Origin of the sequence: Streptomyces sp. NPDC086554 (assembly GCF_040686095.1) — a bacterium.
In the GTDB taxonomy this organism is placed as follows: Bacteria; Actinomycetota; Actinomycetes; order Streptomycetales; family Streptomycetaceae; genus Streptomyces.
Genome location: NZ_JBFBJK010000001.1, coordinates 1 through 57,671, shown reverse-complemented (window position 1 = coordinate 57,671; position 57,671 = coordinate 1). Strand labels below are relative to the sequence as shown.

At 71.2% G+C, this 57,671-nt stretch carries 39 protein-coding genes and 1 rRNA gene (1 of these 40 running past the window's edge); 20 read left to right on the top strand and 20 right to left on the bottom strand.

The annotated features are described in order from the left end of the window. Together AB0O76_RS00200 and AB0O76_RS00195 are read right to left on the bottom strand one after the other, a co-directional pair. Nucleotides 1–203, bottom strand: partial view of a methyltransferase domain-containing protein gene (locus AB0O76_RS00200; RefSeq protein ID WP_365483174.1) — the 5' portion only. The gene continues 544 nt to the left of window position 1, outside the view; the window shows 203 of its 747 coding nt (coding positions 1–203); the start codon lies at nt 201–203; its stop codon lies beyond the left edge, outside the window. 70 nt (nt 204–273) lie between these two features. Next, complete coding sequence (locus AB0O76_RS00195; protein WP_365483171.1) at nt 274–1,440, bottom strand: acyltransferase; 1,167 nt, start codon at nt 1,438–1,440, stop codon at nt 274–276. Nucleotides 1,441–1,680: 240 nt separating this feature from the next. On the opposite strand from AB0O76_RS00195, the gene AB0O76_RS00190 reads away from it, so the two are divergent. Continuing rightward, on the top strand, nt 1,681–2,664 hold the full coding sequence (locus AB0O76_RS00190) for a hypothetical protein (protein WP_365483168.1): 984 nt from the start codon (nt 1,681–1,683) through the stop codon (nt 2,662–2,664). 34 nt (nt 2,665–2,698) lie between these two features. Continuing rightward, nucleotides 2,699–5,518, top strand: a complete 2,820-nt coding sequence (locus AB0O76_RS00185) for a stealth conserved region 3 domain-containing protein (protein WP_365483165.1) — start codon at nt 2,699–2,701, stop codon at nt 5,516–5,518. Here AB0O76_RS00185 and AB0O76_RS00180 read toward each other — a convergent pair. Beyond that, nucleotides 5,478–7,589, bottom strand: coding sequence for a bifunctional glycosyltransferase family 2 protein/CDP-glycerol:glycerophosphate glycerophosphotransferase (locus AB0O76_RS00180; protein ID WP_365483161.1), 2,112 nt, complete (start codon nt 7,587–7,589; stop codon nt 5,478–5,480). The two genes, AB0O76_RS00185 and AB0O76_RS00180, sit on opposite strands and share 41 nt — an antisense overlap. Before the next feature lie 186 nt (nt 7,590–7,775). On the opposite strand from AB0O76_RS00180, the gene AB0O76_RS00175 reads away from it, so the two are divergent. From AB0O76_RS00175 to AB0O76_RS00150, 6 genes are all read left to right on the top strand, one after another. Further along, the gene (locus AB0O76_RS00175) at nt 7,776–11,258 is read left to right on the top strand and encodes a CDP-glycerol glycerophosphotransferase family protein (protein ID WP_365483158.1); all 3,483 of its coding nucleotides are present in this window, start codon (nt 7,776–7,778) and stop codon (nt 11,256–11,258) included. Then, entirely contained in the window at nt 11,255–12,784 is a 1,530-nt protein-coding gene (locus AB0O76_RS00170) for a hypothetical protein (protein WP_365483155.1), read from the top strand. The genes AB0O76_RS00175 and AB0O76_RS00170 overlap by 4 nt, the downstream gene beginning before the upstream one ends. Nucleotides 12,785–12,898: 114 nt before the next feature. Beyond that, on the top strand, nt 12,899–14,560 hold the full coding sequence (locus AB0O76_RS00165; protein WP_365483152.1) for a glycosyltransferase family 2 protein: 1,662 nt from the start codon (nt 12,899–12,901) through the stop codon (nt 14,558–14,560). Between the two features lie 73 nt (nt 14,561–14,633). Further along, entirely contained in the window at nt 14,634–15,617 is a 984-nt protein-coding gene (gene galE, locus AB0O76_RS00160; protein WP_365483149.1) for a UDP-glucose 4-epimerase GalE, read from the top strand. A 147-nt stretch (nt 15,618–15,764) separates the two neighbouring features. Next, entirely contained in the window at nt 15,765–16,535 is a 771-nt protein-coding gene (locus AB0O76_RS00155; RefSeq protein WP_365483146.1) for an ABC transporter ATP-binding protein, read from the top strand. After that, on the top strand, nt 16,532–19,102 hold the full coding sequence (locus tag AB0O76_RS00150) for an ABC transporter permease (protein WP_365483143.1): 2,571 nt from the start codon (nt 16,532–16,534) through the stop codon (nt 19,100–19,102). The genes AB0O76_RS00155 and AB0O76_RS00150 overlap by 4 nt, the downstream gene beginning before the upstream one ends. 255 nt (nt 19,103–19,357) lie before the next feature. Here AB0O76_RS00150 and AB0O76_RS00145 read toward each other — a convergent pair whose 3' ends face one another. Both AB0O76_RS00145 and AB0O76_RS00140 read right to left on the bottom strand, forming a co-directional pair. Continuing rightward, the gene (locus AB0O76_RS00145; RefSeq protein ID WP_365483140.1) at nt 19,358–20,002 is read right to left on the bottom strand and encodes a response regulator transcription factor; all 645 of its coding nucleotides are present in this window, start codon (nt 20,000–20,002) and stop codon (nt 19,358–19,360) included. Beyond that, on the bottom strand, nt 19,990–21,156 hold the full coding sequence (locus tag AB0O76_RS00140; RefSeq protein ID WP_365483137.1) for a sensor histidine kinase: 1,167 nt from the start codon (nt 21,154–21,156) through the stop codon (nt 19,990–19,992). The genes AB0O76_RS00145 and AB0O76_RS00140 overlap by 13 nt, the downstream gene beginning before the upstream one ends. A gap of 182 nt (nt 21,157–21,338) precedes the next feature. Between AB0O76_RS00140 and AB0O76_RS00135 the strand changes: the two genes are divergently transcribed. Further along, the gene (locus tag AB0O76_RS00135) at nt 21,339–21,509 is read left to right on the top strand and encodes a hypothetical protein (RefSeq protein WP_365483134.1); all 171 of its coding nucleotides are present in this window, start codon (nt 21,339–21,341) and stop codon (nt 21,507–21,509) included. Nucleotides 21,510–21,549: 40 nt separating this feature from the next. Here AB0O76_RS00135 and AB0O76_RS00130 read toward each other — a convergent pair whose 3' ends face one another. Continuing rightward, a complete protein-coding gene (locus AB0O76_RS00130; RefSeq protein WP_365483131.1) occupies nt 21,550–22,170 on the bottom strand; it encodes a TetR/AcrR family transcriptional regulator in 621 nt (206 codons plus the stop codon). A 130-nt stretch (nt 22,171–22,300) separates the two neighbouring features. Between AB0O76_RS00130 and AB0O76_RS00125 the strand changes: the two genes are divergently transcribed. Together AB0O76_RS00125 and AB0O76_RS00120 are read left to right on the top strand one after the other, a co-directional pair. Continuing rightward, nucleotides 22,301–23,212: an ABC transporter permease gene (locus tag AB0O76_RS00125; RefSeq protein ID WP_365483128.1), complete on the top strand. Its 912-nt coding sequence runs from the start codon at nt 22,301–22,303 to the stop codon at nt 23,210–23,212. 28 nt (nt 23,213–23,240) lie between these two features. Then, on the top strand, nt 23,241–24,047 hold the full coding sequence (locus tag AB0O76_RS00120; protein WP_365484370.1) for an ABC transporter ATP-binding protein: 807 nt from the start codon (nt 23,241–23,243) through the stop codon (nt 24,045–24,047). A 38-nt stretch (nt 24,048–24,085) separates the two neighbouring features. Here the strand turns inward: AB0O76_RS00120 and AB0O76_RS00115 are convergent, their stop codons facing one another. The 3 genes from AB0O76_RS00115 to AB0O76_RS00105 form a co-directional block, all read right to left on the bottom strand. Continuing rightward, nucleotides 24,086–25,243 (bottom strand): glycosyltransferase, encoded by a 1,158-nt coding sequence (locus AB0O76_RS00115; protein ID WP_365484367.1) that lies wholly within the window; start codon nt 25,241–25,243, stop codon nt 24,086–24,088. After that, nucleotides 25,243–28,149: a bifunctional glycosyltransferase family 2 protein/CDP-glycerol:glycerophosphate glycerophosphotransferase gene (locus AB0O76_RS00110; protein ID WP_365483125.1), complete on the bottom strand. Its 2,907-nt coding sequence runs from the start codon at nt 28,147–28,149 to the stop codon at nt 25,243–25,245. The genes AB0O76_RS00115 and AB0O76_RS00110 overlap by 1 nt, the downstream gene beginning before the upstream one ends. A gap of 190 nt (nt 28,150–28,339) precedes the next feature. Continuing rightward, entirely contained in the window at nt 28,340–33,289 is a 4,950-nt protein-coding gene (locus AB0O76_RS00105; protein WP_365483122.1) for an NAD-glutamate dehydrogenase, read from the bottom strand. A gap of 506 nt (nt 33,290–33,795) precedes the next feature. On the opposite strand from AB0O76_RS00105, the gene AB0O76_RS00100 reads away from it, so the two are divergent. Next, entirely contained in the window at nt 33,796–34,362 is a 567-nt protein-coding gene (locus AB0O76_RS00100; protein ID WP_365483119.1) for a DJ-1/PfpI family protein, read from the top strand. Nucleotides 34,363–35,248: 886 nt separating this feature from the next. On the opposite strand, the gene AB0O76_RS00095 is transcribed toward AB0O76_RS00100, so the two are convergent. After that, on the bottom strand, nt 35,249–35,920 hold the full coding sequence (locus AB0O76_RS00095; RefSeq protein WP_365483116.1) for an HAD family hydrolase: 672 nt from the start codon (nt 35,918–35,920) through the stop codon (nt 35,249–35,251). 120 nt (nt 35,921–36,040) lie between these two features. Continuing rightward, on the bottom strand, nt 36,041–36,547 hold the full coding sequence (locus AB0O76_RS00090) for a hypothetical protein (RefSeq protein ID WP_365483114.1): 507 nt from the start codon (nt 36,545–36,547) through the stop codon (nt 36,041–36,043). 349 nt (nt 36,548–36,896) lie between these two features. On the opposite strand from AB0O76_RS00090, the gene AB0O76_RS00085 reads away from it, so the two are divergent. Beyond that, nucleotides 36,897–37,346, top strand: coding sequence for an Rv3235 family protein (locus tag AB0O76_RS00085; RefSeq protein WP_365483111.1), 450 nt, complete (start codon nt 36,897–36,899; stop codon nt 37,344–37,346). A gap of 131 nt (nt 37,347–37,477) precedes the next feature. Here the strand turns inward: AB0O76_RS00085 and secA are convergent, their stop codons facing one another. Further along, on the bottom strand, nt 37,478–40,318 hold the full coding sequence (secA, locus tag AB0O76_RS00080; protein WP_365483108.1) for a preprotein translocase subunit SecA: 2,841 nt from the start codon (nt 40,316–40,318) through the stop codon (nt 37,478–37,480). 223 nt (nt 40,319–40,541) lie between these two features. On the opposite strand from secA, the gene AB0O76_RS00075 reads away from it, so the two are divergent. Together AB0O76_RS00075 and AB0O76_RS00070 are read left to right on the top strand one after the other, a co-directional pair. Then, nucleotides 40,542–41,135, top strand: coding sequence for a GNAT family N-acetyltransferase (locus AB0O76_RS00075; protein WP_365483105.1), 594 nt, complete (start codon nt 40,542–40,544; stop codon nt 41,133–41,135). 41 nt (nt 41,136–41,176) lie between these two features. Next, the gene (locus tag AB0O76_RS00070) at nt 41,177–42,364 is read left to right on the top strand and encodes a crosslink repair DNA glycosylase YcaQ family protein (protein ID WP_365483102.1); all 1,188 of its coding nucleotides are present in this window, start codon (nt 41,177–41,179) and stop codon (nt 42,362–42,364) included. A 6-nt stretch (nt 42,365–42,370) separates the two neighbouring features. On the opposite strand, the gene AB0O76_RS00065 is transcribed toward AB0O76_RS00070, so the two are convergent. The 7 genes from AB0O76_RS00065 to mtnA form a co-directional block, all read right to left on the bottom strand. Further along, complete coding sequence (locus AB0O76_RS00065) at nt 42,371–43,114, bottom strand: response regulator transcription factor (RefSeq protein WP_365483099.1); 744 nt, start codon at nt 43,112–43,114, stop codon at nt 42,371–42,373. Nucleotides 43,115–43,309: 195 nt separating this feature from the next. Next, a complete protein-coding gene (gene raiA, locus AB0O76_RS00060; RefSeq protein WP_365484364.1) occupies nt 43,310–44,059 on the bottom strand; it encodes a ribosome-associated translation inhibitor RaiA in 750 nt (249 codons plus the stop codon). A gap of 259 nt (nt 44,060–44,318) precedes the next feature. Beyond that, nucleotides 44,319–45,104: a ComF family protein gene (locus tag AB0O76_RS00055; RefSeq protein ID WP_365483096.1), complete on the bottom strand. Its 786-nt coding sequence runs from the start codon at nt 45,102–45,104 to the stop codon at nt 44,319–44,321. A 275-nt stretch (nt 45,105–45,379) separates the two neighbouring features. Next, nucleotides 45,380–47,140: an LpqB family beta-propeller domain-containing protein gene (locus AB0O76_RS00050; RefSeq protein ID WP_365484362.1), complete on the bottom strand. Its 1,761-nt coding sequence runs from the start codon at nt 47,138–47,140 to the stop codon at nt 45,380–45,382. Nucleotides 47,141–47,225: 85 nt separating this feature from the next. Next, nucleotides 47,226–49,388 carry an MtrAB system histidine kinase MtrB gene (mtrB, locus tag AB0O76_RS00045; protein ID WP_365483093.1) on the bottom strand — a complete coding sequence of 721 codons (2,163 nt, stop codon included), beginning with the start codon at nt 49,386–49,388 and terminating at the stop codon, nt 47,226–47,228. A gap of 1 nt (nt 49,389) precedes the next feature. Further along, entirely contained in the window at nt 49,390–50,079 is a 690-nt protein-coding gene (gene mtrA, locus AB0O76_RS00040; protein ID WP_189176211.1) for a two-component system response regulator MtrA, read from the bottom strand. 132 nt (nt 50,080–50,211) lie between these two features. Beyond that, nucleotides 50,212–51,390, bottom strand: a complete 1,179-nt coding sequence (mtnA, locus tag AB0O76_RS00035; RefSeq protein ID WP_365483089.1) for an S-methyl-5-thioribose-1-phosphate isomerase — start codon at nt 51,388–51,390, stop codon at nt 50,212–50,214. 140 nt (nt 51,391–51,530) lie between these two features. Here mtnA and AB0O76_RS00030 point away from each other — a divergent pair, with 140 nt between their 5' ends. From AB0O76_RS00030 to AB0O76_RS00010, 5 genes are all read left to right on the top strand, one after another. Next, entirely contained in the window at nt 51,531–52,832 is a 1,302-nt protein-coding gene (locus AB0O76_RS00030) for a glycerophosphoryl diester phosphodiesterase membrane domain-containing protein (protein ID WP_365483086.1), read from the top strand. A gap of 19 nt (nt 52,833–52,851) precedes the next feature. Continuing rightward, nucleotides 52,852–53,541 (top strand): DUF4129 domain-containing protein, encoded by a 690-nt coding sequence (locus AB0O76_RS00025; protein ID WP_365484359.1) that lies wholly within the window; start codon nt 52,852–52,854, stop codon nt 53,539–53,541. A 242-nt stretch (nt 53,542–53,783) separates the two neighbouring features. Beyond that, the gene (locus tag AB0O76_RS00020; RefSeq protein WP_365484356.1) at nt 53,784–55,013 is read left to right on the top strand and encodes a DUF4350 domain-containing protein; all 1,230 of its coding nucleotides are present in this window, start codon (nt 53,784–53,786) and stop codon (nt 55,011–55,013) included. Beyond that, entirely contained in the window at nt 55,013–55,993 is a 981-nt protein-coding gene (locus AB0O76_RS00015; protein ID WP_365483083.1) for a MoxR family ATPase, read from the top strand. Before AB0O76_RS00020 ends, AB0O76_RS00015 begins: the two co-directional genes overlap by 1 nt. Continuing rightward, the gene (locus AB0O76_RS00010) at nt 55,993–57,303 is read left to right on the top strand and encodes a DUF58 domain-containing protein (protein WP_365483080.1); all 1,311 of its coding nucleotides are present in this window, start codon (nt 55,993–55,995) and stop codon (nt 57,301–57,303) included. Before AB0O76_RS00015 ends, AB0O76_RS00010 begins: the two co-directional genes overlap by 1 nt. A gap of 105 nt (nt 57,304–57,408) precedes the next feature. On the opposite strand, the gene rrf is transcribed toward AB0O76_RS00010, so the two are convergent. Next, nucleotides 57,409–57,525: ribosomal RNA gene (gene rrf / locus AB0O76_RS00005) — 5S ribosomal RNA — on the bottom strand. Between the last annotated feature and the right edge of the window lie 146 nt (nt 57,526–57,671).

Sequence of the window (57,671 nt, the reverse complement as noted above, 5' to 3'; positions counted from 1 at the left end):
TTGGTCATCACCGCGTCGACATTGCGGCCGTCGAGCACGTCGATGCCCACGTACTCCGTGTCGCGCCCTTCGAGCAGGGCCTTGTGGGTGCGGGTCTGCCCGTCGGAGACCCGGGCGCCGAGGTCGACGACCCGGTGGCGCTTCCCGGTGGGCATGTACTGCTCGACGCAGAGTTCCATCTGTTCGTACGCGGACTGGTGCACGTCTCCTCCAGCACAGGGGATTCTTCGATTTGCCCGCGTTCAACGCGTATCCACCCAAAGGGTCACGCCGTCAACTGGCTTCCTCAGACGCCCGCTTGACGGTCAGTCGGCGTGGTGTGTGCCGGGCCCACCATTTCCTCGCGGGTTCCTCGACGTACGTGTACATCGCCCAGGACAGCGCGGTCGCCACGACGGCGACACCGATCAGGGTGAACAGGGCGGAGTTCTCGGGCTGCGGGCGGCCCCAGGCCTCGATGCACAGCCGGTTGAGGGTCTGGTGCAGCAGATAGAAGGCGTACGACCAGAGCCCGAGCAGCACCATGGGGCGCGAACAGAGCCAGCCCCTGCGGCCGGCCAGCTCGCGCTGGACGTACGCGGTGATGAGGAGCGCGGCGAAGACCGCGGCCAACGGGCGTACGGTCCAGCCGAGTTGATCGGCGAGGTGCGTGCCCGCCCAGGCCTCGCGGTGGCAGTACGCGACGGTGTACACCGCGAAGGCGCCGGCGATGGCGGGCGGGCCGAGCCGGAATCGATGCCCCCGGCGCAGGGCGAGCGCGCAGACCATCCCGGCGGCGAACTCGGGGAGCCGGGTCACCGGGTGCCGCATGATCCACTCGGTGGCGAAGGGCGAGAGATGGGTGGCCGCCCACCAGTTGACCGCCCACATCCCGGCGAGGCCCGTCACCGCGACGAGGGCCAGGGTGCGGGTGCGGTGCCGCAGGGCGGCGCGGATCGCGCAGGGGAAGAGCAGATAGAAGAAGGCCTCGACGCTGAGGGTCCAGGAGACGGGGTTGCCGGGGAGGGTCGGGGTGACGCCGGGGAACCAGGTCTGCACGAGGAACAGCGGGGCGACGGAGCTGAAGAGGTCCGTCGGGACGCCGCCCCAGAGGTAGAAGACAAGGACGCAGGGCACGGTGGCGGCCAGGTGCGCGGGCCAGATGCGGCCGATCCGCCGCCAGTAGAACAGTCCGGCGCGGGTGCCGGGGCGGTGCCCCCAGGTGAGCAGAAAGCCGGACAGGACGAAGAAGAACCCGACGCCGTTCGCGCCCATCATGGAGTAGGGGAAGAGCAGTGGTGCGTGGGCGACGCCGCCTTGGGCACTGAGGCCGGTGAAGTGGTGGGCGAAGACCGCGAGGGCGGCGAGAAAGCGAAGGCCGGTGAGGGAGTCGACGCGGGGCGCGGTTTCGGGGCGGCGCTCGGTGGGGGTGCGGGTCTGCTGGGGGAGGGCCGCGGTCATGCGGGGGTCTCCTCTGCCTCTGGGAACGTGCGCTCGCACGCGGGACGATGGCGGTGCTTGGACCGTGCAGGGGAAATGATCATTAAGTGGACCAACCCTTGCACCCCGGCTCGGTCACTCCCTTCTGCGCCACCCGGGTGACCCGTACGCGGCCACGCCGGGCTACGGAGTGAACAGCGGGCAAAGTGGTGCAATGCGCCATATTAGGTTCATGTCTTCGCGGCACGTCGGACTCGCCCCATGAGTCCGGCCCTGCCGACCGCCGCACGACGGTCCCTCGCCACCGCAAGGACCATCCGCTTCCGTGCGGAGCGCGCCGCGGCGGGGCGGGGCGGCGGGCAGTTGCTCCCGCCGCCCGTGCACCTCTCACTGCGGGACAGCCGCACGCTCAACCTCGCGATCGCCGCCCTCCCGGGGGAGCTGATCGACCGGGCCCATCTCCTCGTCTCGCGCGGCCACCGGCGCTTTTGCGTACCGCTCGCCTTCGAGCGGCACACCGACGGGCGGCTGCTGCTCACCGGGACGGCGACGTTGCGCGACGTACTCGACGAGGAGAGCGGCGGACCCGCGGGCTCGCCCCGCATCGGCGACGGTGTCTGGCGGCTGACGCTGGTCACCGCGGACCCCCGCGGGCGGGTGCGGCGGCGCGGCATCGGGATCGGGACCGACGGGGGCGCCTCCCTGCCGCCCACGCCGACCGTGCTCCATGCCCCCAACCCCCGTACCGGCACGCTCATCCGGATCGTCCGGTGCCGCAGCGGCCGTGCCGTGCTTCAGGTGACGCGGTCACGGCCACGTGCCGAGCTGCTGCGCTTCGTGCCCTGCGGCGACGGCATCACCGTGCACGGGCGGCTCGTCAGGACGGCGGCGGGGCGGCGCTGGCGGGCGAGGGCGGTGCGGCGGCGCGACGGGGTCACCGTCCCGGTGGGGGCGCTGTGGGAGGGCGCCGAGTTCAGCTTCCGGCTGCCGCTCGGGGAGATGGCGGGGGCGGGACCCGGCCAGTGGGTGTGGGACTTCCAGGTGGAGGGCGACGGGGACGCGGGCGAGGGCCCGCTGCCGCTGGGGCGCTGGCTCCACGACGTACGCGATCCCGCCGCCGCCTTCCCCACCCCCTTCCGCGTCTTCGCCCTGCCGGGCGGCGCCCTCGTCCGGGCGCACGCGCACTTCACCAAGTCCGGGGCGTTCGCGGTCACTTGCTGGGACATCACGGATCAGACGTCATAACGGGGTCCGGACCGGACCTCACTCAGGAGACCTCATGAAGATCACGTACCTCCTCGGCTGGGGCGACGAGATGGGCGGCACCGAGCTGGCCACCTACACCCAGGCGCAGCATCTGGCGGACCGGCACGACGTCGAGGTCATCTCCGTCTTCCGGACCCGCCCCGAGCCGTTCTTCCCCGAGGCCCGCAGCCTCCCCGTCCGCTATCTGGTGGACCGCACCGCCACCCCCGAGCGGCCCGTGCGCGGCTCGCGCCTGGACGACGCGGCGTGCCGGACGCTTGCCGCGCTGCCCAGCGAGCTGATCAGGCCGGGCTGGGAGCCCGCGTTCGACCGGCTCTCCGACGTCGAGATGGCCGCCGCCCTCGCAACCCTTGACACCGACGTCCTGGTCACCACCACGCCCGCGCTGATGGCCGCCGCCGTCGAGCTGGTCCCCGCCCACGTCGTCACCGTGCACCAGGAGCACCGCCCGACGCAGCGCCGCGGCCCGTCCGGCGAGCCCCTGCTCCTGCACGCGCCGCGCCTGGACGCCCTGGTCACCCTCACCGACCGCACCCGTGACTGGATCGCGGAGTCCCTCGGCGCGACCGCCCCCGAGCTCGCGGTCATCCCGAACGCGGTGCCCGACGGCTTCCGGCCGCGCGCCGACGGCGAGAGCAAGGTCATCGTCATGGCGGCGCGGCTCACCGGCGAGAAGCGCGTCGACCACGCCGTACGGGCCTTCGCCGAGCTGGCCGACGCCTATCCGGACTGGACGCTGCGGATCTTCGGCGGCGGCCACCGCGAGCAGCAGCTGCGCCGCCTGGTCGACGGCTTCGGCCTGCAGGACCGCGTCGAACTCCTCGGCCCCTGCCAGGACATGGCCGCCGAATGGGCCAAGGCGGGGCTCAGTCTGATGACCGCCGGGCACAACGAGGCGTTCCCGCTGGTGCTGCTCGAAGCGCTCGCGGCGGGCGTGCCCGTCGTCGCGTACGACGTCCTGACCGGGCCCGCCGAGATCGTCAGGCACCGTGTGGACGGGCTGCTCGTACCGCCCGGCGAGGTGCATGAACTGGCCGCCGCGATGGCCGAGTTGATGGGCGACCCGGAGACCCGGCGGTCCTACGCCCGGGCCGCGCGCGAAGGCGTCTACGCCCGTTTCTCCTCCGCCGAGATCACCGCGCGCTGGCAGGAGCTGTACTCCCGGCTCGTGGCCCGCCGTGCCGCCCCCGAGCGGCTGCACGACCGGGCGGACCGGGTGGCGCTCGGCGTCGCGTCCGGCGGCAGCGGATTCCGCCCGACCACCCCGTACACCCTGGACGCCGCCCCCGACGCCGACGAGCGCGCCCGCGAGGACGAGATCGCCGCGGCCGACACCAGCGGACTGCTCATCCGCTCGGTGGGCCGCCTGGCCGAGCGGCGTGACGACGTGCTCGCACCCGACATGACCGCCTTGAACCTCGAACTCACCGCCACCGCCCTGGAGGCGCAGGACATCCCGTACGTCCTGGTCCGCGACGCCGGCACCGCGCACACCATCGCCGTGGCCGACGACGAGCGCGACGGCGCCCTCAAGGCGCTCGCCGGGTCCCTGCACGGCCGGCCCGTCTACGCCGAGCTGGTCAACCCGCGGGACGCGGCCCCCGGAGTGGTGCTCGCCGAACGCCTCGACCGTATCGGCGAGGTCGCGGGCGTCAGGGTCTTCAAGCCGGTGACCACGACGACGCTCTCGCTGCGGCACGGCGTCGGCCAGGCCTGCACGGTGGCGTTCTGGCCGCGCACGGACATCCGGTCCGACACCCGCCGCGCCCCCTTCGGCACCACCATCGCCGGGGCCGAACTCCCCTCGCTCACCCCCACCGCCACGCTGCGCGTCGCCGACCGCACCTACCCGACGCTCGACGTCTTCGCCCAGCTCCTCATGGGAGACGTCGACTTCCCCATCGACGCGGTCTACACCTGGGTCGACGACTCCGACCCCGAGTGGCGCGCCCGCCGCGAGGCCGCGCTCGGCGGCCCCGACGACGGTTCGTCCGCCGACCACGGAGCGGTCCGCTTCCGCAACCGCGACGAACTCCGTTACTCGCTGCGCTCGTTGGCGATGTACGCCCCGTGGATCCGGCACATCTACCTCGTCACGGCGGGCCAGACACCGTCCTGGCTGAACGCGGACCACCCGGACGTGACGGTGGTCGACCACCGCGACCTCTTCGCCGACCCGGACGCCGCGCTCCCCACCTTCAACTCGCACTCCATCGAGAGCCAACTGCACCGCATCGAGGGCCTGTCGGAGCACTTCCTCTACTTCAACGACGACATGTTCCTCGGCCGCCCCACCACCCCGGACACCTTCTTCCTCAGCTCCGGCACCGCCCGCTTCTTCTGGTCGACGGCGTCCGTGCCCGCCCTCCCGGTGTCACCGGACGACGAGGGCTATCTGGCGGCGGCGAAGAACAACCGCGAGCTGCTGCGCCGCGAGTTCGGCAGGACGGCGACCCACAGCTTCTTCCACGCGCCCTACGCCCTGCGCCGCAGCGTGCTCGCCGAACTCACCGAGCGGTTCCCGGACGAGCTCGGGGCCACCGCGCGCAGCCGGTTCCGCTCGAACGGCGACCTCGCGCTCGTGTCGTCCCTGCACCACCACTACGCGTACCTCACCGGCCGCGCCGTGCCGGGCGTCATCGCGTACGACTTCGTGGATATCGGACGCCGCGCGGACCACGCCCGCCTCGGCCAACTGCTCCAGTCCCGCGGCAAGACGGCCTTCTGCATCGGCGAGTCCCCCGACAGCGAGCTCGCGGACGAGGAGATGGCTCTGGCCATCCGCTCGTTCCTCACGGCGTACTTCCCCGTGCGCTCGCCGTACGAGAGGTGAGGAACAGCCGCCGCACCACCCGCTCGGCGGCGCCCCCGTCGTCGTACGGACAGAACCGCGCCCGGAACGCCGAGCGCAGCTCCGTCGCGTCGGCCGTGTCCCAGCCGCCGCTCCGGAAGAGGTCCGTGAGTTCCTCCTCGGTGGTGGCCACGGCCCCCGGTGTCTCGCCCGGCCGCCCGGAGAGCAGGTCGAAGTAGGTCCCGCGGGCCAGCCGGTACGCCTGCCAGTCGGGGGCGTACGTGACGATCGGGCGGTCCAGGCAGGCGTAGTCGAACATCAGCGACGAGTAGTCCGTGACCAGGGCGTCGGCGGCCAGGCACAGGTCTTCCACGCGCGGGTGCCCGGTGACGTCGATGAGCTGGGGATGGGCGCGCAGGCCCGCTTCGGCGCCGTAGAAGTAGTGGGCGCGCACGAGCACGACGTACGAGGGGCCGAGCGCACGCACGAAGCGCTCCAGGTCGAGGCGGGGCAGGAAGCCCTTCTGGTAGTCGCGGTGGGTGGGCGCGTAGAGCAGCACCGTACGGCCGTCCGCGACCCCCAACTCCTCGCGGATCCGGGCGACTTCGCTCTCCCCCGCCGCGAAGTAGACGTCGTTGCGCGGATAGCCGGCCTCCAGGGACTCGTACGACGTCGAGGGGTAGACCCGCTCCCAGATCTCCGTGGAGTGCGGGTTGGCGGAGAGGCTGAGGTCCCACTGGTCGGTGTGGTCGAGGACCTTCTGGAAGCTGATGCCGTGCGTGCCCGCCGGGTACCGGCGCTGGTCCAGGCCCATCTTCTTGAGCGGGGTCCCGTGGTGGGTCTGGAGGTAGACCTGGCCGGGGCGTTTGGTGAAGCCGCCGGGGAAGCTGGAGTTGTTGATCAGGTAAGTGGCGCGGGCCATCGTCTGCCAGTAGCGCCGGGAGCCCTCGATGACGTACTCGACACCGGCGGGCACCCGGTGCTTGTTGCGGCTCGAGATCACCCACACTCCCTTGATGTGCGGGGCCAGTTCGCGTGCCTTTGCGTGGATGGCGGCCGGGTTGCAGGAGATGCCGCGGTTCCAGTACGCGCCGTACACCGCGAGTTGGGGGTCGAGGGAGCGGCGCAGGTCGGTGCGGTAGGTGACGCGCATGGCGCGGGCGCGGAGCTTCTTCTTCTGGCGGGCGAGCTGCCGGGTGACTCTCTTGCGCCGGGACTCCCGCTCGCGGTGTGCTTCGTGGGCTGCGTACGAGGCGGCGGCGAGGGCCTTCTCGCCCGCACCGGCGGGGGGAGTGGACGCGTACGTGCGGTACAGGCGGGACGCCGCGCGGAAGAAGTCGCGGCGGTCGCGCGGCGCGATGCGGCCGGGGTCGTCGAGCACGGCGAGCAGATGCGCGGCGGCGTGCGGCAGGAGCCGCTCGCGGCCCGCCGGGTCGGCGGCGGCGAGCAGCTCCCCGTAACGCCCGACGACCGCGAAGTGCGCCCGCCCCGGCGACTTGGCGAAGCTGCCGCCGCGCCGCTCGCGCCAGCGCACACAGGGCTCGTCGAGTGCGGCGACGCGGGCGCCGGGCGCGAGGATCGCGCGGTGCACGGGGATCACGTCCTCGTACGGCCCGTCGCTGAACACCAGGCGGTGCCGCTGCCAGAAGACGCGCCGGAAGACACGGTTCCAGGCGGCCACGGTGACGGCCACGGGGTCGCCGCTCAGGTCGTCGCCGCCCGCGCGGACGTTCTCCCACCAGTCGACGCGGTCGTGGCCGGTGAGCAGCACGTCCGGCTCTTCGGCGCGGTCGATGGCGGCCGCGATCGCCTCAAGGGCGCCCGGCAGGAGGAGGTCGTCGCCGTCGAGGAAGAGCAGGTAGGTGCCGGTGGCGCGGTCCGCGCCGATGTTGCGGGCGGGGCCGGGTCCGGCCTGCGCGGGGGTGCGGACGACTTGCACGCGCGGGTCGCGCTCCGCACACTGCGCGGCGATCGCCGCGGAGGCGTCCGGCGACGCGTCGTCCACGACGATCAGCTCCAGGTCTCCGAAGCTCTGGTCAAGCACGGAGTCCAGGCATTCCCGCAGGTAGCCCTGGACGCGGTGGGCGGGGACGACAACCGAGAAGCGCGACATGGGCACTGACGGTAGTCAGCCGGACACGGCCTGTCGAAGACCGTTCCTCACTCATTGGTGTGAAGGAAGGCAAAGACATTGACGAGAAGGGGCCTGGAGGGGGCAAAAGGGATGAATACGCCCGTACTCCCATGATTGCTCCCATGCTTACTCCCATCCCTGGGAGCGTACGAAAGGCCGTTCGCCGTGCAGCCCCGTCTCAGCGTGGTCGTGCCCATCTACAACGTCGAAGAGTTTCTGGAGGAGTGCCTGGAGTCGATCGCCGGGCAGACCATGGCCGACCTGGAGGCCGTGCTCGTCGACGACGGCTCGACGGACGGCAGCCCGCGGATCGCGCGCGAGTTCGCCGCGAAGGATCCGCGGTTCGTCTATGTGCGCCAGCCGAACGCGGGACTCAGCGCGGCCCGCAACACCGGGGTCCGGCACGCGACCCCGACCGCCGACTACCTGGCCTTCGTCGACAGCGACGACATCGTGCCGCACGACGCGTACGCGCGGATGACCGCGAGCCTGGACTCCACCGGGTCCGACTTCGCGAGCGGCAACGTCTGGCGGCTCAACGAACGCGGGCGTCAGCAGGCCTGGCAGTACAAGTGGCTCACCGAGCCGCGCTCGCGCACCCACATCAGCCGCGACCTGGAGCTGCTCGCCGATCGCGTCGCCTGGAACAAGGTCTTCCGCCGCGCCTTCTGGGACCGGCACGGCTTCACCTTCCCCGAGGGCAAGCTCTACGAGGACACCCCCGTCATGATCCCCGCGCACTTCCTCGCGGGCTCGGTGGATGTGCTGAGCGACCACGTCTACTACTGGCGGGTGCGCGAGGGGTCCATCACCCGGCGGCGCACGGACGTCAAGGGCGTCCGCGACCGCATCGCGGCCTGCGCTCACGTCAGCCGTTTCCTCGCCGAGCACGATCCCGAGATGCGCAGGACGTACGACGTGTCCTGCCTGCGCGACGACTTCGTGTACTTCCTGGAGGGCCTGCCGATGGGCGGCCCCGAGTACCGCGCCGCCTTCGTGAAGGACGCCGCCGCGTTCGTGCGCCGTGCCGATCCGAGCGTCATCGCGGGGCTGCCGGTGGCCCTGCGCGTCAAATGGCATCTCGTACGCGAAGGACGCACCGAGGACCTGATCGACCTGCTCACCTTCGAGCAGCGCAACGGCAGCGCCTTCCAGGTCCGTGGCGTGCTGCGGCGCAGCGCCGCGTACCCGAAGAGCTCGGGCGGCCATATCCGGGTGCCGCAGGAGCTCGCCCGGCTCGGGCGGCGCGAGCTTCCCGTCATCTCCCGGGTGAACGAGGCGAGTTGGGGCGACGACGGGCTGCTTCGGATCAGCGGGTACGCCTACGTACGCAACCTGGAGGCGACCCGCCCCGGCCACTCCGTCAAGGCGGCGATCCTCAAGTCGGCGCACAGCAAAGGGCAGTTCAGGAAGGTCGCCACGCGGACGGTCGCCGCGCCGCAGGCCACCGAGAACTCCCGGCAGCGGCTGCACTGCTACGACCTCTCCGGCTTCGAGCTGACCATCGACCCGGAGCAGCTGAAGACCGGCGGCAAGTGGCGCCCGGGGAACTGGCTGCTCGGCGTGGTCGTCGCCGGCCACGGCTCGGTGCGGCGGGCGGCCGTGCGCCCCGTGGACGGCGCGGCCGCCCAGTCCGTCGTACGCGAACTGGGCGAGGGACTGCGCCTCGTGCTCGGCTTCAGCAAGGGCCGCCTCGTCCTTCGCATCCAGGATTACGTGGCACGGGTCGACGCCCATCGCGCGGACGGCGACGACGTGGTCCTCAGCGGTCATCTGCCGAGCAAGCTGCGCCCGACGTCCCTGCGCCTCACCCACAAACACTCGTCGGCCGAGTTCGACTACCCCGTCACGCTGACGGGCGACCGCTTCGACGTCCGCGTGCACACCGCCGACCTGGAGGGCGTCGCGCCGACCCCGCACCTGGCCCCCAAGGGCGTCGAGCCCCCGAACGGCGACCGCTGGCAGGCCAACCTGGTCCTTCCGGACGGCAAGCTGAAGTCCCTCGCGGCGATGCTCGGCCTGCCGCCGGGACGGTACGCGTCGCGCGCGGGCCGCGAGCTGTGCGCCTCCGCCAACGACCAGGGCCAGCTGGTCGTCGAGCTGACCCGGCAGCCGATCGCCGACCGGATCGCCTGGGCCGCGGACGGCACCCTGACGATCGAGGGCGCGGTGGCCGACGCCAGCTGGGGCCCGGCCGAACTCGTCCTGCGGCACAGCGGCCGGGACGAGGAGCTGACGGTACCGACGGAGCGCACACCGGGACGCTTCCGGGCCGTGGTCTCGCCGGGGGGCGGGGCGCTGCGCGAGGGCCGGTGGTACGCGTTCCTGCGGGAGCGGGATCGGGAACGGGATGCGACGCGGGGCGCGCCCCACGCCGAGGACGGCATGCCCGTGCGGCTGCTCGCCGCCGTCTCCGCTGCCTTTCCCCTCCACCGGACCATCGACAGGCGGGAGTTCACCGTCGACCGGCGGTTCGGTGACCGGCTGCTCGTCGAGGCGGGGTCGTTGCTCGACCGTGCCGAGCGCGGGGCCTACCGGCAGCACCGGCTGCGCACCGCGCACTATCCGCAGCAGCGCACCCGGCCACTGCGGGACGCGGTGCTCTACTTCGACGGGGACTCGCCGCGCGCGGTCCACGAGGAGCTGGTGCGGCGCGGCACCGACGTGGAGCACCTGTGGGTCACGCACGACCAGCAGACCCGCGTGCCCCTCGGGGCGAAGGGCGTGGAGGAGCACAGCGCCGACTGGCACGAGGCGCTTGCGCGCTGCCGCCGCATCGTCACGACGGACCATCTGCCCGACTTCTTCGAGCGCAGGGACGGCCAGACCGTCGTACAGACCTGGAACGGCGCGCCCCTCAAGCGCATCGGCACCGACCTGATCGACACCCTCTACGCCGACCACGGCCACCTCGACGCGCTGCCCAGGCTCTCCCGCCAGTGGGACGTGCTCGTCTCGCCGAATCGCTTCTCGACCCCGCACCTCGGACGCGCGCTCGCCTACGAGGGCGAGGTCCTGGAGGCGGGCTCACCGCGCAACGACGTGCTCTTCGCCGACGACCGCGACAAGACCGCCGAGCGCGTCCGCCACGACCTCGGCATCGCACCCGACAAGCGAATCGTCCTGTACGCACCGACCTACCGGGACCATCTCGCCTGCTCCCCCGGCCGGTTCCGCTACGAGCCCGCGCTCGACCTCCGCGCGGCGCGGGACGTGCTCGGCGACGACCACGTCCTGCTCGTGCGCAAGCATCCGCTGACGGCGGGCCGACTGCCGGGAGCCGACGCACCCTTCGTACGCGATGTCTCCTCGCATCCGCGCACGGCCGAACTCCTCCTGATCGCGGACGTGTTGGTGACGGACTACTCCTCGCTGATGTTCGACTTCGCGCACACCGGCCGTCCGATGCTCTTCCATGCCTACGACCTGGAGCACTACCGCGACACGGTCCGCGGCTTCTACCTCGACTTCGAGACCCGCGCACCGGGACCGCTGCTCGCCTCCACCGGCGAGGTCGTCGATGCCCTGCGCGACCTGGACGCCATCACCGCACGGCACGCGGAGGCGTACGCGGCGTTCCGCGAGGCCTACTGCGACCTCGACGACGGGCGGGCCGCGGCCCGTGTCGTGGAGAGGCTGATGCGATGACGGCCGCGACGACCGGGACGACCGGGACGACCGAGGTCCGCAACCGCCGGCCGCTGCGGGGCGCGACCGCACTGTATGGCGGCCGGCGGTGGCGACCGACCCCCTACCTCGTCTTCGGCGGTCTCTTCTGGCTGGTCATGTCGCTCGCCTTCTGGCGGGTGCCGATGTGCTGCGACTTCGGCCAGCACGCGGCGGTCGTGGAGCGCCTCAAGGCCGACCTCCTGCACCCCCGCCATCCGATGGCGGACCTGCCGGGCGCGGGCAGCCCGTACTACTCGCCGTACGCGGCGGCGCAGGGCGCATTCGCGCGGGTGACGGGCCTCGCGGGATGGGAGGTCGTGAAGCTGGCGGGGCCGCTGAACCTGCTGGTGCTGCTCACGGGCATCGGCCGCTTCGTGAAGGCCCTGACGCCCCGTCAATGGGCGCCGGTGCTCGCCCTGTTCGCGATGGTGGTGCTGTGGGGCACCCGGATGGCGTGGTGGAGCGGCTATCTGGGCCTGATGTCGATGACGGGCAACCTCGCCTACCCGTCGACGTTCGCGATCGGCCTGGCGTTCTGGGCGTGGGCCTGGGCGGGGTCGCTGGCGAAGGAGCCTCGGGGAGTGGGCTCGTACGCGGGACTCGGGGTGTTGTGCGGGGCGATCCTGCTGGTGCACCCGATCTCTTCGGTGGCCGCGGTGATCGGGGTGGTGGCGTTCGCCTTGCCGAGCCTGCGCCTGCGCTGGGCGGCAACTGCCGTGACAGCAGGGGGAGTTGCGGCCGCCTGGCCCTACTACTCGGTCTTCTCCCTCGTCGGAGACGAGTCCGTCGACTGGATCCACCGGCAGCTCTACACCGAGATGCCCCAGCGCTTCTGGCTGGCGCTGCTCGGCCTTCCGGCCCTCTACCTGCGCCGGCGCAGAAACCACCGGGACCCCCTGGTCCTGATGTTCGCCCTGGAGTGCGCGGTCGTCGCGTACGGCTGGCTCAGCGGCCACTACACCTACGGCCGCATCCTGGGCCTGACCCTCGTCCCCCTCCAGTTCGCCCTCGCCATCGAACTGGCGGCCCCCCGGCCATGGGGCACCCGACGCGCCGCCCTGGCGGGAGCCGCAACGCTCGGCGCCTGCGTCGGCTTCCTCCAGATCCAGGCGGGCGCCGTCGTCCCCCGCACCCTCGACCCCATCGGCTTCGACCAGCCCCCGCGCTGGCCGAGCTACGCCTGGGCGGCGAGCCACGTGCGCAAGGGCGACGTCGTCCTCACCAATGCCTACGGTCCCACCCGCACCATCCCCGCCTTCGGCGCCAACCTCGTCGCCCCGGCCTGGCCGGACCCCGCGCTCGACGAGGGCGAACGCAACCACCGCCTCCAGGAGGTGCGCGACTACCTCGCCCCGGAGTCGACCCGCGCCGGCCGCAAGGCGATCGTCCGCCGCTACCACGTGCGCTGGCTGCTGCTCTCGAAGGACCAGCAGGTGCCGTCCGAGGCGGTGGTGGTGGCGTGGAGGCCGCAGACCGGAGAGGTGCTCGCCCGGGTGTCCGGGTAAGGGCGATCCAGCCTGATCAAGCCCGATCCAGTCCGATCCACTCCGATCCAGCCTGATCCGCCCGCAAAAGACCTCCTAATCGGATAATTACCCGTAACCTCTAAGATTCCCCCTGTGGATCCTTCTCTGCCCCTTTCGCCACCCCTGTCCCCACAGGTCTGTGTCGTCGTGATCGGCTACAACGACGCGGCGCACGTCGCGGACGCGGTGCGCTCGGCGCTCGCCCAGGGCCCGTCCGTCCGCGAGGTGATCGCCGTCGACGACTGCTCGACGGACGGCAGCGGCGAGCTGCTCACGGATCTTGCCGCGCGGGAGCCGCGCCTGAAGACCATCCGCCGCGCGGCCAACAGCGGCGGCTGCGGCACTCCCCGCAACGACGGGATCGAGGCCACGACGTCCGCGTACGTGATGTTCCTCGACAGCGACGACGTGCTGCCGCCCGGCGCGGTCGACGCCCTCCTGACGGCGGCCGCCCGGCACGACGCGGAGGTGGCCACCGGCCTGTGCGTGCGCCGCGAGCTGCCGTCCGGCCGCGAGATCCCCTGGCAGCCCGTGCTCTACAAGAAGGCGCAGCTGATCGCCCGCCCGGAGCTGCGCGCCCGGCTCGTCCACGACACGCTCTGCGTCAACAAGCTCTACCGCACCGACTTCCTGCGGCGGCACGCCATCCGCTTCCCCGAGGGCCGCTTCACGTACGAGGACTTCGTCTTCACCGCCCGCGTCCTCGCGGCGGGCCCGCGCATCGCGCTGATCCCCGACCCCGTCTACGTATGGAACGTGCGCCGCTCGGCGGCCAAGCTGTCGATCTCCCTGGACCGTAAGGGCATCGCCAACTGGCAGGCCCGCATGGAGGCCCACCGCCAGTCGGTGGAGATCCTCCGGGAGACGCCGAGCGTGACGGGCACGGCGGGCAAGCGGCTCGCGCGGGCGGCCCGCGCGAAGTTCGTCGACCACGGGCTGCGGATGTACGCGCGCGAGCTGACCACGCGCAGCCCCGAGTACCGGCGGGAGTGGTGGACGGCCACGCGCGCGTACCTCGCGACCTTCGACACCGCAGACCTGGACGCCGCGCCCGCGCCGGGCCGGATCATCGCCCGGCTGATCCTGGCGTCCCCCGAGCCGCGCGACCTGACCCGGGTGCAGGAGGTGGCGGCCCGCCCCGCGCGTCTCTCGCCCCCGTACGCGCAGGCGTCCGACGCCACCCCGATCTGGTCGGACGACCTCCCCCAGGTGACGCTCGAGCACCTCCTGGTACGCCCCGTCCGGCTCCTCCCCCTCGCGGTGGACGCCGAGCTGCGGCCGCGCGCGGGCGGGAGTCGTCTCACCCTGCGCCTGCACGAGCTGTACGGCCGGGTCGCGGACGCGGGCCCGGCGACGGTCGACGTGGAGCTGACGGCCCGCGACGGCACGGGCCCCGGACTGCGCCGCACGGCGGCGTTCAGCCCCGCAGGGGACGGCACCTGGCTGACGGAAGCCGTCCTCGACCTCGGCTCGCTCCGCGGCGGCGTATGGGACCTGCGGCTTCGCCTGCACTTCGACGACGGGACGACGCGCGACACCACGGCGCGCGCGGTCGCGGGCCCCGGACTGCTGCGGCGCACGGTCCTGCCGGGGCGGCACGGGATCCTGCTCGCCCAGCCGTACGCCACCCAGGCGGGGAACCTGGCGGTGCGGCTCGCGCCGGGGCTGCGGGGCGTCGCGGGGGTGGCGAAACGGCGCCTCGCCCGCCTCGTGCGCGACCTGGGCGGCGGGGACCAGAGCGCCAAAGCCCGCTGACGCGGCCCGTATGCCGCCTCTGCAACACTGCACGTCCACGAGAACCACTCGCTACAAGACGGGACATAACACCATGACCTGGCTGATCACCGGCGGTGCCGGCTACATCGGGGCACACGTCGTCCGCGCCATGACGGACGCGGGCGAGCGAACGGTGGTCTACGACGACCTGTCGTCGGGCGTCGCCGAGCGCGTCCCGGAGGGCGTGCCGCTGGTGATCGGTTCGACGCTGGACGCGGACCTCGTCGCCCGCACCCTCGCCGATCACGAGGTCACCGGTGTCGTGCACCTGGCGGCGAAGAAGCAGGTGGGCGAGTCGGTGGAGCAGCCGCTGCGGTACTACCACGAGAACGTGGAGGGGCTGCGGGTCCTGCTCGCGGCGGTGACCGAGGCGGGCGTGCGGTCCTTCGTCTTCTCCTCGTCCGCGGCCGTGTACGGCATGCCCGATGTGGACCTGGTGACCGAGCAGACCCCCTGTCTGCCGATGAGCCCGTACGGCGAGACGAAGCTGGCGGGCGAGTGGCTGGTCCGCGCGACGGGCCGGGCGCACGGTCTGTCGACGGCGTCGCTGCGCTACTTCAACGTGGCGGGCGCGGCCGCCCCCGAGCTGGCCGACACGGGCGTCTACAACCTGGTCCCGATGGTCTTCGAGAAGCTCACGGACGGCGCGGCCCCCCGGATCTTCGGCGCGGACTACGCCACCCCCGACGGCACCTGCGTACGCGACTACATCCACGTCGCCGACCTGGCAGAAGCCCATGTGGCGACGGCCCGCAAGCTGGCGGCGACGGCCCCCGGCACGGACCTCACCCTCAACATCGGCCGGGGCGAGGGCGTTTCGGTCCGCGAGATGGCGGACCTCATCAACGACGTCACGGGTTACGACACGGCAGCCGAGGTCACGGCACGCCGCCCCGGCGACCCGGCCCGCGTGGTGGCGTCGGCGGACCGCGCCGCCACGGAACTGGGCTGGTCGGCCAAGCGGGACGTCCGCGACATGGTGACGTCGGCCTGGGCGGGCTGGGTGCGGCTGCATCCCGGGGCGGCGCGCGGCTGAGCGTCCCCGGGGGTGTAGCAGGCTCCATCCGTCCCCAGGGGGGTGTAGCAGGCTCCACCTCCGGGACGGGACCGCGCTCTCTCGCCCCGCCGACCTGGCCTTTCTAGCGTTCTCAGTGGCAGCAGCGACCACTGAGAGGGCGTACGCATGTTCAGGCGACGGGGTTCCGCGACAGTGGCCGGGGAGCGGGTGGCCGCGCCCGACGCGCTCACGCTCGACGGGGTCAGCAGGTCCTACCGGCGCGGGACGGTGGCCCTGGAAGCCCTCGAACTCGCCGTGCCGCGCGGGCGGTTCCTTGCCGTCATGGGCCCCTCCGGATCGGGGAAGTCGACGCTGTTGCAGTGCGCGGCGGGGCTCGACCGGCCGTCGTCGGGGACCGTGCGCATCGGGGACGTGGACATCGGTTCCCTCAACGAGGCCGCGCTCACCCGGCTGCGGCGCGAACGCGTCGGCTTCGTGTTCCAGGCGCACAACCTCGTGCCCTCGCTCAGCGTCGGCGAGAACGTCGCCCTGCCCCTGCTCCTCGGCGGCACCGCCGACGACGGTCGCGTCGCGCTCGGGCTCGCCGAAGTCGGGCTCGGTGACCGCGCGGACGACCGCCCCACCGAACTCTCCGGCGGCCAGCAGCAGCGCGTGGCCATCGCCCGCGCGCTCGTCACCCGCCCGGAGGTGATCTTCGCCGACGAGCCGACCGGCGCCCTCGACCCCGGCACCGCACACGACGTGCTCACGCTGCTGCGGCGGGCCGTCGACCGGGACGGTCACACCGTCGTGATGGTGACGCACGACCCGACGGCGGCGGCGTGGGCGGACGAGGCCCTGTTCCTGGCCGACGGGCGGATCGCCACCCGCCTTGCGAACCCCGAGCCCACCCAAGTGCACGGCATCATGCGGAACTTGGGGCGGCGGGCGGCATGAGCGACACTCCCGTGAAGGTCACCCCCGTGAACGTCACCCCCGTAAAGGTCACCCGGCTGCTCGCATCGCGCGCCGCCCGCATGCACCGCAAGGCCTGGGCTGCGGTCTTCGCCGCGCTCGCCCTGACGTCCCTCCTGCTCGGCGCCTTCGGCCTCGCGCTTGCTTCGGCGGGGCTCGGGCACGCGCGCGTGGAGCGCTATTCCGCCGCCGACCTGGTCGTCACCGGTGACCAGAGCACCCGCTTCACGGCCAAGCCGTGGGGCAGCGATCCCGAGACGGCGACGGCGGGCCTGACCGAGCGTGTGCCGGTCCCGCGAGCGGCCCTGAAGACCGTGCGCGAGGTCCCCGGCGTCCGCGCGGCGATCGCCGACGAGGTGTTCCGGATCGGCCTGCGGGGCGAGGGCGCCACCGGACGCCCTTGGAGTGCCGCGCAGTTGGGCTCGTACGGACTACGCGAGGGCGCCGCGCCCCGGCACGACTCCGAGGTGGTCGTCGGCGGGGGAACGGGGGCTCGGATCGGGGACCGCGTCGCCGTCCGCGTATCCGGCACCGAGGCCACGTACAAGGTCGTCGGGGTGGCCGAAGGACCCCGGGCCGCCGCCTACTTCACCTCCGCCGAGGCCCGGCGCCTCGCGGGCCGCCCCGGCTCCGTCGCGGCCATCGGCGTGACGGCGGACCCCGGCACGAGCACATCGACGCTGTACGTTCGCGTGCGCGGCGCCCTGGACAGGGCGGGCCTCGGGAGCGTGGGGCACAGGGCGGACGGGGACGGGGCAGGGCTTCGCGTCCTGACCGGCGACGGGCGCGGCGGCGCGGAGTTCCTCGCGGTCGCACCGGCTCGCGCGGGCATGCTCGCGCTGCTCGCCTCCGTGGCCGGCACCGTCGTACTCATCGCGCTGCTCGTCGTGTCGTCGACGATCGTGCAGGCACTGCAGCAACGCTCGGGCGAGCTTGGCCTGTTGCGGGCCGTCGGCGCGACGCCGCGGCAGCTGCGGGGTGCGGTGGGCCGGGAGGTCGGCCGGGTCGCGACGGTGGCGGGCCTTGTGGGAGCGGCGGCGGCGATCCCCGCCTTCCTGGGCCTTCGCGCGCTCCTCGACGCCCGCGGCGCGCTGCCGCTGGGCCTCGAACTCCCGCTGCCCGTCTGGCTGTTGCCCGCGCCGCTGGTCACCGCCGGTCTTACGCTCCTGGTCGCCCGCCTTGCCGCGCTGATCGCGTGCGCCAGGACGGCGAAGGTGCGCCCCGCGGAGGCGCTGCGGGATGCGCCACCGGGAAGGGGCCGCAAGGTCACCGGCCTGGTCCTGCTGATCCTCGGCGTGAGCTCGGCAGGCACCGCCACGCTCCAGCGCGGGGAGGCCGCGGCCGCTGCTGCCGGTGCGGCGACGGTGGTCATGGTGATCGGGTGCGCGCTGCTCGGGCCGTGGATCGCCGAGGGCGCGATGCGGGTGCTCGGCGCGCCGCTGCGCCGGTTCGGGGGCGCGGGCGGTCGGCTCGCCGCGGCCAACTGCACTGCTTCGGCACGCCGGTTGGGGGCGGCGATCACTCCGATCATCCTGGTGACGGCCTTCATCCTGGTGCAGCTCTCCGCAGGCGGGACGGTGACGCACGCCGCGGGCGCGCAGGCGCGGGACGCGGCGCGGGCGGACTTCGCGGTGACCGCGGAGGGCGGGCTGCCCGATGGCACGCTGGAGCGGGTCCGGGAGGTACCGGGCGTACGGGCCGCGACCGGCGTCACGCGGAGCACGGTGGTCCTGGCCCGGCGGGACGCCGGTTCGCCGCGTCTGGACCGCCTCCCGGTGCTCGGCGTCACCCCCGACGGCCTGGCCCGGACGCTGGACCCCGGCGTCCGGGACGGCGACATCGGCAGGCTGCGTCCCGGCACGGTTGCGGTCGGCAGGGATCAGGCGCGCGCCCTCGACGCGCGTCCCGGCTCGACGGTGACGGTGCGGTTCGGGGACGGGGTCGAGGCACGCCTGAAGGTGGTGGCGACGTACGACCGCGAACTGGCGCTCGGCGCCTTCCTCTTCGCCCAGGACCAGCTCGTACGTCACCTGTCATCGCCGGGGGCGGGGCGGATCCTGGTCGCGTCGGACTCGGCCACCCCGAAGGCGCTGCGGGCGGCCGCCCCCGGCGCGAAGGTGGTGGCGGACCCGGCGCCGGAGCGGCTCGAACCGGAGGACCAGACGCTGGGCGAGATCGTGACGGTGGCTGCGGTCGGCGCGATCGGCGGCTTCACCGTCATCGCCGTCCTCAGCACGCTCTGTCTCATCACCATCGGGCGGCGCCCGGAGCTCTCCCTGCTGCGCCTCACCGGGGCGGGGCGGCGCCAACTGCGGCGCATGCTGCGCCTGGAGGCGGTGGCCTCCGCGGTGGTCGGACTCGTCGTCGGCGGGGCGGTGGCGGCGGTTCCGCTGCTCGCCTTCAGCCTGGCGCTGACCCGTTCCTTGCCGTACGTCGCGGCTGTGCAGGTGGGGTCGATCGTCCTGGTGGTCGCCGCGACGACGGCCGCGGGCACGCTGCCGCCGGCCCGGCGTGCGCTGCGGGGCCGCTACCCGGCGCAGGGGCGTTGACGGCTGCGGCTCGCTTCCCGCCCAGCGCTAATCGCTCCGCGGGAAGTGCGGGATTCGTCCGCGGGTCCGTCGTGGCTGGTCGCGCCCACGCGGCGGAGCCGCACATGTCAGAGCCCCGCGCCCCTTACGGGGCGCGGTACCGCACCGGACTTCACCGGGGCCGCTTAGCGGGGCAGGGCCCCGAAGGGGCGCGGGGAACTGCGCGACCAGCCCCCACCGTCCCGCGGGGCCATCACCGCACTTCCCGCGGAGCGCTTAGCCCTTGTTCAGATAGGCAAGCACGGCAAGCACCCGCCGGTGCCCGCTGTCGCTCGGTGGCAGCCCCAGCTTCGCGAACACGTTGCCGATGTGCTTGCTCACCGCCCGGTCCGACACCACGAGCGTCGACGCGATCGTCCCGTTGTCCCGCCCCTCGGCCATCAGCTGGAGCACCTCACGCTCCCGAGGCGTCAGCGAGTCCAGCGGGTCGTCGCGCCGCCGGGTGAGGAGCTCCGTGACCACCTCCGGGTCCAGCGCGGTGCCGCCCCCGGCCACCCGCTCCAGCGCGTCGAGGAACGCGTCGACCCGCCCCACCCGGTCCTTCAGCAGATAGCCGACCCCGCTCGCGCCGCCGCCCAACAGCTCGGCGGCGTACGTCTCCTCCACGTACTGGGACAGCACGAGCACCGGAAGGCCGGGGATCTCCGCGCGCGCGGCGAGCGCCGCCCGCAGCCCCTCGTCCCGGAACCCCGGCGGCATCCGCACATCGAGGACGGCGACATCCGGCCGGTGGTCGAGCAGCGCGGGCAGCACCTCGGGCCCGCTGGAGGCCACGGCCACCACCTCGTGCCCCGCGGAGGAGAGGAGCAGCACCATCCCCTCCCGCAGCAGGGCGTTGTCCTCGGCGATCACCACGCGCACGGCAGCTCCACTTCGATCACGGTCGGCCCCCCGACGGGGCTCGTCACTTCCACGGTCCCGTCGAGCGCGGCGACCCGGCGCCGCACGCCGAGCAGCCCGCTGCCGCCCGCTTCGTCGGCCCCGCCCCGCCCCTCGTCACGTACCGAGATGCTCAACACCCCGACCCCGCGCGAGAGTTCCACCGATGCCGCCCCCGCGCCACTGTGCTTCGCGGCGTTCGTCAGTGCCTCAGCGACGACGAAGTACGCGGCGGCCTCCACGGCGGCGGGCGCGCGCGGCCCCGCTTCGACGCCGTCCTCGCGCACCGCCACATCGAGCCCGCTGCCCGCGGCGAGCGCCCGCACGGCCCCCACGAGCCCGCGGTCGGTGAGGATCGGCGGGTGGATGCCGCGCACGACGTGGCGGAGCTCGGCCAGGGCTTCCTCGGCCTGGGTCTGGGCGTCGTCGAGCAGCTTCTTCGCGGCCTCGGGATCCTTCTCGTACGCCCGCTTGGCCAGACCCACCCGCATGGAGAGGGAGACGAGGCGCGCCTGTGTGCCGTCGTGCAAGTCCCGTTCGATGCGCCGCAGTTCGGCGCCGTGCGCGGCCACCGCACCCGCCCGCGTGACGGTCAGCTCCTCGACCCGCTCGGTGAGCCGCGCATTGCGCTCCGCCTCCGGCGAGGCCTTGAGCAGCGCCCCCGACCAGGCGGCCTCCAGGTCGGCGACGCGCACCACGAGCGGAAGCACCACGGCTTTGCGGCCGAGCAGCCCGCACCACACCCCGTCGACCAGCATCCCGACGATGAACAGCGGCAGCGTGAGGTACAGCAGGAGCCAGCCGTAGATGAAGTGCGCGGCCAGCCACCGCAGATCGCGGTAGGTGGCCGGGTCCGTGACGCCCGCGCGCACCCGTTCGGTGAGCGTGCCGGTCAGCGGCACATACGCCTCGGGGATCTCCTTGCCCGTCCACAGGGCGACGCGGCGCCGCTTGAAGCCGGCCATCCGCCGCAGCATCAGGATCGTCTCGGGCATGACGCCCGCGCCGACGACGATGAGCGTGGTGACGAGGGTGAGGAGGATGACCCCGATGAAGAGGTAGGACGCGAGGGACAGGAGCGCGGCCGCGGCCAGCTGCTCCAGGGCCCGCTCCGTACGCCGCAGTGTCTCCCGCATGGTGCCGAGGCTATGCGACCCGGCTCGCACGCGCGGGCGAGGGCGCTCCCCGAGGGATGGTGTAGCGCGCTACACCCCTGATCCGGGAGAGCACACCATCGTCACGCCTCCCCCGTTCCGGGAGAGTTGATCACACAGCGGGACACGCCCCGCGCCCCGCCTCCGACGTGAAAGGCCCCACCATGAAGGCCCTGCTCTGGCTCGTCCTCGCGATCTCCCTCGTCGTCAACGTGTCCACCAGCTTCGCCTTCGATGGGGTGCAGCAGGTCCTGATCAGCGTGGGCACGGGCGTCGCCACGCTCGGCTCGGGCGTGGCCCTGTTCCTGAAGCGCGAGAGGCACCCGCAGAGCTGATCCCTCCAAGCCCCCGGAACCAAGCCCCGGAGCCAAGGCCTCACAGCGCCTTGAGCCCCGCAGCCGTGGCCGCCGCGAGCCTGCCCAGGTATCCCTTGGGCAGCTCGGCCCGCACCACCACGGAGCGCCAGTAGAGCGGCCCGGACACCAGGTCAAGGGCAAGATCCTCGTCGGCGCCCTCGCGCATCTCGCCCCGCTCCACCGCGGCCCTGACGACGCCGCTCGCCACCCCGTACTGCCCCTCCCGCAACGCCTTCTGCAGGGCCTCGGCGATCTCCGGATTGCGGGCCGCCTCCGCCTGCAGATCGGGGATCACCTGCGAGGCCACGGGATGCCGCAGAGCACGCGACGTCACCTCGTACAGCAGCCGCAGATCGCCTTCGAGCGACCCGGTGTCCGGCGCCGGGAGCCCCTGGACCGCTATGGCCGACACCAGGTCGAGCACGAGGTGCAGCTTGGAGCGCCAGCGCCGGTAGACGGCGGTCTTGCCGACGCCCGCGCGGCGCGCGATGCCCTCGATGGACATGCGCGCGTACCCGACCGCCGCGAGCTCCCCGAAGACGGCGGCCCTGATGGCCTCGGTCACATCCTCACGGAGCACCGCGGCCCCCGCGGGCGCCCTGCGGCGGGGCTGTTCATCTCCTGGCCTGCTCGTCGTCATGCGGGACAGCATAGAGCGTGACGACGATACGGTTGCGTTCCGACGTAGCGACGCCCTACTCTCGACGTTGCGACGATACGGGTCCGTCCCGACGTACGCGTCCCATGGCTCCCGAGTGAAAGCAGCGGAAGTGAGTCAGGTCCTCGACGCACCGTCCCGCCCCACCGTCGGCACCCCCGACCCGGCCGACCTTGCCGCCCGGCACGGCCTGACCGTCAGCGGCGCCCGCCCCACGCTCCCGGCGTATGTGCGCCGGCTGTGGCAGCGGCGCCACTTCATCACCGCCTTCGCGACCGCCAAGCTCACCGCGCAGTACAGCCAGGCGAAGCTCGGCCAGGTCTGGCAGGTGATGACCCCGCTCCTGAACGCGGCGGTCTACTACTTCATCTTCGGCGTGCTGATGGACACCAAGCACGACGTCGACGACTACGTCCCTTTCCTGGTCACCGGCGTCTTCATCTTCACGTTCACGCAGAGCTCGGTGATGGCGGGCACCCGCGCCATCTCCGGCAGCCTCGGCCTGGTGCGCGCCCTGCACTTCCCACGGGCGGCGCTGCCGATCTCGTACTGCCTGCAACAGCTCCAGCAGCTGCTCTTCTCCATGGGCGCCCTTGTGGTGATCCTGCTCTGCTTCGGCGTACCGCCCACCGCGTCCTGGCTCCTGGTGATCCCGGTCCTGGTCCTGCAGTTCACCTTCAACACGGGCCTGGCCCTGGTGATGGCGCGGATCGGCAGCAAGACGCCGGACATCGCCCAGCTGATGCCGTTCGTGCTGCGTACGTGGATGTACGCGTCCGGCGTGATGTGGAGCATCGACGCGGTCCTCAAGGGCAAGGACCTGCCGCACTTCGTGAAGGTCCTCCTGGAGTGCAACCCCGCCGCGGTCTACATCGACCTGATGCGCTTCGCGCTGATCGACACCTTCCAGCGCGAGCAGCTCCCGCAGCACGTCTGGGCCTGGGCCGTCGGGTGGGCGCTGCTCGCCGGAGTCGGCGGTTTCATCTACTTCTGGAAGGCAGAGGAGACGTACGGCCGTGGCTGAGACGACATTGACCCCTACCAAGACGGACCTGCCGGACCTGCCGGACCTGCCGGACCTGCCGGCGTCCGCACCCGCCCCCACCGTCATCGCCGACGCGGTGGACATCGTCTACCGCGTCCATGGCGGCGCCACATCGGGCCGTGGCAGCGCGACCGCCGCGCTCGGCCGCATCCTGAAGCGGGGCGAGTCCCCCGGCGTACGCAAGGTGCACGCCGTCAAGAAGGTCTCCTTCACCGCGTACAAGGGCGAGGCCATCGGCCTGATCGGCACGAACGGCTCGGGCAAGTCGACGCTCCTGAAGGCGGTCGCCGGGCTCCTCCCGGTCGAGAACGGCCGCATCTTCACCGACGGCCAGCCCTCCCTGCTCGGCGTCAACGCCGCCCTGATGAACGACCTGACCGGCGAGCGCAACGTCATGCTCGGCGGCCTGGCGATGGGCATGTCCCGCGAGCAGATCCAGGAGCGCTACCAGGACATCGTCGACTTCTCCGGCGTCAACGAGAAGGGCGACTTCATCACGCTGCCCATGCGGACGTACTCCTCGGGCATGGCGGCCCGCCTGCGCTTCTCCATCGGCTCCGCCAAGGACCACGACGTACTCCTCATCGACGAGGCCCTGGCGACCGGTGACCGCTCCTTCCAGAAGCGCTCGGAGGCCCGCATCCGCGAGCTGCGCAAGCGCGCGGGCACGGTCTTCCTGGTCAGCCACAACAACAAGTCGATCCGCGACACCTGCGAGCGCGTGCTCTGGCTGGAGCACGGCGAGCTGCGGATGGACGGCCCGACGGAGGACGTACTGAAGGAGTACGAGCGGTTCACGGGCGGCAAGAAGTAACTCACCGCCCGCGAACCGCAACGGGAACCAGGAGCGGCTCACCGCTCCAGGAAGACGAAGAGCTCTTCCCAGCGGCGCACGATCTCGTCCGTCGTATAGCGCTGGATGTTCTCCCTCGCCAGCTCGCCCATCCGGTCCCGCAGCTCCTTGTCGGACATCAACGTGTCCAGTCTGCGGGCGAGTTCGGCGGTGTTGCCGAGCCGGGCGAGCAGTCCGTCCACGCCGTCCTGGACGATCTCGTGCACGCCGGGCGCGCAGTCGAACGCGGCGCACGGCACCGCCGTGGCCATCGCCTCCATCAGGGCCAGCGGGAAGCCCTCGCCGCGCGACGACTGCACGAACACCGAGCCGCCGCGCAGCGCCCCGGGCACGTCGCTCGTGCGCCCCATCCACTCCACGGAGTCGTCGAGGCCGAGCGCCGTGCACTGCTTCTTGAGCATCTCCTCGTCCTCGCCGGAGCCGTAGATCCGCAGCGTCCAGTCCGGGTGCAGCGGCGCGACCTCCGCCCAGGTGTCGAGGAGCATGTCGATGCCCTTCTGGTCGTGCAGGCGGCCGATGCTGGTGACGACCTTCTCGGTGCGCTCGGACGGCACTTCGGGCATGAAGGGCAGCGGGTTCGGCATGAAGGAGGCGTTGTCCAGGCCCTGCCTGATCCACAGGTCGGCGTCCTCGCGGGTCAGCGCGAGCATCCGGTCGACGTCCTTGTAGTGCCTCCGCACCCGCCCGAAGCGCGAGCACGCCCGCGAGTACGCGAACGACTCATGACTCATGCCGATGACCAACAGGCCGGTGGTGTCGGCCAGTTCGACCCATTCCATCGCCCACACCTGCGTGACGATGACGACGGCACCGGGCCCGGCCTGCGCGAAGAGCGCGGTCAGCTTGGCGGCCTGCTCGTGCATGCCCTCCTGACGGCGTGCGCGCAGCCGGTGCTCGGCCACGTTGAGCCGCCCCTTGATGCCGCGCGCCGGTCCGACGCGCGGCGGGTGCTCGTCGTACAGGGTCGTGGTCGGGTAGGGCAGATCCGTGCCGATGTCCTGCGGGACACCCGGCTCGGTGATGCCGATGACGTGCACGCGATGACCGCGCCCGGCGAAGAGCTTCGCCATCTGGTGCGACCAACTGGTGACCCCGCCCAGCTCGTTGACGCTGTTGGAGACGAAGAAGATGTCCCGCGTGCGCTGCGCCGTCTGCATCACTTGCCGCTCCAGTGCGAGAAGAACTGCTCGACGACGCTCTTGGCCGCGTCGCCCTTGTCGTACTCACCGAACTCGGCGACGAACTCCGCCCGCGCCGCCGCATGCTCCAGAGCCTGCTCGTCCAGCGCCTTCACCGCCCCGAACAGCTCGTCCTCGGTGTCGACCACGGGACCGGGAGCCCGCTCCCGCAGATCGAAGTACGTCCCTCGCCCTTCATGCACGTACTCCTCGTAGTCGTACGTGAAGAACAGCATCGGCCGGTCGAGGAGCGCGTAGTCGAACATCACGGACGAGTAGTCGGTGATCATCGCGTCGGCGAGCTCATAGAGCGGTGTGACGTCGTGATGCGCGGATACGTCGATGACGCGCCCCCGCACGGACGGCGGCAGCACGACGTGGTTGAGGTAGTGCGAGCGCACGAGCAGCACATACCTGTCGCCGAACTCCTCCGCGAACCGCTCTACGTCGAAGGGCAGTTCAAAGCGTCCGTGCCGTCCGCCGTGCTTGCGGAAGGTCGGCGCGTACAGGAGCACCCGCTTGTCGTCGGGGATGCCCAACTCGGCGGCCAGCGGGCCGCGTTCGCGTACGCCCGTCGCGTCCTCGCGGCGCTTGGCGCGCACCAGCGCGTCGTTGCGCGGATAACCCACCCGCAGCAGCACCTTCTCCTTCAACCGCAAGGCCTTCGCCAGAGTCCGCACATCGTGCTCGGAGCGGATCAGGAAGCGGTCGAAGCGGTCGAGTACGCGCTGCTGCGCGTCCTGCTGCGGCTTGCTCCGCAGCTTCCAGGCGGGCTCGTCGAAGCCCATGCGCTTGAGCGCGGAGCCGTGCCAGGTCTGGATGTATGTCGTTCCGGGGCGCTTGGTGAGCTTGAGCGGGTAGCTCTGGTTGTCGACCCAGAACTCGGCCTGCGCCAGGGCCCGCAGATAGGGCAGCGACCAGCGCCGCACCAGCGTGGCGTCCTCGGGGAAGCCCTTCGGGCTGCCGGAGTAGGACCACACGGCCTCGAAGTCGAGCCCTTGGCGGCGCATCTCCTCGTAGATGGCGCGGGGGCTGTCGCTGTACTGCTTGCCGAGGTGGCTCTCGAAGACGACCGTGCCCTTGCGCACCGGCAGGCGGCTGAACACCTCGTCGTAGACGCGCAGTTTGCTCTGCCCGGAGGTGAGGTCCTTGCGCAGCTTCTTCGCCCTGCGGAAGCCGGACTTGGCGAGCTTCCCCGGCATCCCGTGCGTGCCGCGCGCCACCAGGTCCTGGATCCTGTCGCCGGCCGCGTCCCGCGTGACGAGCCGGAACGCGAGGTGCCCGCGCTGCGAGACCTCGGGCTCGATGTGATCGGCGACCAGGCGGGTCAGCCGCGGCCGCACCGGAAGCAGCCCCTCGGCGAGGCCCGGAGTGCTCGCGGTGAGCCGCGTCGTGGTGCGCACCCCGTCGGCGGTGAGGTGCAGGCGCACGTCCCACACCGCGTCGATGACGCCGAGCGGGCGAAGGCGCCGGGCGAGATCGGCGGTGGCCTCCCAGGAGATCGCCTCGCCCTCGTGGCGCAGTTCGGAGACGGGAAAGCGGAAGGACTGCAGGCTCCGCCGCCGGGCGCTGAACTCCAGCTCGGCGGTGAGCACGGCGTCCTGGCCGATGGTGCGGAGCGGGTTGGTGACGCGGCCCGCCATCCGTACGGTCCCCGCCGACTGCCCCGCCCCCGCCGACTCCTCGTAACGCGTCAGGACGTTGCGCAGGAACATCTGGTCGAGGCGCTTGCTGTGGTAGCCGAGCGCGGTCACGTCGAGGACCTGGCGGCCGGACGGGTCGTCGAGGTGTTCGGCGCACCAGTACACGCGCCCGTCCCGCTCGGCAAGCGGCGAGGAGATCTTGTCGCGGTTGGTGAGGGTGTCCACGGCGGGCAGCAGGTTGTCCCAGTCGCCCTGCTCCAGGAGGTAGGCGCAGATGGCCTGGACGGGCTGCACCTCGGCGTACGCGGCGCGGTCGATCCCGGCGAGGTAGTCGCGGGCCAGGCCCGCGAACTCCTGCCGGTAGGAGGCGTCACGGAACGGCAGGTCGCGCAGGTGGAGCACCAGGTCGTGCTTGAGGTACTTGACGTCCTTGGCGAGCCGCAGCTCGTCGAGGCCGCGCTCGGCGAGCAGCGCGTCGATCCGGCGGTGGATCTCCATCCGGTGCTGGAAGTTGACCATCTCGTGGCGCCGATTGCTCACCGACTTCACGGGGCCGCGCGCGTAGACGTGCCAGAAGTAGACCTGGTTCGGGATGAGGGTGATGCGGTCGGCGGCGAGGTAGGCCTCGGCGATGAACATCAGGTCCTCGTAGTACATCCCCTTCAGGAAGCGCAGACCGTTCTCGACGAGGAAGTCGCGCCGGTAGAGCTTGTTCGTGGACAGCGTGTCCCAGACGAACAGGTCCGTCAGCTCCTCGACGGACTCCAGGGTGCGGGTCGTGGCGTACAGCCACGGGTACCACTGCTCGCGCTTCTTGTTGCGCGTGTCCATGTGCAGCCGTACGCACAGCCCGGAGACGATGTCGGAGCCGTCGCGCTCGGCGGCTTCGAGGAGATTGCGGCAGGCGTTGCGCTCCAGGACGTCGTCGCTGTCCAGGAACATCACATGACTGCCGACGGTGTGCCCGATGCCCACGTTGCGGGGCTCACCGCATCCCCCGCTGTTCTCCGGCAGCTGGTAGGCCCGCACCCGCTCGGGGTACTCGGCGGCCAGACGCCGGGCCGTCTCGTACGAGCCGTCCGTGCTGCAGTCGTCGACGATGACGACCTCGACGCCGCGCAACGTCTGGTCGAGCACCGACCGGACGGCGGTCGGCAGCCGCTCCACGTCGTTGTAGACGATCACCACTACGGACACATCGGGTCGCGCCTCCGGCGTCCCCCGCTCACCTATCGCTCCCATGCGTCCCTCCAGTCAGATACCGGCTCATCCTACTAATTATCGCTAATGCCCGATTAGCGCTCTTCGAGGGGGTGTGATCGGCCCAAGGAAGCGCCGCGATAGGGTCACGCGCGAGCCACGCACGCACAGCAAGAGGGGGCGCCCCGAGCCAGATGGCTCGGGGCGCCCCCTCTTCGCTCTGGGCTACGCCCTACGTGTGCGTACGCAGCAGCGTCCGCATCGTCCGCATCGCGACCGACAGGTTCGCCAGGTCGAACGCGTCCGAGCTCTGGATCTCGTCCAGCGTCGTCCGCGACCGGCTCAGGATCGCCGCGTTCTTCTCCTCCCAGGCCTTGAACCGCTGCTCGGGAGTGGCCTCGCCGTTCCCTGCGGAGAGCACGTCCGCCGTGAGGGCGGCGTGCGCCGCGTACAGGTCCTCACGGATCGACGCGCGCGCCATCGACTGCCAGCGGTCGGCGCGCGGCAGCTCGATGATGCGGTCCATGAGCCGGGTGATCCGCAGCCGGTCGGCGAGGTCGTAGTAGACCTCGGCGACGGCCATCGGGTCCTTGCCCGTGCGGTCGGCGATCGCGACGATGTCGAGCGACGGGAAGGCCGAGGAGAACCCGGCGACCCGCTGGGCGAGTTCCTCGGGGACACCCGCGCCCGTCAGCTCGTCGCGAATGCCCTCGTACCACTCCAGGTCGGAGCCGCGCAGCAGCTTCGGCAGCTCGGACCAGACCTCGGCGACGCCCTTGCTGAAGAACTCGATGGTCTCGGCGAGCTGCAGCGGCTGCGGCCGGTTGTTGAGCAGCCAGCGCGTGCCGCGCTCGACGAGCCGGCGCGAGTGCAGCCGGACCTGCGTCTGCACATCGGCCGCCACGACGTTGTCGAGCGCCTCGACCGCGTCCCAGACCTTGCTCAGACCGAAGATCTCACGGGCCGCGAGCTGCGCCCTGACGATCTCCTCCAGAGAGGCCCCGGTCTCCTCGCGCAGCCGGTGCAGGAACGTCGAACCGCCCGTGTTCACCGTGTCGTTGACGAGCACCGTCGTGATGATCTCGCGACGCAGCGCGTGCCCGTCGACCTGCTCGGGGAACTTCTCGCGCAAGGCCTTCGGGAAGTACGCGTGCAGCAGCCGCTGCAGATACGCGTCGTCCGGCAGCGACGTCTGGATCAGCTCGTCGGCGGCCGTGATCTTCGTGTACGCGAGGAGCACGGCAAGCTCGGGCTGGCTGAGCCCGCGGCCCGAGTTGAGCAGCTCGCGGATCTGCCGGTCGGTCGGCAGGAACTCCAGGCCCCGGTCCAGGTGCCCGTCGCGGCCAAGGCGCCGCATGAAGCGCTGGTGGGCGTGGAGCAGGGACGGCGACTGGAAGACCGCGTTCGACAAGGCGGTGTTCTGCGCGTAGTTGTTGCGCAGGACCAGCTCCCCGACCTCGTCGGTCATCGCGGCGAGGAACTTGTTGCGCTGCTTGACGGTCATGTCGCCGTTCGCGACGACCGCGTTCAGCAGGATCTTGATGTTCACCTCGTGGTCGGAGGTGTCCACGCCCGCGCTGTTGTCGATGGCATCGGTGTTGATGTGCCCACCGGCGCGCGCGAATTCAATACGGCCCAGCTGGGTCAGACCGAGGTTGCCGCCCTCGCCGACGACCTTGACGCGCAGATCGGCGCCGTCGACGCGGATCGCGTCGTTCGCCTTGTCGCCGACGTCCGTGTTCGCCTCGGCCGACGACTTCACGTACGTACCGATGCCGCCGTTCCACAACAGGTCGACCGGCGCCTGGAGGATCGTCTTCATCAGGTCGGCGGGGGTCATCTTGGCGACGCCCGACTCGATGCCGAGCGCCTCGCGGATGTGCGCGTTGAGCTGGATCGCCTTGGCGCTGCGCGGGAAGATCCCGCCGCCCGCCGAGAGCAGCTCCTTGTTGTAGTCCGCCCAGGAGCTGCGCGGCAGCTCGAAGAGGCGGCGGCGCTCCGCGTACGACGTCGCGGCGTCAGGACGCGGGTCGATGAAGATATGCCGGTGGTCGAAGGCGGCCACGAGCCGGATGTGCTCACTGAGCAGCATGCCGTTACCGAACACGTCACCACTCATGTCACCCACGCCGACGACCGTGAAGTCCTCGGTCTGGGTGTCGGTGCCGAGCCCCCGGAAGTGCCGCTTGACGGACTCCCAGGCGCCGCGGGCGGTGATGCCCATGCCCTTGTGGTCGTAACCGGCGGAGCCGCCGGACGCGAAGGCGTCACCGAGCCAGAAGTTGTACGACTCGGCGACCTCGTTCGCGATGTCCGAGAACGTCGCGGTGCCCTTGTCGGCGGCGACCACGAGGTACGTGTCGTCCTCGTCGTGCCGGACGACGTCCGCCGGGGGCACGACCTCGCCCGCGACCAGGTTGTCGGTGATGTCGAGCAGCGCCGAGATGAACGTCTTGTAGCAGGCCACGCCCTCGGCGAGCCACGCGTCGCGGTCCACGGACGGGTCGGGCAGCTGCTTGGCGACGAAGCCGCCCTTGGCGCCCACCGGCACGATGACGGTGTTCTTCACCATCTGCGCCTTGACCAGGCCGAGGATCTCCGTACGGAAGTCCTCCCTGCGGTCGGACCAGCGCAGGCCACCGCGCGCGACCTTGCCGAAGCGCAGGTGCACGCCCTCGACGCGCGGCGAGTACACCCAGATCTCGTACGCCGGACGCGGCGCGGGAAGGTCGGGGATGGCCTGCGGGTCGAACTTCATGGAGACGTAGTTGTGCGCCTTGCCGCCCTCCGCCTCCTGGAAGAAGTTGGTCCGCAGGGTCGCCCTGATGACGGTGAGGAAGGACCGCAGGATCCGGTCCTCGTCGAGCGAGGCGACCTGGTCGAGGGCGGCGTCCAGCTCCTCGAGAAGGGCGTCCGTCAGCTCGACGCCGGCGCGCTGGCGGTCCGGGGACATCCGCGCCTCGAAGAGCGAGACGAGCAGGCGGGTGGTGTGGACGTTGTTGCGGAGGGTGTCCTCCATGTAGTCCTGGCTGAACGTGGAGCCCGCCTGGCGCAGGTACTTGGCGTAGGCGCGGAGCACCATCGCCTGGCGCCAGTTGAGCCCGGCCCGCAGGACGAGCGAGTTGAAGCCGTCGACCTCGGCCTCGCCCGTCCAGGCGGCGGCGAAGGCCTCCTGGAAGCGCTCGCGGCCGTCGTCGCCCAGGTAGTCGCCGTTGCCGTTCTGGGACTTGGGCAGGCGAAGCCCGAAGTCGTAGATCCACGCGTTCGTACGGTCCGTGCAGCGCAGCTCGTAGGGCCGCTCGTCGGTGACCTCGACGCCGAGGCGCTGCAGGACCGGCAGGACCGCGGAGAGCGAGACCTGGGCCCCGGAGCGGTAGATCTTGAAGCGGCGCTCACCGGGGGCGGCGCCCACCGGCTCGTACAGGCTGAGCGCGAAGTCCTTCTTCCCCTGCTTCAGCTGCTCCAGGTGCTGGAGGTCGGCGACGGCGGCGCGCGGCGTGTGGTCCGCCTTGTAGCCCTCGGGGAAGGCGCCCGAGTAGGTGCGGAGCAGCTCGGCGGCGCGCTCTTCGCCGCACTCGGCGGTCAGCGCCTCGGCGAAGCCGTCGGCCCAGGAGCGGGCGGCCTCGACGAGCCGCGCCTCGATGCGGTCGACGTCGGCCTCGGTGAGCTGCGGAATGCCGCCGCCCGGCGCGACGCGGACCACGAAGTGCAGCCGGGAGAGGATCGACTCCGTGTTCCAGGCGGTGAAGTCGACGCTGGTGCCGCCGAGCTCCTCCTTGAGGATGTCGATGATCCGCAGCCGTACGCCCGTGGTGTAGCGGTCGCGGGGCAGGTAGACCAGGGCGGAGTAGTAGCGCCCGTACTCGTCCTTGCGCAGGTAGAGCCGCAGCCGACGGCGCTCCTGGAGGTAAAGCACAGACGTGACGATGGACCGCAGCTCATCGGCCGGGGTCTGGAAGAGCTCGTCGCGCGGGTACGTCTCCAGGATCTGAAGCAGGTCGCGGCCGTCGTGGCTGTTGGGCGAGAAGCCCGCGCCCTTCAGCACCTCGTCGACCTTCTTGCGGATGACGGGCACACGCCGCACGGACTCGGTGTACGCGGCGGACGAGAAGAGCCCGAGGAACCGCCGCTCGCCGATCACATTGCCGTCGGCGTCGAACTTCTTCACGCCGACGTAGTCGAGGTAGCTGGGCCGGTGCACGGTGGCCCGGCTGTTGGCCTTCGTGAGCACCAGAAGCTTGTGCTCACGGGCCTTGGCACGCGCGTCCGCGGGCAGCCGGCTGAACGACGGGCTCACCGGGTGGGCGTCCGCGCCCGCGTGGTGCGGGTCGGCGCGCAGGATGCCGAGGCCGGTGCCGGGCACCGCGGCGAGCGCGTCGCCGTTCATGAGGTCGTACTCGCGGTACCCGAGGAACGTGAAGTGGTTGTCGGCGAGCCAGCGAAGGAGCTCACGGGCCTCGTCGACCTCCTGGTCGCGCAGGTCGTCGGCGGTCGGCTCGGTGGGGAGCTCATCGGCGATGCGCAACGCGGCGTCGCGCATCTTCTCCCAGTCCTCGACGGTCTCGCGTACGTCGGACAGGACACGGAGCAGATCGACGCTGATCTGCTTCAGGTCCGCGCGGTCGGTCTCGCGGTCCATCTCGACGTGGATCCACGACTCGGTGACCGCGTCGTGCGGACGCTCGGCGCCGGGATCGTTGGTGAGGATCTCGAGCAGCTTGCCGGTCAGATCCCGTCGCACCACGACCTGGGGGTGGATGACGACATGAATGCCGCGCCCCTGCCGGGAGAGCTCATTGGTGACCGAGTCGACGAGGAAGGGCATGTCGTCCGTGACCACCTCGACGACGGAGTGGCTGCACTGCCAGCCGTTCTCCTCGACGGTCGGGGTGTGCACCCGGACGTTGGCCGTGCCCTGGGGGCGGTTCTCGGCCAGCCGGTAGTGGGAGAAGGCGGCTCCGAAGACGTCGACCGGGTCACGGTCGGCCAGGTCCTCCGGGGCGGTGTGCAGGTAGTAGCGCTGGAGGAACGCGAGGACCGTGTCCTGGTCGGGTGTGGCCTCGTCGCCCTTCGACCCGGTGGGTGCCCCGTTCGGTAGGCGCCCCCCAACCGGGCTGTTCTCAGCTACGCGGGCCGCCCGGGTGAGCAGCTCGGCCTTGGCTTCGTCCAGCTTGGTCTGCATTGTCCTCTGACTCCTGTCGCGCGCCGTTGCGTGACGTAGAAGGAAGTGATTCGACGTAACGCCACGACGCGGGGTCTCCGGTCGAAGTCGACGTTATGCCGCGGTGAGAGATGAGCGGGCGGTTATGCGCCATTGTCGGCACGGCCGGCGGGTTCGCCGAGCGGTGGCCGAGATGACTTGAGCGGCCGCACCGCGAAGAAGCGTCAGCGACAGCCCGGGCACGGATGTCATCCGTGTTCACCGGGCGCAGGACGGGGGCGCTCGCGCCCCCGCGGGATATCGCGCTGATCACGGGTCAAGGCTATCGCCCCGCACCCGGGACTCGTCATGAGCCGTATGTGTACAAAAGAGGGGGTGCAATTTTGACAGTCTGCACAGAGACTTCCCGCCATCCATCGGCTGTCGGCCCTCTTGGCAAACCGGACGGGCGGATGCACGTTGAGCGGGACGGACCGACAGTTGAAGCAGACCCGACGGGCAGACCTCACCCTGGGGAGCGAGCACCGATGACGGCCAAGATCCTGATAGTGACCGGCGACGCGGCGGAGTCGCTGGAGGTCCTCTACCCCTTCCAGCGCTTGCGCGAGGAGGGGTACGACGTCCACATCGCCGCCCCCGCCCGCAAGAAGCTGCAGTTCGTGGTGCACGACTTCGAGCCCGGCTTCGACACGTACACGGAAAAGCCCGGCTACACCTGGCCCGCGGACCTCGCCTTCTCCGAAGTGGATCCCGGTCAGTACGCCGCCCTGGTGATCCCGGGCGGCCGGGCCCCTGAGTACCTGCGCAACGACCCCGAGCTCCGCAAGATCCTCAAATCCTTCTTCGACGCCGACAAGCCGGTCGCCCAGATCTGCCACGGCCCGCTCCTGACGGCGGCGATCGGCGGCCTGACCGGCCGCAGGGTCACGGCGTATCCGGCCCTGGAGATGGACATGCAGGCGGCGGGCGCGACCTTCCAGGACGCGGAAGCGGTGGTCGACGGCACACTGGTCTCGGCCCGCGCCTGGCCTGACCACTCCGGATGGATGAGGGAGTTCCTCACGGTGCTGAGGGCGAAGGCACCGGTTACGTAGGCGGGCGCCCGCCGCCTGCCACTACGTATACCGAGCAAGCCCACCCCCACGAAATGCGTATACGGGTACGAGGCGCTACCGATGCGCGGCGCCACCCGTGCCGCCAAGCTGCCCCTGTGCCGCTTCCCGGACGGACCGGGGGCGGGGCGCCGGACAGTGAAGTGGTCAACTCCCCCACATCTGCCGTGGCCAACGGCGCCCGTCCTGGACGTCCGGGAAGCGGCACAAAGCGGTCGGCTGCCCTCGTCGGCGAGGGCAGGCGGTCCACCACGAGCCATGGGGGCACACCGGGCGTTGCGGCACCGCTTCAGCGGGGCGGCACCCTCCGTGGCGGCACCGCCTCGGCCACCGGGTCGGCACCCTGCGCGGCGGCAACACCTCGGCCACCGGGTCGGCACCCTGCGCGGCGGCAACACCTCGGCCACCGGGTCGGCACTCGGCGTGGCGGCGCTTCAGCGCTCGATGGCGGGTGCGGTGCCGGCCCCGAGACCCCGTGCTGGCACCGCCTCGGCCACCGGGTCGGCACCCTGCGTGGCGGCGCTTCAGCGCTCGGTGGCGGGTGCGGTGCCAGCCCCGAGACCCCGCGCCTGGCACCGGGCACCACCCGCCCCCGGCCTGCCCCAACCACCCGCCCGATCACCCAGCACCCCTCGCAACCCCGCGGCACCCGCGGGAACTCCGCCCACCCGCCCGATGCCCCCGCGGTAGCCCAGCCCCGCGACGCGGGGCAATCGGGTGGGTGGGCGGGTAAGATCCGCCGCGAAGCGGCGGGACAGGCGCTGCCCGAAGCCGAATCCCATGTCGCCCCCGCTACGCCCGCACCGGAACCTTTCCACCCGGCGTACGCATCCGACAGCACACAGTAGGCCGCTTCTCCCAAGGCGCCCTAGGCGGCCAACTGCTCCGCGACCTCCACGGCCTCGGCCAGACTGTCGACCACCGGAACCCCGGCCTCCGCCAGACTGCCCCTGCTGTGCGACCCCCCGGTGTAGAGCACGGCCCGCGCCCCCACGTGCGCCGCTGCCAACGCGTCATCGACAGCGTCACCGATCACCACGGTCCGCTCGACCGCAGCCACTTCCCCAAGAGCATCGAGATGCCGGACCATCCGCTCGGCCTTACCGGCGTGCGAGGCATCCGTCCGCCCGTCGATCCGCACGAAGTGCTCTTCGATTCCGTGCCGCCGCACGATCGGCACCAGGTGCTCGTGCGGCGCGAGCGACAGCAACGACTGCGTACGTCCCGCGGCCCGCCGCCCCGCGAGCAGCTCGGCCGCCCCGTCCGCGAGCCCGCACCCGTCGGCCCGCGCCCAGTAGTGCTTGTGGAAGACGGCGTCCATGACCTGCCACTCCGCCTCCGTGGGCAGCCGCCCCATCAGTCGCTCGTAGAACTTGGGCACAGGCACGCAGTACAGCTCGCGATACCGCTCGAGCGTGATCGACTCGAGCCCGATCTCCGCGAAGGAGGCGTTCGTCGCCTCGATCACGGCATGAATGTCATGCAGGAGCGTCCCGTTCCAGTCCCACACGATGTGCGCCCCGCGCTGCAGCTTCCCCATACAGAAACCGTACCCATGCCGCCCCACGGGGAGACACCCCCACCGGCGGTCGGCACGCATCGAGACGCGAGGGGACGTGCCCCGCAGGCCCACCCCCGGGCCGCCCAAGCCCCGCAGGCCTCAGCCGATCAGCCCAGGAATCTCCTGAGTCGCGAACCACAGCAGCTCATGATCCTCGACCCCGTCCACCACGAACCGCGCATCATCGTCCCCCTGATCCGCAGCCCCCAGCACCCCCACAGCCGCAGCCACATCCCCCTCGGCGTCCCCGGCATCAACATGCACGGCGGCCACCTTCCCCAACCGCAGGCCCCCCTCGACCCGCACCTCACCGAGCACCCGCTGATCAAGACCCCGGTCGGGGTCCATGACAGCCGCCCCGTCCGGCACGTCCGCCGCAAGCACGACCCGCCGCCGCGCCGCCGCCGGATCCCCCGCGACAAGGCGCAGCGAAGCCAGCGCGGCCCGGTTCAGGGCGGCGTACTCCAGCTCCTCGATGTCGTCAGAGACGTACCACTCACGCAGCGCCGGCGTCACGGCATACGCGGTCAGCGGCCCGGGCCCCAGCTCGCCCGCCTTGTATGCCTCTGCGAGACGGGGCAGGGTCAAGGGAACGTAGACGCGCATGACGGTCCGCTTTCGTAGTTTTCGCAGTCGGAAGGACTCCCACCGGAAGCCGCCCGGAGGGCCTCCAGAGGCTGCCCGGAGGGCCTACAGAATACGTCCGGGAGTCCCCCTTCGGAGTGCGCCCCACACCCTCCCCCCGCGTCACCCGAAGCACCCACCGGTCACCCGGTCCCGCCCCGCAACCACGGGCACCCCGCGCCCCCGGCCACCCTGATAGGGGACATTCCCCGGGCCCCGCCCCCGGCCCACGTGCCCCTTGCAACAGCCCGCCACGCCCCCGTACAAGATCTCCGACACAAGTTACCCCCCGGTATCAGAACCGGGACGGCAGCGACGGAGGCGACGCGGCATGCACAAGGTGATGACCAGGCCCCGCTCACGACCGGCGACCACCCGCCCGCCGGGCCGCAAGGACCCACGACGCCCCACCGCACAGACCCGCCCGCCCAGGACCGCACCGCAGCCCCCACCGCACCCCACCGAGCTCTTCACCGAACGCCTGCTCCTGGTGCTCAGCGGCCAGAAGCCGGTGCACTGGGCGGCCCGCCACATCGCGAACACGGCCTTCGACGACCTGGCCAGGCTGGCCGAGCACACGCCCCTGAACGTGGACGGCCGCCGCCCCACGATCCACCGGATCGGCCACTACGAGCCCTGCCCCGGCGTGTACGAGGTCTTCGCCCGGATCGGCGCGGGCCCCGCGCTCCGGGCCCTGGCGTTCCGCCTGCACCTGGGCGCGGACCAGAGGTGGCGCTGCACGGCGGTGGAGGTGGCGTCCCCCGGCGGCAAAGCAAGGTGACACCGCAAGCCAAAACAACACAGCGCACCGCAAGCCAGCCCAGCCCGGCCCGGCCCAGCCCGGACAACGCAAAGGGACCGGGCACCCCACGGCACCCGGCCCCTCACACCACAGCTAGAGCTGGCCCAGCACTACTTCTTGCGGCGCCGCCCACCCTTCTGAGCCTTGCGCCGTTCGGCCCGCGTCAGGCCGTCCGACTCGGACCGCACCCCCGCGTCCTCCGTCTCGAAGTCGCCCTCGTCGACCCCGCCCTCGGCGTTCGGCGCCTGGAAGTGCAGGCGGTCGGGCCGCTGCGGAGCGTCGAGCCCCTTGGCGCGGATCTCGGGGCGGCCACCGCCCGCGGGAACGGCGTCCTTCTTGTCCAGCGAAGGCGCCGCGGCCGCGTCCGTCACGGGGACCTCCTCGACCTGCTGCTCGACCTGGACCTCCAGGTTGAACAGGTAGCCGACGGACTCCTCCTTGATGCCGTCCATCATGGCGTTGAACATGTCGAAGCCCTCGCGCTGGTACTCGACCAGCGGGTCCTTCTGCGCCATGGCACGGAGGCCGATGCCCTCCTGGAGGTAGTCCATCTCGTAGAGGTGCTCACGCCACTTGCGGTCGAGCACGGAGAGGACGACGCGCCGCTCGAGCTCACGCATGATCTCGGAGCCGAGCTGCTCCTCACGCGCCTCGTACTGCTGGTGGATGTCTTCCTTGATGGACTCGGAGATGAACTCGGCGGTCAGACCCGCGCGGTCACCCGCGTCCTCCTCCAGCTCCTCGATGGTGACCTTCACCGGGTAGAGCTGCTTGAAGGCGCCCCACAGCCGGTCCAGGTCCCACTCCTCGGCGAAGCCCTCGGCGGTCTCCGCCGCGATGTAGGCGTCGATCGTGTCGCCCATGAAGTGCGTGACCTGCTCCTGCAGGTCCTCGCCCTCCAGGACGCGACGGCGCTCGCCGTAGATGACCTCGCGCTGCCGGTTGAGGACCTCGTCGTACTTCAGGACGTTCTTACGCGTCTCGAAGTTCTGCTGCTCGACCTGGGACTGCGCCGACGCGATGGCGCGGGTCACCATCTTGTTCTCGATCGGCACGTCGTCCGGCACGTTCGCCATGGCCATCACGCGCTCGACCATCTGCGCCTTGAACAGCCGCATCAGGTCGTCGCCGAGCGACAGGTAGAACCGGGACTCGCCCGGGTCGCCCTGACGGCCGGAACGACCGCGCAGCTGGTTGTCGATACGCCGCGACTCGTGCCGCTCCGTACCCAGAACGTAAAGACCACCCAGGTCCTTGACCTCTTCGAACTCCGCCTTCACGGAGCGTTCGGCCTTCTCCAGGGCGGCGGGCAGCGCCGCGGCCCACTCCTCGACGTGCTCGACGGGGTCGAGGCCGCGCTGGCGCAGCTCCGCCTCGGCGAGGTCATCGGGGTTGCCGCCGAGCTTGATGTCGGTGCCTCGTCCGGCCATGTTCGTGGCGACGGTGACGGCGCCCTTGCGGCCGGCCTGGGCGACGATCGTCGCCTCACGGTCGTGCTGCTTCGCGTTCAGCACTTCGTGCTGGACGCCGCGCTTGGAGAGCTGCTGGGAGAGATACTCCGACTTCTCGACGGAGGTGGTGCCCACCAGGATGGGCTGCCCCTTCTCGTGCTTCTCCGCGATGTCGTCGACGACGGCGGCGAACTTGGCGACCTCGGTGCGGTAGATCAGGTCCGACTGGTCGGCGCGGACCATGGGCCGGTTCGTCGGGATCGGCACGACGCCCAGCTTGTAGATCTGGTGGAACTCGGCGGCCTCGGTCATGGCCGTACCGGTCATGCCGCAGAGGCCGGGGGTTTCCTTGCCGTCGTGGTCATGGCGCTTGTAGAGCCGGAAGAAGTTCTGAAGGGTGATCGTGGCCAAGGTCTGGTTCTCGTCCTTGATGTCCACCCCTTCCTTCGCCTCGATCGCCTGGTGCATGCCCTCGTTGTAGCGGCGGCCTGCGAGGATACGGCCGGTGTGCTCGTCGACGATCATGACTTCGCCGTCGATGACGACGTAGTCCTTGTCCTTCTTGAAGAGTTCCTTGGCCTTGATGGCGTTGTTCAGGTAACCCACGAGCGGCGTGTTCACCGACTCGTACAGGTTGTCGATGCCCAGCCAGTCCTCGACCTTGGAGACGCCGGACTCGTGGATGGCGACGGTGCGCTTCTTCTCGTCGACCTCGTAGTCGCCGGTCTCCTCGATGCCCTTCAGCTGGTTTCCGGGCTCGCCCTTGGTGAGGCGGGTGACCAACTTGGCGAAGTCTCCGTACCACTTGGTGGCCTGGTCGGCGGGGCCGGAGATGATCAGCGGCGTACGGGCCTCGTCCACGAGGATCGAGTCGACCTCGTCGACGATCGCGAAGTTGTGGCCGCGCTGGACCAGTTCGTCCTTCGACCACGCCATGTTGTCGCGCAGGTAGTCGAATCCGAACTCGTTGTTCGTGCCGTACGTGATGTCGCTGGCGTACTGCTCGCGGCGCTGGGCCGGCGTCATGTTGGCGATGATGCAGCCGACGCTCAGGCCCAGGAACTTGTGGACGCGGCCCATCATCTCGGAGTCGCGCTCGGCCAGGTAGTCGTTGACCGTGATCAGGTGCACGCCCTTGCCCGACAGGGCGTTGAGGTACGCGGGGAGGGTGCCGACGAGCGTCTTGCCCTCACCGGTCTTCATCTCGGCCACATAGCCGAGGTGCAGCGCGGCGCCGCCCATCATCTGCACGTCGTAGTGCCGCTGACCGAGGACGCGCTTGGCGGCCTCGCGCACCGTGGCGAAGGCCTCGGGGAGCAGGTCGTCGAGGGTCTCGCCGTCGGCGTACCGCTCCTTGTACTCATCGGTCAGCGAGCGCAGCTCGGCGTCGGAGAGGCTGACGAAGTCCTCTTCGATGGAGTTGACCTGGTCCGCGATGCGGTGCAGCTTGCGCAGGATCTTGCCTTCGCCTGCACGCATGATCTTCGAGAGGACGGACACGAGGGTTGGTCTCCTTGCCGGTCGGGCCTGGCATGGTCGGTTTACTCATGGGGCAACGGCCATCGTAAGCGAGGAGCGGGCCGCGCCGGGAGGTCTGCCAGTACGTCAACGGACGGGGGGCCTGGAAGGTGCCGGTTTCCGCCGATGCCCGCCGGTGAAAAGCACTGACGCCCGCCCGTGAAAAGCACTGGCCCGAAGTTCCGGACCCCAGCAGAATCGCCAGATGGAGCCCGTCACACTCAGCACCGAGCGCCTGAGCCTGCGCACGTTCACGCCGGACGACACCGACGAGACGTACGAGGCCTGCCAGGACCCCGACATCCAGCGCTGGACCACGATGCCCTCGCCGTACGCGCGCGTGGACGCCGAGGGCTTCATCGGCCGCATGGTCCCGGACGGCTGGCGCCACGACACGGAGTACACCTTCGCCGTACGCCTCCGGGGCGGCGGCCCCCTGGTCGCCGCGGCCAGCCTGCACCACCCGCGCTCGGGCGCCTGGGAGGTCGGGTTCTGGACGGCGAAGGAGCACCGGGGCCACGGCTATATGACGGAGACGGTCCTCGCCCTGGCCAGGTGGGCCTTCACCGACCTGAGCTGCACCCGCCTGGAGTGGCGCGCCGAGGTCGGCAACACGGGCTCCCGCGCGGTCGTGGAGAAGGCGGGCTTCACCGTGGAGGGCACCCTGCGGGCCGCCCTCCTGAACAAGGGCACGCTCCGCGACTGCTGGGTGGGCGCCCTGCTCCCGGCCGATGTGTCCCTGCCGTCGAGCCATCCCTACCTGCCCGCCCGGGCGGAACGGACGACTCCGGTCCGCTAGGCCCGCCGCGTTGTCAGTGCCGCCCCCTATCGTTTTGGAGCATGACGAGCCTGCCGCGCCCCGCCACCGACCTCTCCGCCGACGAGGCCCGCCGCATCGCGCTCCGCGCCCAGGGATTCCTGGGCGCCCCGGACCGCAGGTCCGGCGTGCGGGGCGTGCTGCGGCACCTGGGGGCGGTCCAGCTCGACACGATCTCGGTGCTCGCCCGCTCCCACGAGCTGATTCCGTACGCGCGGCTCGGCGCCGTCGGCCGCGACAGGGTCGAGTCGGCGTACTGGGACGGCACGGCGGGCGTCGGCCCCGCAAGGCCGCACGCCTTCGAGTACTGGTCGCACGCCGCGTGCATCCTGCCCATCGAGGAGTGGCCGCACTTCGCCTTCCGCCGCCGCGCCTACCGCACCCGGCCGCACTGGCACCACGACCTGCCGGACGGCGCGTACGACACGGTCATCAAGCAGCTCACCGCCGAAGGCCCCCTCACGGCCAGCGAGTTGGGCGGCGCGAAGAACAAGGGCGAGTGGTGGGACTGGTCGGACGCGAAGGTGGCCGTCGAGCGCGCGCTGATGTACGGCGAGGTGGTCTGCACGGAGCGGCGCAGCTGGAAGCGTGTGTACGACCTCGCGGAGCGCGCGATCCCTGACCCGCTGCTCCATGACGACCTGGACGACACGGAGTGCCTGCGCCGCCTGGTCCGCCTGGCAGGTCAGGCACTCGGCGTCGGCACCCGCGCGGACATCGCGGACTACCACCGCCTCAAGGGCGAGCAGTTCGACGCGGTGGTCGCGGACTCGGGCCTTGTCCCGGTGGCGGTGGAGGGCTGGGACAAGCCCGCCTGGGCCGACCCCGCGGCCCTGGAGACCACGCCGCGCGGCCGCCACCGCACGACGCTCCTGTCCCCCTTCGACTCCCTGATCTGGGAGCGGGCCCGTACGGAACGGATCTTCGGCTTCACCCACCGGCTCGAGGCGTACGTCCCCAAGCCGAAGCGGATCCACGGCTACTTCGCGATGCCGGTCCTGGCCGGGGGCCAACTGGTCGGCCGCGTGGACCCGGCCCGTGAGGGCAGCACGCTGGTCGCCAAGCAGGTCTCGGTGGACAGCCCCAAGGCCGTGCCCGCGGTGGCGCAGGCGCTCCGCGAGGCGGCCTCCTGGGTCAATTGCGACTCCGTGCGCGTGGAGCGCGTGAACAGACCGGAGCTGACCGCGGAGCTGGTCCACGCCCTCTCCTGATGCCGCTCACCTGATCTCGAGAATCTTCTCCCGCATCGCGTAGACGACGGCCTCCATCCTGGAGTGCAGCTGCAGCTTCTCCAGGATGTTGCGCACGTGGTTCTTCACAGTGTTCTCGGAGATGAACAACTCCTTCGCGATATCGCGGTTGTTCATCCCCGTGGCCACCAGCTTCAGCACTTCCAGTTCGCGGTCGGTCAGCCGCGGCGCGGGCACCAGTCTGCGCTCATCGGTGCGCTGGATCATCGATTTGAACTCGGTGAGCAGCTTCGACGCCATCGACGGGCTGATCTGCGACTGCCCGTCGGCCACCGCGCGAATCGCCGTGGCCACCTCGTCGGTGGAAATCTCCTTGAGGAGATATCCCGTGGCACCCGCCTTGATCGCGTCGTAGAGATCGGCCTCTTCATCACTGATGGTCAGCATGATGATCTTGGCGCTGGGTGCCACCTCCTTGATGGAGGTGCACGCCTCGATGCCCCCGCGCTTGGGCATGCGTACGTCCATCAGCACGATGTCCGGCAGCAGATCCGCGGCCTTGTCCACCGCCTCGGCGCCGTCCCCCGCCTCCCCGACCACCTGGATGTCCTCCTCGGCGGCGAGGACGATCTCCAGGCCCCGGCGGAAGAGCGCGTGGTCGTCCACCACAAGGACCCTGATGGGCTCCTTGCGCGGTGCGCCCGCGTCCGTGCCGATGCCGACGCCGTCGTCGGCGTCATCGTCCCGCATCGGTCCGAAGCTGTCCGCCATCGTTCCTCCCCCTGAAGGCCATGGCCCGTTGTGCGTCGGCTGCGCCAACCCGAGGCAACAGCCTGCCGGTTGGCCGGCTCGCCCATGATTTCATGCCCGGGCGGCACTGCGGTGCGCGCAGGGGTCGCATGATGGTGCCCCTGGGGGCGCACGCGCGCTCCAGGGGCACCGGCTCAGCCCTCGGCCGGCTGAGATTCAGCCGCCGAGCGCACCGCCTCCGCCGGCCGACCGGGCCTGCGCGACCATCGGGTCGGTGTTGAGGCGGATGACGCCGTAGTCGTAGGCGTGCCGCCGGTAGACGACACTCGGTTCCTTCGTCTCCGAGTCGACGAACAAGTAGAAGTCGTGCCCGACCAGCTCCATCTCGTAGAGCGCCTGGTCGAGCGACATGGGGGCCGCGACGTGGGTCTTCTCGCGGACCACGAGGGGGCCTTCGCCCTGGATCTCCAGTGAGCCGATCCTCTTGACCGGCACGCCATCGGGCTCTTCCTCACGTGCGACGGTGCCGTCTCCGTTGAGGTACGCCGCGTCCGGGACCCGCTCGGCGACTTCGGCGGCGGAGAGCCTGCCGGTGCCTCGCCGGTTGTGGCGCTTCTCGTGCTGCTTGCGCAGCCGGGCGTCCAGCTTGGCCGTGGCCAGGTCGAGCGCCGCGTACGGGTCAGTTGCCGAGGCTTCCGCGCGGATCACAGGTCCGCGCCCGCGGAGAGTGATCTCCACACGGTCGGAACGGTCGGCCTGACGCGGGTTGGTTTCCTTGGACACCTCGACGTCGAGGCTGATCACCTTGCCGTCGAGCTTCTGGATCTTCTCCAGCTTCAGCTTCTCGGCCACGTGCTTGCGGAACCGCTCGGGCACCTCGGTCTTGCGGCCCTTGACGACGATGTCCACGCAGAACTCCGTTCCCGGATCGCTCCGCTTCGGCGGCGGAGCATCTCCCTTTTGCACCAGGCCCCGGTGACTCCCCGGAGCCTCGGACTCGGTGACTTCCACCTCCTCCTCCCCCGCGAACAAGATCTCCACCCCGGCCGGTCCGGGTGATTGCGAAAAACCCAGCGACCGGCATTCCGATATGCGAGGGACGGCGTCCGCCATTCCTCACAACCGAACATATCTCGCCCGGACGGATGTCGTCACCCTCTACTGACGCGTACCTCCATTCAGGGGTAATGGCCCTCTCACTACCTGCAACGATGCAAGTTCCTAGTCAGTTCCGGTTTATTTCGAAGGAATCCGGTGAAGCGGCGACAACGGCCGCACTGATCGCGTTCTCGCCCGTGATTTCACGGGCTGTTACCGGCGCCGGCCGCCCTATCGAATCCGTGTGTACGTCACGCATTGCGCGGGCGGCCTCGGCCAGGGACGCGCCCGTGGTCATCAGGTCGTCCACGATCACCACCCGGCCGCCCCCGGCAAGGAGCCGGCGACCACCCGCGGTCACCTCAAGGGCGCCCGCCAGATTGGCCTGCCGCTGCCGGGAGTTGAGCCCCGACTGGTCGGCCACGGCACGCCGCTGACGCAGCACGCAGAGCACCCGGGCCCGCGTGCCTGCCCCGCGCAGCTCGCCCGCGGCGGCCAGCGCGATCCGCCGCACCGGGTCGTGCCCCCGCGCCCGCACGGCTCCCCGCGCCGACGGCACGGGCACCAGCAGTACCGCCCCGTCACCCTCCGCAGCACCCTGCGCCCCGGCCCGCGTCCCCGCCCGCAGCCCGGCCCGCACCGCCCCCGCGAGGCCCGTGCCGAGCGGCCCCGCAAGCGCCAGAGCGCCCCGTTCCTTGTGTGCGAGCAGCACGGCCCGCACCGCGTCCTCGTACGGAGCCGCCGCGTGCACCACCGGCAGCCCCGGCGGCCCAGGATCCGGCCGCACCCGGCACGGCACGGCCCCGCACAGGGCCTCGCGGCACCCCGCACACAGCGCCGTACGAGGCCTCCCGCAGCCTCCGCACTCGGCCGGCAGCACCAGATCGGTGAGGTCCTGCCACCACCCCCGCATGCCCACCACTGTGCCAAGGCGCGAACGGCCCTGCCACCCCTGTGGACAACCGCCTGTGGACAACTCCACGGCACGGCAGAGGCGTTACCCCCGATCGGGGGACTGGCCGGCCCGCATAGAGGGACTGGCCAGCCCGCATCGAGGGACTGGTCGCCCCGGATAGTCCGGAGTGCGCCCAGATGGTCCGGAGGTCAGCCCAGATGGTCCGGAGGTCACCCCAGATAGACCGGAGGCCACCCCGGATAGACCGGAGGTCAGCCCAGATGGTCCGGAGGTCACCCCGGATAAACCGGAGCCGTCCCTTCCTTGACCACCGTCTGCCACTGCGCGCCCGTCGGCAGCCGCACGATCCCGTCGTCCGAGTGCGCCACCAGCGGCTGCCGCTCGTCCTCCGACGCCGCGATCTCCTTCACCCCGGTCAGCCCGGGAAGCGTCGCGCCCGGCAGCGCCGAGCCGTCGGACTGGACGTACCGGATCTGCTGCACACCACCGGACTCGCGCCCGACCACCACGAGGCGGCTGCCGCCCGCCCAGGACATGGCGGTGACCTCCTCCATCTGCGGTGCCGCCCGGCGCAGTTCGACGACCGAGATGTCCGGCTGCTCTCCCTTGGCGCCGGTCCGCTCGACTCGGCCGATCCGCAGGGACGTCTTGCCGTCCTTCTTCACCAGCAGCGCGATGCGCACGCCGTCCGCCGACACCCGCACCGCCTCGATCCGTCCGTCGAGGCCCGCGATCTTCACCTGGACCGGCTCGCCCGCACCCTGGTCGAGCCAGAGCAGCCGCGGCCCCTTCGGGTCGCGGTCGGCCACCCAGAGGTCGCCCCTGCCGTCCCAACTGGGCGTGGAGAAACCGTCCTCCTCCGACTTCGCCTTGCTGCGCGCCTCCGGCTTGCCCAGCGGAGTGCCGGGGGTCAGCGACCCCATGTACAGCGAGCGCCCGTCGAGCGACACCCCGGCCGCACGCTCCTCGTCACGCGACACGGCGGCCGTGCGCAGCGGCTTCGCCCCCTCGCCCAACGGCCCGGGCACCTGCACCGGTTCGGCCTTGCTGCCGGCGCCCGCGGTCATCCGCACCAGGCGCTTCTTGTCGTCGACGAGGTACTGGTAGTCGGGGTGGTCGGCGGTGCGGTGCGGCGCCACGGTCTCGGCCCGGTCCTCGCTCAGGACACACAGCTGCGACCCGTTGGAGCGCTGCAGCTCCACCTCCTTGACGCTCGACGACTTCAAGTCCTGGAGCGTGAAGAGCAGTTGTGCCGCCATCTTGGTGCACAACCCCTGGTCGTAGTTGTCGGCCTCCTTGTTCAGCGGGACCGTCAACTTGTTCTGGTCGTCGGGCGCCAGCGTCTTGGTGCCCTCCTTGAGCCGCGTACCGCCCGGGAAGATCGTGGTGACGACCGGCTTGAGCCAGTTGGTCGGCCCTTCGAGCAGGGCCTTGACCGTCTCCGTCAAGGGGTCTATTCGCTGCCGTATGTAGACGGGGTCGGCGACGAGCGCCTCCTGGCCGCCGCCCGCACCGGTCTTGGACGAATTCGACGCGTAGTAGTACTTGTTGACGGACCAGTAGATGCGCTGGAAGTCGGACTGCCCGAGCACGACCCCCTGCGGCACCCGGTCGATCCGCCACTCCTTGCCGTTGGGTCCGTCCTGCCGCGTGAGATGGACCGTCTCGCTGTACGCGTCATTGTTGAGCTGGTACGCGTGCTGCTTGTCCACCGTGGCGACCTTGCGCCCGGTCAGCGGAAACGAACGACCGTTCTGGTCGCGGTCGCCGGGGTTCCCCGAACCGGTGCTCGGACCGTCCGCGAGCACCGTGGTCCGCAGATCCGGCTGCCAGCTCCTGGACGCTTCCTTGGTCAGATATTTGCGGGCCATGTCGAACTGAGGATCATCGCTGGTGAGCGCCTCGAGGAAGCCCGAGACGATCTCCATGGGGCCCGCGTTCTCGCCCGGTGGCATCGCGTAGACCCGGACCTGCGACTGCGAGTCGGGCCGCTGGGACGCGTCGACCGCCTTCAGGTTCCCGCTGTCGGGCATCGACGCACAGCCCGCGAGCAGCACCCCGCAGCAGCCGAACAGCACAGCTGCCCCCAGCGGACGCCGGTGACCGCGTCGATCGTGGTCAGCGCCCACGAGAGGCCTCCCCTTCCCTGACAGGATCCACTTCCCCGGCCGCTGCTTCCCTCGCCGCGTCCGATGCCGCATCCCTCGGCGGACGCGGCGCTCCGGAGCCCTTGTCCGCCCCGGAGGCACCGCTCCGCGGCTCCTCGCCCGGCGTCCTCCCGCCCGGCGTCGCCTCGTCGTCCAGGGGCCGCCGCGGCACCACCCGCGCACCGCTGCCGGGCAGCGCCGCCGGGTCCACCGCAGCGGCCGGCTGCGCGAACCTCGGTGCCATCGGCGCCCTGGGCGGCACGGGCGGCGCCACGCGCTCCGCCGACGACGGCTGGGCCGGCACCGTGGCGAGCTTGTTCAGACCGCCGAGCGGAAGACCGGCGTCGTTCAGGCCGCGATGGCGGCGCGAATCCTCGGGCTCCAGGGGTATCGGCGATCCCCGGAGCGCCTCGTCGGCCGTACGCGGCAGGGTAAGGCGGAACTGCGAACCGCCGCCCGGCTCACCCCACGCCTGCAGCCAGCCGCCGTGCAGCCGCGCGTCCTCCAGGGCGATGGAGAGCCCGAGTCCCGTACCACCGGTGGTACGCGCGCGTGCCGGATCGGCCCGCCAGAAGCGGCTGAAGACCCGGGTCGCCTCGCCGGGCTTGAGCCCCACTCCGTAATCCCGCACGGCGACGGCGACCGCTCCGCCCGCCGCGGCGAGCCGCACCACGACGTCCTGGCCCTCACCGTGCTCCACGGCGTTGACGACGAGATTCCGCAGCACCCGCTCCACGCGCCGGGCGTCGGCCTCGGCGATCACCGGCTGGTGGTCCCCGACGATCCGTACGTGCGTGCCCTTGCGCTCGGCCAGCGGCTCAGCGCCGCCCACGACCCTGCGGACGACCTCACGCAGGTCTATCGGCTCGGCCTCAAGGGCCGCGGCGCCCGCGTCGAACCGGCTGATCTCGAGCAGATCCGCGAGCAGCGTCTCGAACCGGTCCAGCTGATCGGCGAGCAGCTCGGCCGACCGCGCCGTCACCGGATCGAAGTCCACGCGCGCGTCGTGGATGACATCGGCCGCCATCCGCACGGTCGTCAACGGCGTACGCAGCTCATGCGAGACATCGGAAACGAACCGCCGCTGCATCCGCGACAGCTCCTCCAGCTGCTGGATCTTCAGCTGCAGGTTCTGCGCCATCTTGTTGAAGGCCTCACCGAGCCGGGCGATGTCGTCCTCTCCGGTGACCTTCATACGTTCCTGAAGACGCCCGGCGGACAGCCGCTCGGCGACGCCGGCCGCCATCCGTACGGGCGTGACGACCTGGCGCACCACAAGCCAGGCGATGGCACCGAGAAGCACCACCACAAACAGTCCTGCCGTCGCGAGCGTCGTCCGCACCACCCCGAGCGACTCCTCCTCCTGCGTCAGCGGGAAGAGGTAGTACAGCTGGTAGGCATCGCCATTGAGGTCGTTGAGCCGCTTGCCGATCACCAGACCCGGCTGAGCGTCACGGCCGTCGTTGAAGACGATCCGCGTATTGGCCTGATAGGCCCTGGTGCCCTTGTCGACGCTCTCGCGCAGCTCCTCGGGCACACTCTGGATCGGATCCACGCCTCCGGAGGCACGCGGTCCGCGGACGCTGCCGCCGTCGCCCGTGGACGTGGGACTCAGCGTCACCACGTTGAAGGCGCTCTGTCCGCCGCTGGAGAGCTGCTCCACCAGGTCGGACATCCACACGGCCGTGGGCGGTGTGGTCCGGCCGTCCGGCGTGCCGCTGTCCTGCCCGGCGCTCGGCCTGGCGGAGTTCGCCTGTTCCTGAGCGGCCCGGAACCCGCCGTCGGCCTGGCTCTGCGAGGCCTTCTCCTTGGCCTTGAGCAGGCCGTTGTTCACGGAACTCATGACGGCGAAGCCCAGCATCAGTACGACACCGAGCGACATGAGCAGGGTCGTGACGACGACCTTCAGCTGGATGTTGCGCCGCCACAGCCGCGCTGCGGGCAGCAGCGGACGCCGCACCCAGCGCGCGAAGAGCCTCAGGACGGGGCTGCCCTGCACCCCGCCCTGCAACAGCAGACCGCCGTCGAGGAGCCGCCCGAACGTGGAGCCGCGCCGCGCCGGTCCTCCAGTCCGCCCCGAGCGGCCACCCGGAGCCGGAGCCCCGGGCGGTACGGGGGAACTGTCCCGGGTCATGTCAGCTCGGTCCGGCCTTGTAACCGACACCACGGACGGTCACCACGATCTCGGGCCGCTCCGGGTCCCGCTCGACCTTCGAGCGCAGCCGCTGCACATGCACGTTCACCAGACGGGTGTCCGCCGCGTGCCGGTAGCCCCAGACCTGCTCAAGCAGCACCTCACGCGTGAACACCTGCCACGGCTTGCGCGCGAGCGCGACAAGCAGGTCGAACTCGAGCGGCGTCAGCGCGATCGACTGCCCGTCCCGCTTCACGGAGTGCCCCGCCACGTCGATGACCAGGTCACCGATGGCCAGCTGCTCCGGCGCGGGCTCCTCCGACCTCCGCAGCCGCGCCCTGATCCGGGCCACGAGCTCCTTCGGCTTGAACGGCTTCACGATGTAGTCATCGGCGCCGGACTCGAGCCCGACCACGACATCCACGGTGTCGCTCTTCGCCGTGAGCATGACGATCGGCACCCCGGACTCCGCCCTGATCAGGCGGCACACCTCGATGCCATCACGGCCCGGCAACATCAAATCCAGCAGTACAAGATCCGGCTTTGCCTCCCTGAAAGCGGCCAGCGCCTTGTCGCCATCAGCTACGAACGACGGCTCAAAACCTTCACCACGCAGCACAATCCCGAGCATCTCGGCCAGTGCGGTGTCGTCGTCGACGACAAGGACTCGTCCCTTCATGCCTGACATCATCCCATTCTCGTAACGGTGACCGGGGCGCTGGTGAGGCAGGTCACTGACCTGTGACGATAGTCGTATATGGCCACTACTGTCTGCGCTCGCCCACGGGTGTTGAAATCAGCCACTGGTGTCGGCCACTGAATGTCACCGGGATCTGGCGCACAGCTCAGCAATGCCCACCGCCGTCACGGGCGACACAACGCCCTCCTCGGTGACGATCGCCGTCACCAACTCCGGCGGCGTCACATCGAAGGCGGGGTTGTACGCCTGAGTCCCCAGCGGGGCCACCGCGATCCCGCCTCCCGCTTCCGTGCCGGCCACCGGCACAAAGGGCGCCGTGACCTCCGTCACTTCATGAGTTGCCCGCTGCTCCACCTCGATGGACGCTCCGTCCGGGGTGTCCGGGTCCACGGTCGTGACCGGTGCCACCACGATGAACGGAACGTGGTGGTAGCGGGCCAGCACAGCGAGCGGATAGCTCCCCACCTTGTTGGCCACCGAACCGTCGGCGGCAATGCGGTCGGCGCCGATCAGTACGGCGTCCACCTCGCCCGCCGCGAACAGCGACCCCGCCGCGTTGTCCGTGAGCAAGGTGTACGCCATCCCGCTGCGCGCCGCCTCATACGCCGTGAGCCTCGAACCCTGCAGCAACGGACGCGTCTCGTCCACCCACAGCCTGCGCAGCCGCCCTTTGCGGTGCGCCGCGAGCGCCACCGCGAACGCCGTGCCCTCACCACCGGAGACCAGCGCCCCGGTGTTGCAGTGGGTCAGAATCCGGTGCTGGCCGCCCGGCAGCAGCTCGTCGAGCAGCGCCAGACCGTGCACCGCCATCCGCGCGCTGGCCTCGGCGTCCTCCTGGTGCAGTGCCTTCGCCTCCGCGAGCGCCGCCGCGGCCGCCGCCTCCTGGTCGGCCCCGCCCGACAGCGCCGAGCGGTACGCCGCGTGAGCCCTGCGTACGCCGTACCCGAGGTTCACCGCGGTGGGCCTGGCCCCCGCGAGAGCGTCCGCCGCCTCGTCCACGTCGAAGCCGCGTACGGCGGCGAGCGCGACGCCGTACGCCCCGGCGATGCCGAGCAGCGGTGCCCCGCGCACGGCGAGCGTGCAGATCGCCTGCACCAGTGCGGGCGCGTCGGTGCACACCAGCTCCGTCTCCTCGCCCGGCAGCCTGGTCTGGTCGAGGAGGACCAGTACGGGGCCTTCCGGTGGCTCGTCCCAGCGGATCGCGGGAGACGTGGGCGCCACAGAGGTCGCAGAAGTCGTAGGGGTCGCAGAGGTCTGAGTCGGCCGTATGTCCTCGCCGGATTGCGCGTACTGATCAGCCATCCGCCCAGTCTGCCCCGTACCGGACTGACAATTGAAGGTGTGCAGCCCCTACGGCACCCGGTCACCACCGGGGCACGCCGTGGCACGATGGCTGGCAACCTGCCGCCGCGACCGCGGACGGGCACCGTGAAGGAGCGACGATGAACGACACTCCGGGCTGGGCTTCGCCCGGATCTGCCCCCTCCGACGACGGACAGGACTCCGGCAAGGAACCCACCGGGCCCACCGAGCCCGCCGACCAGCCGAACGGCCCGGGCTCCAAGTGGTCCAAGGAGCAGCCGCCACCCGCCCAGTGGTCCGCACCGAGCCCTCCGCCCGCCGGCCAGACCCCGCCCCCGCCACCACCGCCGCCCGGCGGAGGATGGGGCGGCGGACGCCCCGGCGGCCCCGGTCCCGGCGGCCCGGGCGGCCCCGGCGGCTACCCCGGCTGGGGCGCATGGCAGGGCCCGCCGCCCGCCGCCAAGCCCGGTGTCATCCCGCTGCGCCCCCTCGGCGTCGGCGAGATCCTGGATGGCGCGGTCTCCACGATGCGTACGCACTGGCGCACGGTCCTCGGCATCTCCCTCGCCGTGGCCGTGTTCACGGAAGTTCTCGTCATCCTGCTGCAGGGGCTCGTCCTCAACGACACCGCCGACACGGACGCCCTCAACGACCCGAGCGCGACGGTCGGCGAACTGACCCGGGCCCTCGGCGACACCCTGCTCAGCTCCGGCGTGGTCCTGCTGATCACGCTGCTCGGCACGATCGTCGCCACGGCTCTGCTCACGATGGTCACCAGCCGCGCCGTGCTCGGCAAGTCGGTGACCACGGCGGAGGCCTGGCGGGACGCCAAGCCGCAGCTGCCGAGGCTGATCGGTCTGACCCTGCTGCTCCCGCTCATCGGCGGCGCCGTCGTCGCCATCGGCATCATGCCGGGCGTACTGATCGCGCTGGCCGGCGGATCCGACGCGGGCGTCAGCCTCGCCGTCCTCGGCGGATTCGGCGCGCTGATCGTCGCCATCTGGCTGCTGATCCGCTTCTCGCTCGCCTCGCCCGCCCTGATGCTCGAGAAGCAGGGCGTAAAGAAGTCGATGACCCGCTCGGTGAAGCTGGTCCGCGGCTCCTGGTGGCGGGTCTTCGGCATCCAGCTGCTCGCCGCGATCATCGCCAACGTCGTCGCGTCGATCATCGTGATCCCGTTCACCCTCATCGCGGGCGCGGTGAGCGGCGACGGCGTCACCGGCTTCCTCGACAGCGGCACCGGCGAGCTCGGCTGGACCTTCCTGATCGTCAGCGGCATCGGCTCGGTGATCGGCTCCATGCTCACCTTCCCGATCACCGCAGGCGTGACGGTGCTGCTCTACATCGACCAGCGGATCCGCCGCGAAGCCCTCGACCTGGAGCTCGCCCGCGCCGCGGGTCTCCAGGGCGGCTCCGACGCCCCCGGCACACCCGGGGGCTGATGCGGTGACGGGGGAGGTACTGCAGGGACTCGGGACAGGGGCACCACTCCTGCCCCGCACCGGCGAGGACCCACCGGTGACGATTCCGCGCGAGCCCGCACGGGAGGCGGCCGAGCGCGAACTGTCCAAGCCGATGTACCACGAGAATGACCCCAGCCTCCTGCAGCGGGCCCTGAACCGCTTCTGGGAGTGGGTCGACGACCTGTTCACCGCCGCCTCGGGAGCGACCCCGGGCGGCAGCTTCGGCCTCCTGGTCATCGTCCTCGCCGTGCTGGCCGTCGTCGCTGCCCTCTGGTGGCGACTCAGCACCCCGCACCGCGCCCCCACCTCGTCCCCCGCCCTCTTCGACGACCGCCCCCGCAGCGCGGCGGAACACCGCGCCGCCGCCGAGGCACACGCCGCCCAGGGCCACTGGAGCCAGGCCGTCCAGGAACGCATGCGAGCCATCGTCCGCTCCCTGGAGGAACGCGCCCTCCTGGACCCCCGCCCCGGCCGCACCGCCGACGAGGCAGCAGCCGAGGCCTCCCTCACCCTTCCCGCGCACACAGCAGAACTCCGCGCAGCCGCCCAGGAGTTCGACGACGTCACATACGGCAGCCGCACCACCACGGAACCGGCGTACCGCCTGATGTTCACCCTGGACGAATCCCTGGCCCACACCAAGCCGACCCTCACGGCCCCCACCCCCCGCCAGGGAGCCCCCAAGTGACGACCCCACCCCCCGACCCGACGGACCCCACGCCCTCCAGCCGGCCCTCCATCGACCCCAAGTTCCCCGACTCCGGGCACCCCTCCGAACCCACGGGCCCTGTCGATTCCGCCGCCCCCAACTCCCGCAGGCTCAGCGGCCCCACCGACCGCCCCGGCTTCGTCACGCCTCCCCGCACCACCGGAGCGCCCGACCCGAGCGCCTCGCACCCGGGCGAGGCGCTCCCGCCGAGCGGCTCCCCCGTGGCCACCGCGCCCCCGGCCCCCCTTCAGCCGTCCACGAACACGCCCTCGGCGTCTGCCTCCACCTCCGTCTCCGCCACCCCCCGCCAGCTCTGGACCCGAACCCGCGGCATCCTGCTCGCCCTGCTCGTCCTCCTGGCCGCCGCCATCGCCATCGCCGCAGTCCGCTCCGGAACCCAGCACGGCCGGCTCGACCCCCGTTCCGCCGACCCCTACGGCAGCCGTGCCGTCGCCGAACTCCTCGCCGACCGGGGCGTGTCCACCCGCGTCGTCACCACCTCCGAAGAGGCCCGGTCCGCGGCAGGCCCGGACACCACGCTCCTGGTGACCTCCCCCGACCTGCTGACCGACCGTCAGCAGTCGCGCCTCCACGCGGCCACCAAGGACTCCGCAGGGCGCACCGTCCTCCTCACCCCCGGAACCCCGTCGATCGACACCCTCGCCCCCGGAGTCACCGCCGACTCCACCCCCAGCCTCGACTCGACGCTCTCCCCGCGCTGTTCCCTGCCCGCCGCACAGCGCGCCGGCTCCGCGGACGTGGGCGGCCTGCGCTACGACACCCTCGCCCCCGACGCCGACAGCTGCTACCTCAGCGACGGCCTGCCCAGCCTGCTGCGCATCCCGGCAGCCGACGGAGACGGCGACACGGTCATCCTCGGCGCCCCCGACATCCTCTTCAACGACCGCCTCGACGAGCACGGCAACGCCTCGCTCGCCCTCCAACTCCTCGGTTCCCGCCCCCACTTGGTCTGGTACCTCCCCTCGCTCTCCGACGACGCCGCGACCGGCGCCGAAGACCGCGACTTCTTCGACCTGATCCCCTCCGGCTGGCTCTGGGGCACCCTGCAACTCACCATCGCCGCCGCACTAGCCGCCTTGTGGCGCGCCCGCCGCCTCGGTCCGCTGGTCCCCGAACGCCTCCCCGTCGCCATCCGCGCCTCCGAAACCGTCGAAGGCCGCGCCCGCCTCTACCGCAAGGCCAACGCCCGCGACCGCGCGGCAGCAGCCCTCCGCTCTGCGACCCGCACCCGCCTCGCCCCCCTCGTCGGCGTATCCCCCGCCCAGGCGCACGCGCCCGAGACCCTGCTCCCCGCCCTGACCACCCGTCTCCACACCCCCGGCCAGGACCTGCTCCCCCTCCTCTTCGGCCAACCCCCTGCCAACGACGCCGCCCTGATCGCCCTCGCCGACCAACTCGACGCCCTCGAAAGAGAGGTACGTTCTTCATGATGGACCCGACCACTGACAACGCCGGGAGCTCCGGCAGCGCCCGCTCCTCCCTGGAGTCCCTGCGCACCGAGATCTCCAAGGCCGTGGTCGGCCAGGACCCCGCGGTGACGGGCCTCGTAGTGGCCCTCCTCTGCCGCGGCCACGTCCTACTAGAAGGAGTCCCTGGAGTAGCCAAAACGTTGCTCGTCCGCGCCCTCGCCGCATCCCTCGAACTCGACACCAAACGCGTCCAGTTCACCCCCGACCTGATGCCGAGCGACATCACCGGCTCCCTCATCTACGACGCCCGCACCACCGAGTTCTCGTTCCAGCCGGGCCCGGTCTTCACCAACCTCCTGCTCGCCGACGAGATCAACCGCACCCCGCCCAAGACCCAGTCCTCCCTCCTCGAAGCGATGGAGGAACGCCAGGTCACGGTCGACGGCACACCCCGCCCCCTCCCCGAGCCCTTCCTCGTCGCGGCCACCCAGAACCCGGTCGAGTACGAAGGCACGTACCCGCTCCCCGAAGCCCAGTTGGACCGCTTCCTCCTCAAGCTCACGGTCCCCCTCCCCTCCCGCCAGGACGAGATCAACGTCCTCACCCGCCACGCCGAGGGCTTCAACCCCCGCGACCTGCGCGCCGCCGGCGTACGCCCCGTCGCGGGCCCCGCGGATCTCGAAGCCGCCCGCACAGCAGTCGCCAAGACCAGCGTCTCCCCCGAAATCACCGCGTACGTCGTGGACATCTGCCGCGCCACCCGCGAGTCCCCGTCCCTCACCCTGGGCGTCTCCCCGCGAGGCGCCACAGCGCTCCTCTCGACGGCCCGCGCCTGGGCCTGGCTGACGGGCCGCGACTACGTCATCCCCGACGACGTGAAGGCCCTCGCCCTCCCCACCCTCCGCCACCGCGTCCAACTCCGCCCCGAGGCCGAGATGGAGGGCGTGACAGCCGACTCCGTCATCAACGCGATCCTCGCCCACGTCCCGGTCCCCCGCTGATGGCCCTCACCGGCCGCACCGCCCTCCTGGCGGCCATCGGCAGCCTCCCCGTGGGCCTCTGGGACCCGAGCTGGACCGGCATCCTCGCCGTCAACACCCCCCTGGCCCTGGCCTGCGCCTGCGACTTCGCCCTGGCCGCCCCCGTACGCCGCCTCGGCCTGACCCGCGCGGGCGACACTTCCGTACGTCTCGGCGAGACCGCCGACATCGACCTGACCATCACCAACCCCTCCGGCCGCCCCCTGCGCGCCCAGCTCCGCGACGCCTGGCCACCCAGCAGCTGGCAGCCCGGCACCGAAGTCGAGGCGTCCCGCCACCAGTTGACGGTCCCTCCCGGCGAGCGCCGCCGCCTCACCACACGGCTGCGCCCCACCCGCCGCGGCGACCACCGGACCGACCGCGTCACCATCCGCTCGTACGGCCCCCTGGGACTCCTCACCCGCCAAGGCAGCCACAAAGTCCCTTGGACGCTCCGAGTCCTGCCCCCTTTCACCAGCCGGAAGCACCTCCCCTCCAAACTGGCCCGCCTCCGCGAACTCGACGGCCGCACCAGCATGCTGACCCGCGGTCAGGGCACCGAGTTCGACAGCCTTCGCGACTACGTCCCCGGCGACGACACCCGCTCCATCGACTGGCGCGCCACCGCCCGCCAGTCCACCGTCGCCATCCGCACCTGGCGCCCGGAACGGGACCGCCACATCCTGCTGGTCCTCGACACCGGCCGCACCTCAGCGGGCCGAGTCGGCGACGCTCCCCGCCTGGACGCCTCCATGGACGCCGCGCTGCTCCTCACCGCCCTCGCCTCCCGAGCCGGCGACCGCGTGGACCTCCTCGCATACGACCGCCGGGTACGCGCCCTGGTCCAGGGCAAGGCCGCAGGCGAAGTCCTCCCCTCGGTCGTCAACGCCCTGGCCACGTTGGAACCGGAACTCGTCGAAACGGACGCCCGTGGCCTGACCTCAACAGCCCTCCGCAGCGCCAGCCGCGGATCCTTGATCGTGCTGCTGACCAGCCTCGACGCGGCCCCCATCGAAGAGGGCCTGCTCCCGGTGCTCTCCCGCCTCACCCAGCGCCACAAGGTCCTGCTGGCGTCAGTCGCCGACCCGCACATCGAGCAGATGGCCAACGCCCGAGGAACAACCGAAGCCGTCTACGACGCAGCAGCAGCCGCCCAGGCCAACGCGGAACGCCACCGCACAGTAGAACAACTCATCCGGCACGGCGTCACAGTCGTAGACGCAACGCCCACAGAGCTGCCCCCCGCTCTGGCGGACGCATACCTGTCCCTGAAAGCGGCCGGCCGCCTCTGACGAGAAATGAAATCCCTGGAAGGGAAATGGAGCGGAACAGGAAGTACCCCTGAACGCAGAAAACCCCCGCACCGTATCCCGGTGCGGGGGTTTTCTCTACAAATAGTTCGGCGGCGTCCTACTCTCCCACAGGGTCCCCCCTGCAGTACCATCGGCGCTGTGAGGCTTAGCTTCCGGGTTCGGAATGTAACCGGGCGTTTCCCTCACGCTATGACCACCGAAACACTATGAAACTGTCAACCGCACCACACCCGGTGGCCCCGGGCATGGGGTTGTTCGTGGTTTCAGAACCAACACAGTGGACGCGAGCAACTGAGGACAAGCCCTCGGCCTATTAGTACCAGTCACCTCCACCCGTTACCGGGCTT

What these genes read in the sequence shown, in the direction of transcription:
- AB0O76_RS00085 (WP_365483111.1), top strand. Translation starts at nt 36,897, where the DNA reads ATGCACAAGGTGATGACCAGGCCCCGCTCACGACCGGCGACCACCCGC.
- AB0O76_RS00055 (WP_365483096.1), bottom strand. Translation starts at nt 45,104, where the DNA reads ATGCGGGGGTGGTGGCAGGACCTCACCGATCTGGTGCTGCCGGCCGAG.
- AB0O76_RS00015 (WP_365483083.1), top strand. Translation starts at nt 55,013, where the DNA reads ATGGACCCGACCACTGACAACGCCGGGAGCTCCGGCAGCGCCCGCTCC.
- AB0O76_RS00185 (WP_365483165.1), top strand. Translation starts at nt 2,699, where the DNA reads ATGAAGATCACGTACCTCCTCGGCTGGGGCGACGAGATGGGCGGCACC.
- AB0O76_RS00065 (WP_365483099.1), bottom strand. Translation starts at nt 43,114, where the DNA reads ATGGCGGACAGCTTCGGACCGATGCGGGACGATGACGCCGACGACGGC.
- AB0O76_RS00140 (WP_365483137.1), bottom strand. Translation starts at nt 21,156, where the DNA reads ATGCGGGAGACACTGCGGCGTACGGAGCGGGCCCTGGAGCAGCTGGCC.
- AB0O76_RS00010 (WP_365483080.1), top strand. Translation starts at nt 55,993, where the DNA reads ATGGCCCTCACCGGCCGCACCGCCCTCCTGGCGGCCATCGGCAGCCTC.
- AB0O76_RS00105 (WP_365483122.1), bottom strand. Translation starts at nt 33,289, where the DNA reads ATGCAGACCAAGCTGGACGAAGCCAAGGCCGAGCTGCTCACCCGGGCG.
- AB0O76_RS00095 (WP_365483116.1), bottom strand. Translation starts at nt 35,920, where the DNA reads ATGGGGAAGCTGCAGCGCGGGGCGCACATCGTGTGGGACTGGAACGGG.
- AB0O76_RS00050 (WP_365484362.1), bottom strand. Translation starts at nt 47,140, where the DNA reads ATGCCCGACAGCGGGAACCTGAAGGCGGTCGACGCGTCCCAGCGGCCC.
- AB0O76_RS00180 (WP_365483161.1), bottom strand. Translation starts at nt 7,589, where the DNA reads ATGTCGCGCTTCTCGGTTGTCGTCCCCGCCCACCGCGTCCAGGGCTAC.
- AB0O76_RS00075 (WP_365483105.1), top strand. Translation starts at nt 40,542, where the DNA reads ATGGAGCCCGTCACACTCAGCACCGAGCGCCTGAGCCTGCGCACGTTC.
- AB0O76_RS00110 (WP_365483125.1), bottom strand. Translation starts at nt 28,149, where the DNA reads ATGGGAGCGATAGGTGAGCGGGGGACGCCGGAGGCGCGACCCGATGTG.
- AB0O76_RS00155 (WP_365483146.1), top strand. Translation starts at nt 15,765, where the DNA reads ATGTTCAGGCGACGGGGTTCCGCGACAGTGGCCGGGGAGCGGGTGGCC.
- mtrA (WP_189176211.1), bottom strand. Translation starts at nt 50,079, where the DNA reads ATGATGTCAGGCATGAAGGGACGAGTCCTTGTCGTCGACGACGACACC.
- mtnA (WP_365483089.1), bottom strand. Translation starts at nt 51,390, where the DNA reads ATGGCTGATCAGTACGCGCAATCCGGCGAGGACATACGGCCGACTCAG.
- AB0O76_RS00115 (WP_365484367.1), bottom strand. Translation starts at nt 25,243, where the DNA reads ATGCAGACGGCGCAGCGCACGCGGGACATCTTCTTCGTCTCCAACAGC.
- AB0O76_RS00195 (WP_365483171.1), bottom strand. Translation starts at nt 1,440, where the DNA reads ATGACCGCGGCCCTCCCCCAGCAGACCCGCACCCCCACCGAGCGCCGC.
- AB0O76_RS00190 (WP_365483168.1), top strand. Translation starts at nt 1,681, where the DNA reads ATGAGTCCGGCCCTGCCGACCGCCGCACGACGGTCCCTCGCCACCGCA.
- mtrB (WP_365483093.1), bottom strand. Translation starts at nt 49,388, where the DNA reads ATGACCCGGGACAGTTCCCCCGTACCGCCCGGGGCTCCGGCTCCGGGT.
- AB0O76_RS00030 (WP_365483086.1), top strand. Translation starts at nt 51,531, where the DNA reads ATGAACGACACTCCGGGCTGGGCTTCGCCCGGATCTGCCCCCTCCGAC.
- AB0O76_RS00090 (WP_365483114.1), bottom strand. Translation starts at nt 36,547, where the DNA reads ATGCGCGTCTACGTTCCCTTGACCCTGCCCCGTCTCGCAGAGGCATAC.
- AB0O76_RS00100 (WP_365483119.1), top strand. Translation starts at nt 33,796, where the DNA reads ATGACGGCCAAGATCCTGATAGTGACCGGCGACGCGGCGGAGTCGCTG.
- AB0O76_RS00135 (WP_365483134.1), top strand. Translation starts at nt 21,339, where the DNA reads ATGAAGGCCCTGCTCTGGCTCGTCCTCGCGATCTCCCTCGTCGTCAAC.
- galE (WP_365483149.1), top strand. Translation starts at nt 14,634, where the DNA reads ATGACCTGGCTGATCACCGGCGGTGCCGGCTACATCGGGGCACACGTC.
- AB0O76_RS00170 (WP_365483155.1), top strand. Translation starts at nt 11,255, where the DNA reads ATGACGGCCGCGACGACCGGGACGACCGGGACGACCGAGGTCCGCAAC.
- AB0O76_RS00150 (WP_365483143.1), top strand. Translation starts at nt 16,532, where the DNA reads ATGAGCGACACTCCCGTGAAGGTCACCCCCGTGAACGTCACCCCCGTA.
- AB0O76_RS00070 (WP_365483102.1), top strand. Translation starts at nt 41,177, where the DNA reads ATGACGAGCCTGCCGCGCCCCGCCACCGACCTCTCCGCCGACGAGGCC.
- AB0O76_RS00130 (WP_365483131.1), bottom strand. Translation starts at nt 22,170, where the DNA reads ATGACGACGAGCAGGCCAGGAGATGAACAGCCCCGCCGCAGGGCGCCC.